The organism is Bifidobacterium mizhiense (genome assembly GCF_020884755.1).
Classification (GTDB): Bacteria; Actinomycetota; Actinomycetes; order Actinomycetales; family Bifidobacteriaceae; genus Bombiscardovia; species Bombiscardovia mizhiensis.
In genome coordinates this window covers 1-57,671 of record NZ_BPWE01000007.1, presented here as the reverse complement: position 1 = coordinate 57,671, position 57,671 = coordinate 1, and the positions used below count along the sequence as shown (strand labels likewise).

Below are 57,671 nucleotides of genomic sequence, written 5' to 3'. Positions count from 1 at the left end.
CGAAGCGTGCGCTTGAAGTCTTCGCGCACATCCGCATTCTTCCAGTTTAAGTCGGGTTGTTCGGAAGCAAATATATGCAGATACCATTGGCCGTCTTCAACTTGTTTCCATGCAGAGCCACCGAATTCTGATATCCAGTCAGTGGGAGGAATGGAACCATCAGGACCTCTGCCGTCACGGAATATATACCGGTTACGGGCCTCAGACCCTTTTGGTGAGGCAAGAGCCTCCTGAAACCAAGGGTGATGATCCGATGTATGGTTGGGCACAATGTCAACAATGACTTTGATCCCATGTGAGTGAGCTGTTGCTGTCATGGTATCGAAATCCGCCATAGTTCCTAGACGTGGGTCGACATTGCGGTAGTCAATGACATCATAGCCACCGTCGACCAGTTCAGAAGGATAGAAGGGTGAAAGCCAGATGGCATCGACTCCTAGGTAATCCAGATAGCTTATTTTACTCGTAATTCCAGCGATGTCGCCAATCCCGTCTTTGTTCGAGTCTTTGAAGCTACGTGGATAAATTTGATAGACGACCGCTTGTTTCCACCAGTCGTCCCGTTTCTGCATCTGCTGCATAATGCTCCTCCTGTGACATTGTGCTGCGGCAACAGGTAAGTGGCCCCACCGATATGCCTGGTTGCTCATGCCGGCTGCACTGCCAACCTGTACGATTATTGGATGGATGTCTCTATCGGATCGATCGAAAAGACATACCGATCCGTATTGCTTTTATTTGCCGCCTATGGCCTCCTCTTTCAGCAAGTGGTATACAGATAACCTATACTATAGAGATGACAACGATTGCAATTGAGAGTTGCGATAACTTATTGCGCCATGCAATTATTATAAGGCATTTGATCAGCAATGAAGACTAATTACCGAAACTATAGAACAATAAGGGGTCTTGAATATAAAAATAACCTCGACTGACTGCCATTGAAGGCAATAAAATAGAGAAGTATTGGAACTTATGCATACGTTGTTTCTGTTTTTGATAGAAGCAAACAGCTGCAATATCAGCTAAATAAGAAGTCCTTTTGATTTTAAAGTGCTGATTATTTTGCTCATATTTGACAACGGTTGCAATAAATGCCATACTACAAGTGTTCATGAGAATTCGCAAAGGAGCGTGAGCAATATGCACAGCGGTATCGTGAAAAGTATGACTGTCATGACCACGGTAGCCATGCTGGCGGTTGGTTTGGCGGGCTGTGGTGGTGGTTCGTCCGCTTCCGGTTCCGACAAGGGAAGAGTCTATTTTCTAAATCACAAATCTGAAGTTGCCGATCAGTACCATCAACTGGCAAAGGATTTCACAAAGAAGACCGGCATCAAGGTTGACATTGTCACGGCCGCGACCAATACACTAGACCAGACCACACAGTCGGAGTTGGCCAAGAAGGATGCGCCGACCATTCTGAGTATTGGCATGGATAACTTCCCGAAATTCAAGAAGTATCTGCTGCCTATCCAAGACACTGATGTCTACAAGCTGCTGGATAAGAATGGCAAGGAGTATTCCATGAAGGATGGAAACGATTCCTTCACCTTCCCCTTTGCAGCTGAATATTATGGCATCATTTACAATAAAAAAATCATCAATGAATATGGGACTAAGCCCTACGCAGTAGTTAAAAGTGTCGACGAAATTAAGGATTACGCGACATTAAAGAAAGTAATTACTTCAATCCAGGAGCACAAAGACGATTTGGGTCTGCAAGGTGCAGTGACTACGCCGTCGGTAGACGCTTCCGATGAGCACAGGTTCGTATCCCATATGTCACGCATACCGCTTTACTACGAATATCGGGACTCCAATACAACCTTCAAACCTGAATTGAAAGGCACTTATTTGAAGAATTACAAGGATCTTTTTGATCTCGAAGTTGCTAGCAGTCCGTCGAATCCAAAGACAGCCAGCAATAAGACTTATGACGACTGCGTCGCTGAATTTTCCCAGGGACAGGTTGCTTTCTTCCCTGAAGGGGTCTGGGCCTACCCATTGATTCGCAATAACAAGGTAGCGGATGAGGATATGGGCATGCTTCCCTATTGGATGGGCATTCCTGGCGAAGAAAAAATGGGGCCTGCGTCTGTATATGATGCTTCATGGGCAATTAACAAAAAAACCAGCAAGGCCAATCAGGAAGCATCCCTGAAGTTCATCAAGTGGATGGTTACTTCCGAAGAAGGCAAGGAAACTCTTTCGCATAAGATGAGTTTCTCTGTGCCTTTCTCAGCATTCAACGACAAATACCAGCCCAACAATGTTCTTACTTTGTCCGCGCGAGCCTATGAGAAGCAGGGTAAGCCGCTGGTTCGCAGTTTCAACCTCCCCAGCACTCAGTGGGGCGATAACCTGGCCAACGCGCTCTTGGAATATACCCAAGGCACCAAGGACTGGAACAATGTTGAGCACAGCTACATTGATGGTTGGCAGAAGGACTGGAAGCTGGTCAAACAGACAACCGGTGCCTTGCCGACTGCCACTAAACTTCACTAATTGATCGCAGACGAAAGTGGTCGTCTGAATAACAGCATCGCCGACGGGGACAGACCCTTAATGCGTGCAAAACGCATGAATCTGCCCCCGGCTTTGTCATGAACCAAGGCTCATAGCTATTCCGAACAAAGTGGGCGACCACAATACGTCAGAAAGTCAGCAACATAATGATATCGATGATAGGCAAATCCATACGCAAATGGTGGATGTTGTTCTCCTTACCGACCTTGGCAGCTTTTATGGTGGGGTTTGTAGTGCCTTTCATTCTCGGCATCTACTTAAGCTTCACAAACTTCACTACTATTACTGATGCTGAATGGATTGGTATCGGCAATTACTCAGGTGTCTTTAGTGATCCGGAATTCATACATTCCTTGGTCCTTACTGTTCTATTTACAGTGATAACTACCGTCATCATTAATGTTGTCGGGTTCATGATCGCCTATATGCTGACTAAGAAAATCAGTGGGTCGACATTGTTCCGCAGCATCTTCTTTATGCCTAATTTGATTGGCGGTATCATTCTGGGATACATCTGGCAGTTGCTGCTCAATGGCGTGCTGTCGTTCTGGAACCGGTCTATCACCTTCTCGGCGACGTATGGATTCTGGGGCCTGGTGATACTTACCTGCTGGCAACAAATCGGCTACATGATGATTATTTATATCGCCGGGTTGCAGGCTTTGCCGGGGGATGTCATCGAAGCTGCGCAGGTGGATGGTGCCAGTCAAGGTCAGACATTGCGGCGCGTGATTCTGCCCCTTATGATGCCCAGCATCACGGTGTGCACATTCTTGACCATAACCAACGGATTCAAGACATTCGATCAGAACCTCGCATTGACCAATGGTGCTCCATCCAATAATTCCGAGCTGATCACGCTCAATATCTATCGAACCTTCTACGGAACCGCTGGTATGGAGGGGGTCGGGCAGGCCAAAGCTGTCATATTCTTCGTCATTGTCGCGATAGTGGCGATTGCTCAGAATCGCCTCTCTGCAAGGAAAGAGGTGGCATTGTGAGCAAAAGCACCCTGCGTCACGGTCGTTTGTGGACAGTGTTCTTTTCGCTGGTCTCATTGCTGTGGATTTATCCGTTGATACTGGTGATTATCAACTCCTTTAAGAAAAAGGCATATATTTCCACAGAAACTTTCAGCTTACCCAATGCAGAAAGTTATACAGGACTGGAAAACTATCGACGCGGCATCGAGCGCACAAATCTTTTGGTCAGTTTCTGGTGGACCATTATTCTGACCGTAGGAAGTGTGTTGTTGGTCCTGTTATGCACATCTATGTGCGCCTGGTGGATAGTCCGCGTTAACAACAAATTCGCAAAGCTCATCTATGTGTTGTTCCTTTTCAATATGATCGTACCTTTTCAGATGATCATGTTCCCACTATCCAAAATCACCGACATGCTCGGATTAAACACGCCCTGGGGTCTATGGGTAATCTATCTGGGCTTCGGCGCCGGTCTCGCAGTCTTCATCTTTACAGGAGCTGTGAAATCGCTGCCAATAGAAGTCGAAGAATCGGCCATGATCGATGGTGCATCGGTTCCACAGACTTTCTTCAGAATTATCCTGCCCATGATGAAGCCGACGGTCATGAGCGTGGCCATTCTTGAAACCATGTGGATCTGGAATGACTTCTTGCTGCCATATCTGACCTTGGATATTAGAAAATACAAAACAATATCGATAGCCGTGCAATATCTAAAAGGTGGCTATGGCGCTGTCGATCTGGGTGCGATGATGGGCTGCCTGGTCTTGGCCATCATACCGGTCGTCGTATTTTATGTGCTCTGCCAGCGATACATCGTTGAGGGTATCACTACTGGAGCTGTAAAGGGGTGAGCTGTGGGTGAAGTAACCAGCAGGAAATCGAGTGGAATAAGAGGCTCCCAGCCAATAATGGGCCAGTCGGTCTCTATGGGCTATGATGCCAGAGGCGGTGCCCGTAATCGGTCTTCATTGTATGCTGCAGCAGGATTGGAATGGCCAAACGGCTACATGCCTGAGGAGGAGATACCTCGATATAACGATTATCCATTTTGTGTAGATGTCTCCAATAATCGACTCTTGGCTTCGCTGGATCGTTCGGCATTCGTTCGTCGTGCAGTAGTCGGTGTGGGGTCTCAGGATGCGAGGGGTTCTGATGCCCCAGGCGTATACACTAAAAAACAATTGGCTTACTTCGATGGTCATTGTGGATTGTGCATGTCGATTGACGGCAGACCTTTGCAACAGCCTTCCCTGAGCTTCGAGAAGGGGGTGGTTCCTGTTTTCGGCTTCTGCCGGCGCGACGTCGAAGTGATGCTGCGGGTATTCGTGCCAGCTGTCTATGAGACAAAGGCGAGTGCTGTTTTCCTGCTGGCTGAGGTGAGAAATCAGAGTGATTCGTCCCATGCGCTGGGTATTGAGTTGGATTACGAAGAATCAGGTCAATCAAAGTGGCCGAATTTGGCAACGGACGTAACGCTGATTGTTGAAGGTAATACCGATAACCATGGCAGCTGTCAGATGAGTATTGATGCCGGACAGATAATACAGATCGGCTGCATTTGCAGATTCGGTGTCGGCGTGCTTCCACCACCTCCAGTGGTAACTCTTGAGGAGATGGATTGCGCACTTGCGGCAGTTTTGGAGTCCGTGGGCTCACAAGGAGTGCTAGAAGTACCAGAAGAGCCGTGGGCTGGTGAGGAGCTGACACGAGCGGCTGAACTTGCTAGGCAGAGTGTCCTTCAACTTGCTAACGGTGAGGTCATAGGCTCTTTCTGGGGGTCTAATGTAAATCCGAAGCCTGACGTGTGGATGAGGGATTTTTCCTACACGGCTATTGGTTTAGTAGATACGAATCCAAAGTTGGCATATAGGTGCGCTAAATATCTTTGCGCCGCCAGTGCTCCTGGCGAGCTGTGGGGTACGACTGAAGAAGGCCAAGGAGATGAATCATCGTATCGGCACTCTTTGGGTAACGCCTGCATGGGCGCAGTTGTCCTCTCGATGATTTTTCGACGTTATGGCTACGATTCGGTGGATCAGCCTGATTCGGTGATTGTCGATTATCTTCATCAGCTTGCAAGGTGCATGATCGCCGACCGGCCTGATCGAGGATCATTGTATGCCACGCGTTTCATTTCCGATGGCTTGTCTCGCGGGGACTTTCATACTGGTTCCAATATGCTTGCATGGAGAGCTGCGGATGCCTTAATTGAAGATTTCCATGCTCTGTTTGATAACAGCACGATCGAGACGCTGTCGTCGATTCGTTCGCAACTCGCGGAGACCATTGAAACGCTGTGCGTGGGGTCCTTCGGTCAGGGTGAGCAGTTCGTGGAAGGTGCATATGCCGATGGCACTCTAGTGCCAATTCATGATGCTGAGGAAAGTGATTTAGCGCTTGCAAGCGTTTATGGTTTTACCAAACGTGATGATCGCCGCATCATCAACCATATGTATTGGGCTCATAGCACAGGTAATCCATATTATGCCCGGATCTCCGGTGGCATTGATTTCTGGGATTTCGACGGAAGCAATGGCGTTTCATATCCAGGGCACTTGTGTTTACTGAAGCGGACAAGGAATCGTGAGGATCTTCGGCAGGCTTTTGCAGCAATACGTAGGACAACCGATTTAGATGGGTCGTTTTGGTGGTGGCCGTTTAAACATGACGAAACGGATGCGAATCGAGTAAAACGAGGTCTGGGAAAGTGCGGCTGGTGCGGTGGTGAATTCGTGAGTCTCATGCTTCATGACATTCTCGGAATACAAACCGATGCGAAAACCAGCTCTGTAAGCTTTGCACCGTATCTGCCTTGGCGCAAGGCTAGTCTCACCGGTTTCGCTTTCCTGGATGGCACGGTGGATTTTGTGGTGGACGACAAAAAGCTTAGCTTAGTAAACAACACAGGCCGCGATATCCATGCTCGTCTACAACTTTGCATGCCCGCAAATTCCATGCTTGAAGATGTCAAAATCAATGGTTCGAGCAGGAGGATGGAAGCTCAGCTGGTCAGGCTGTTCGACAGTTCTTCAGTAGTTTTGAAAGAGATAGTGGGCCCACGGAAGCGGATTGATATGACTATCGCGATTTCCTAAGCGATCAATAGCCGACATACAAGTTTGGATGAATCAGAAAGCGAATGGTGCGATTGATGGTGCAAGCATACGAGAATGAGCTGCTTTATCGCCTGCTGAGGCCCAGGCATGGTGTGACTAGGTGCATAAATGGGGAAAATCCTCAGGGAGGCAAAGGGGAAGCTGGAAATTCAAGCAGTCCTTTAGGGTTTACCAGAAAAGGGCATCCCAGTCTGCCAGTTCTGCGCCGCGGCGAAACAGTCACTATTGCAGATATTCAGGAGCCGGGGATCATCAAGCATATGTGGTTCACTGTCACGGATGCCACTTCGCCACAGGGTTTGTATGTTCTTCGGAATCTGTTAATTAAAATCTATTGGGATGGTGAAGAGAGACCGTCGGTCGTCTCTCCTTTGGGTGATTTCTTCTGCTGCGGACATGGACGGGGTGCTCTGGTGGACTCCTTACCTATCTGCGTTAACCCAACGAGAGGATTTAATTGCTACTTCCCCATGCCGTTCAGCTCGGCTAGAATCGTGCTGGTTAACGACCACGACGAGGATGTGCAATCAGTCTTTTATCAGATCGATTATGAACTTAATGATGCACTGCCTGACGAGCTGATGAGGTTCCACGCTCAGTGGCGGCGGGAACCTGTCACTACTAGACAACAGGATTACACCGTGCTTGACGGTGTAGCGGGTGACGGAATATATGTGGGTACCTATTTGGCCCTTACTGCTTTGCAATCACGATGGTGGGGCGAAGGTGAGTTTAAATTCTTCATCGATGGAGATAACCAATTTCCCACCTGGTGCAGTACCGGTGCTGAGGATTATTTCGGTGGTGCTTGGAGTTTTCGATCGGAAACGAATAAAGATGCCATGCATGAACAGACCTATAACAGGGCCTTCATGGGGTACCCATTCTATTCGCGGACATCTGGGGGTGAAGCCAGTGATTATTGGGATGACTCAGGTCCTGTAGTTCGGGGAATGTATCGATGGCACCTAATGGACCCAATTATCTTCCATCAGGATTTGCGGGTCACATGGCAGCAGATAGGAGGCCGCGAGAGCGGAATGTTCGAGCGGGAGGATGATGTGGCCACTGTGGCTTATTGGTATCAAACAGAACCGCATCTGCCTTTCCCGACTGTTGTCGAAAAGCCTGATCCAAATCTGCTGATGCCTAGGTGACGTCGAAAAGAACATCATGCATTTTCTGTCGCCAGAGTCTGCCTTCATGCGTGGACTATCTACGGTTATTGATGCAGTATGGATAACCATCTTGATGATTGTGGCATCGTTGCCCGCAATTACTGCAGGCTCTGCTCTGGTCGCTGCGAATTATGCGGCCAGGAGATCTTTGGCGGGCATCGGACATGTGACACGAGATTTTTTTGCTGCCTTTAAAAGCAATTTTATGCAAGCAACCATCCTGTGGCTGATTCTTGGTATTCCTGGTGCTGCTTTGATAGTCCTCTGGATTGTTGTGCGTTCATGGGCGTTACTGGCTCCACAGCTTATTGCTACCTGTTTTTGGACAATCAGTTTTGAGTGGGTTTGGTGGTTACAGGCGCGATTTGCCAACTCTCTTGTGGGAACATTGAAGAATTCATTGATTTTCGGGCTGACTAAATGGCCATATACCGTAGTGATAGTAATGCTTGACTGCCTCATTTTCGGACTTCTATTCGCCTCGATGGCTGTTATGCCACGCGGTCTTTTTTTGCTTGCTCTAGCGGCGCCTGGAGGCTTGGTCATGGTTAAGAGCGCAATTTTAAATTATGCAATGCGTTCCTACGTCGCATAAGAAAGTGACCATCTGAAACTGATGCAGGAATCGTTTACTTAGGTGGGAATAATATTTGCCAGAAGAAGTTGAGTGATGTAGGCTCAAGTTTCGGAGTGGTCATGATGGCTGCTTGCCCGGGCCGACGGGAGCCGGCCATCGGGACCACGAACGAAGCGCGAGCGGAGAACGTGAACGATGAGGTGCAGGGTCAGGCCCTACGCCCCGATTTCATCAGGAGGTAATGAGTATGGCACGTGCAGTTGGCATTGATCTGGGAACCACCAATTCCTGCATTGCAACCCTGGAGGGCGGCGAGCCCACCGTAATCGTCAACGCTGAGGGCGCGCGGACCACTCCGTCGGTGGTGGCGTTCAGCAAGTCCGGCGAGATTCTGGTCGGCGAGGTGGCCAAGCGTCAGGCAGTCACCAACGTTGACCGGACCATCAGCTCGGTCAAGCGCCACATGGGCACCGACTGGTCCGTCGAGATCGACGGCAAGAAGTGGACCCCTCAGGAGATTTCGGCCCAGATCCTCATGAAGCTCAAGAGGGATGCCGAGTCCTACCTGGGCGAACCCGTCACTGACGCGGTCATCACCTGCCCCGCATACTTCAACGACGCTCAGCGCCAGGCCACCAAGGATGCCGGCAAGATCGCCGGTCTGAACGTCCTGCGCATCATCAATGAGCCCACTGCCGCGGCTCTGGCCTACGGTCTGGAGAAGGGCAAGGAGGATGAGCGCATCCTGGTCTTCGATCTGGGCGGTGGCACCTTCGATGTCTCCCTGCTGGAGATCGGCAAGGACGACGACGGCTTCTCCACCATTCAGGTTCAGGCCACCAACGGCGACAACAAGCTGGGCGGCGATGACTGGGATCAGAAGATCATCGACTGGCTGGTCAGCGAGGTCAAGAACAAGTACAACGTGGATCTGTCCAAGGACAAGATCGCCCTGCAGCGGCTCAAGGAGGCTGCTGAGCAGGCCAAGAAGGAGCTGAGCTCCTCCTCGTCCACCAGCATTTCCATGCAGTACCTGGCCATGACCCCCGACGGAACCCCAGTCCACCTGGACGAGACCCTGACCCGGGCGCACTTCGAAGAGATGACCTCCGACCTGCTGGGCCGCTGCCGCACGCCTTTCAACAACGTGCTGCACGATGCCGGCATTTCGGTTCAGGACATTGATCACGTGGTGCTGGTCGGCGGCTCCACCCGTATGCCCGCCGTCAAGGACCTGGTCAAGGAACTGACCGGCGGCAAGGAAGCCAACCAAACCGTCAACCCCGATGAGGTCGTGGCTGTCGGCGCTGCCGTGCAGTCCGGCGTCATCAAGGGCGACCGCAAGGATGTGCTGCTGATCGACGTGACCCCGCTCTCCCTGGGCATTGAGACCAAGGGCGGCATCATGACCAAGCTGATCGACCGCAACACTGCTATCCCCACCAAGCGGTCCGAGGTCTTCTCGACTGCTGAGGACAACCAGCCCTCCGTGCTGATCCAGGTCTACCAGGGCGAGCGTGAGTTCGCCCGTGACAACAAGCCTCTGGGAACCTTTGAGCTGACCGGCATCGCTCCGGCTCCGCGCGGCGTTCCTCAGATCGAGGTCACCTTCGACATCGATGCCAACGGCATTGTGCACGTCTCCGCCAAGGACAAGGGGACCGGCAAGGAGCAGTCCATGACCATCACCGGCGGTTCCGCCCTGCCCAAGGACGAGATCGACCGCATGGTCAAGGAGGCCGAGGCCCACGAGGCCGAGGACAAGCAGCGTCGTGAGGATGCCGACACCCGTAACGCCGCCGAGTCCGCCGCCTATCAGACCGAGAAGCTGGTCAACGACAACAAGGACAAGATCTCCGACGAGGTGGCCAAGGAGGTCACCGACAAGGTCAACGCTCTGAAAGAGGCTCTGAAGGGCGAGGACATGGACAAGATCAAGAACGCCCAGAGCGAGCTGATGACCTCTGCCCAGAAGATCGGCCAGGCCCTCTACGCCCAGCAGGGCTCCGCTGACGGTGCAGGCGCTCAGGGCGCTGCAGGTGCCGCCGGTGCTGCCTCGAGTGCAGGCTCCTCTTCGTCCGCCGATGACGACGTGGTGGATGCCGAGGTTGTGGATGACGACGACAAGAAGAAGGACGGCGAGTGACATGTCGGCCTTCGACAAGGATGATGCCGGGCCGCTGAAGGGCGACCCGGCCGCCGCCGGCGAACCGGACGGGAACGAGGCCAAGGCCTCTGACACCGCCTCGACGCCTGACCAGGAAGCGGCTCGCGGACGTCACGCCGACAAGAGCGCAGCAGACGAGAGCCAGGCGGCTGGCCAGACCTCGTCGGATTCCTCCGCCAAGGACGCTTCGTCCGCCGATGCTCAGGCTGACGACAAGACTGATTCTGATTCGGCCAAGGAAGACGGCACCGACAAGGAATCAGAGGGTCTGACCCCTCTGGGCCAGGCCAAGAAGGAGGCCGCCGATTATCTGGAGGCTCTCCAGCGTGAGAGGGCCGAGTTCGTCAACTTCCGCAACCGTGCCAAGAAGGAGCAGGACATCTTCCGCCAGCACGGCATCGTGGATGTACTGACCGCCCTTCTTCCGGCCCTTGATGACATTGACCGGATCAAGGAGCACGGGCAGATGGACGACTCCTTCCAGGCTGTGGCCAAGAAGATCGACAAGACCTTCGAGAAGTTCGGCGTCGAGAAGTTCGGTGAAAAAGGCGAGGACTTCGACCCCACCAAGCATGAGGCCATCCTGCACAAGCCAGACCCCGATGCCAAGAAAGAGACCGTTGACACGGTGGTCGAAGCAGGCTATCGGATTGGCGACCGGGTGATCCGGGCTGCCAGGGTAGTGGTGACCTCGCCCGGGCAGTAGCAGGGACGGTGATTGCGGACCTTCCGCAGGCTGAATCGACGCCTTCGCATGCGGCGGCTGGGTGGGTTATGGTCCCGCCCGCCGCCGCACGCGAAAGAGCGGATTCCAATTCCATATATTCGTAGCTTATGAGGAAAGGAGACATGGATGGCTGAGAATGAATGGCTGAGCAAGGACTATTACAAGGTCCTTGGTGTCTCCAAGGACGCCAGCGAAGCGGAGATCACCAAGGCCTACCGCAAGCTTGCCCGCAAATACCATCCCGATCTCAATAAGACCAAGGAGGCCGAGGAGAAGTTCAAGGATATCTCCGAGGCCTACGACGTGCTCAGCAACAAGGAGCAGCGTCAGAAGTACGATGCCATTCGCCAATTCGGCATGGGGGGAGCCCGGTTCGCCGGCGGCTCCGGCCAGGGTGGTTTCAACACCGATGCATTCTCGGACATCTTCGGCTCCATGTTCGGCGGGGCCGGGGCGCCGGGAGGCACCCGCATCCGGTTCGGTAACGGTTCGGGACAGCCCGATTTCGCTGACATCTTCTCCTCCTTCGGCGGAGGGGCCGGTGGTGGCGGCCGAACCACCTACCAGGAGAGCAGGCCCAGGCCCGTCAAGGGCGAGGATCGCAACTCGAAAATTGGCCTGTCCTTCCGTCAGGCGGTCAAGGGGGCCACGGTATCCCTGAGCGTGGGTGGCAAGCGCTTCAAGACGCATATCCCCGCTGGGGTTCACAACGGCCAGCGGATCAGGCTGGCCGGCAAGGGTCGGCCTGGCAGGGACGGGGGCGCCAATGGCGACCTCTACCTGCAGATCAGCGTTCAACCCAGCCAGCGGTTCACCATGGAGGACAGGGACCTGGTCATGACCCTACCGGTGACGGTATCCGAGGCAGCCCTGGGAGCCAAGGTTCAGGCACGGGACATCGACGACCAGGTCGTCACCTTCAAGATTCCGGCTGGCTCCTCCAGTGGCGATGAGATTCGTATCGCCGGCAAGGGGGTTCAGGACCGGCGCGGCAAGGGCGACCTGGTGGGGCGGCTTGAGATCCGTATGCCCGGTCGGTTGGGCATGGCCCAGAAGAAGGCCATGCGTGATTTTGCCAAGTCCAGTGGCGACTTCGACGAGCAGATCGCCGGAGAACGCATGAAGATATGACGATCCGGATGCCGGATCAAGTCGGAACGAACAGCGGAGAGGAGTGATGATCATGGTCAGGGTGGATCCCGAGACCAGGCGGATCTATCTGGCCTGCGCTCGCGGTCTGGTGGCCGGGCGCATCAGCCTGGATGCTGCCGACGATGCCGGCTTGGACATTGAGTTGCCGGTCTTCAGCGTCGGCCAGGTCGGGCAGTTGGCCAACATCCATCCGCAGACCCTGCGCCAATATGACCGGTTGGGTCTGATTGTGCCGGAACGGACCGAGGGGGGTGCGCGCCGGTACTCCCTGCGGGATCTGGACCGGTTGGGCCAGGCCCAGCATCTGAGCCAGGACGAGTCCATCAACCTGGCCGGGGTGACCAGGATTCTGGCCCTGGCCGAGGAGAATCGACAACTGAGGCGCCAGCTGCGCCGCTCCCACCAGTCACAGGGGTCCAGCATGTTCGCCGCCGCTGCCGACGGCCGGGTTGTCGAGGTCAGGCGGTCCAGCAGAGCTCGGCTCTGGCGGCAGGACACGACGCATGACGAGGCCGATCCGACTGAGTCCAAATCGCTGATCGTCTGGAGCGTACGCTCCTGAGACAGGTGAGTGGCCTGTGCTATGGTGTACAGGTTGGCCGCTCGCCCAAGAGCGGCGGCTGATCGTCGCCTGAATGCTTTGAGTACGGGGAAACCGCTTGCGCGAAATTCGTCATTCTCTGCTTTGCACGCGGCCCGCGAACTGTCGACCGACAGTACCGTTTTCTTCCCTGTTGTGAAAGGTCATTGTGACTGCTTCATCCATGCCCGATTCCAATTCGTCCAATGCCGACCATTCTGCTGTAGAACCTATGACTTTTGACCAGCTGGGGGTGCCCGAACCCTTGGTTCGTGTCCTGCGCAAGGACGGCAAGACCAGTGCCTTCCCCATCCAACGCGACACCCTGCCCGATGCTCTGGCCGGCCGTGACATCCTGGGGCGGGGGCGGACCGGTTCCGGTAAGACCCTGGCCTTCAGCATCCCCCTGGTGGCTCGGCTGGCTGCCGACCAGGGATGGCGGGCTCGCCATGGCCGCGGGAATGCCGCCGGATCAGGCAGTCTGCCCCGTCCGCGTGGTCTTGTTCTGGCTCCCACCCGCGAGCTGGCCAATCAGATCGACGAGGTTCTCAACCCCCTTGCCCAGGCCTACGGCATGCGGACCTGCACCGTCTACGGCGGCGTTGGCCAGGGTCGTCAGGTCGATGCCCTTCGCCGCGGGGCCATGATCGTGGTGGCCTGCCCTGGTCGCTTGGAGGATCTGCTCCGCCAGCACAAGCTCAGCCTGGAGGATGTGGAGATTGCCGTGTTGGACGAGGCCGACGAGATGGCCGACATGGGCTTCCTGCCTGCCGTGGAGCGGATTCTGGCCCAGGTTCGCCCGGGCGGTCAGCGCATGCTCTTCTCAGCCACCCTGGATCACGGTGTGGATGCCGTGGTCAAGCGTTTCCTCAAGGATCCCAAGATTCACGAGGTGGATTCCGCCACCCAGCATGTGGATCTGATGACCCACCACATCTTCCGCACCACCCAGGCTGCCAAGCATGATCTCGTGCGCAAGTTGGCCTCGGGCACAGGACGCCGGATTCTCTTCACCCGGACCAAGTTCCAGGCCAAAAAGCTGGCCAAAAACCTGATCGACAATGGCATCCCGGCAGCACAGCTGCACGGCAACCTTTCTCAGAACCAGCGTGATCGCAACCTGGGGGCTTTCTCCCGGGGCGAGGTGAAGGTCCTGGTAGCTACCGACGTGGCCGCCCGCGGCGTGGACATCAGCGATGTGGACCTTGTGGTTCAGGTGGATCCACCAGCCGATCCCAAGTCCTTCCTGCATCGGTCAGGGCGTACGGCCCGGGCCGGCCGTTCCGGCGACGTGGTCACCGTGGTTCTGCCTGACCAGTGGCGCGACACCAGGCGGATGCTACGCATGGCCCATATCGATGCCAAACCGGTTCAGGTGACCGCCGATTCGCCCGAGGTTACCGAACTCGTAGGGCCTGTGGCCAAGCCGGTGCACGGCTGGTCCTTGCAAGCCGAGCAGCCGCAGACCTCGGGGGACCGTTCTGCCCGTGGAGGCCGTGGCGGCCGAAGCGGACATCGGAATCGTTCCCGGTCGGACAGGCATTTCGATCGCGGCGGCCAGGCTAGGGCTGCGGGCCGAGATCGGGACCGTCGGCCTTACCGCTCCCGGCGGTCAGGTGACCGACCGGTATTCGATCGTGAGGATGGCCCCTTGGACGGCCGGACCAGAGGCCATCGTCATTCCGGCAGCAGCGAGCGGACCCATGGTCACGACCATGGCCGTGGCAACGGCCGTGCTGGCTCTCGTTTTGACGCAGACCGTCGCGGATTCCGCCGTGGTCATCGTCATCATCGTCGCGATGACAACCCCTTCCGCTCTGCCTCCAAGCGTTGATCCACTGATGGGCGTGTTTCCAGCAATACGTCCATCGTGGTTGTCGGCTTCGATGAAGCCTCTCTGAGGTATGACGAGGAATTGCAGTTCAATCTGACCCTGGCCGTGCGCCAGGGTTCTTGCTTTTAAAATTGCCTGATTGATCCTGGCAGAAGAGCGATTGCGATGTAGCGAAACAGCATAGAAAAGAAGAAAAAAGTATCTCGACACTGTGGAGCTGAGGGTAGTCGAAACCCCGACCTCTTCGATGCGAACGAAGCGCTCTACCAACTGAGCTACAGCCCCATTCGTTGCCCGACCGTAGCCGAACAACAGAAGCTTACTTTAGCGCGTGCCCTGGCCAAACGCAAAATATCTCAGGCCAGGTATCAGTCTGCCTTGGCGCTGGTTTCTTCGGCGGAAGCCTTCTTGCGGCCGAACTTTGCCTTGAGCAGGCCAATGACCGTGGGCAGGACCGAGATGACCAGGATCAGGATGATGACCAGCTCAAAATGCTGCTGGACTGCGGGGATGCCGCCGAAGAAGTAGCCCAGGAGGGTGAAGAGACTTGACCATACCAAGCCGCCTAGCACACTGAAGGGAGTGAAGCGCCGCCACCGCATTCCGGAGATGCCTGAAATGAAAGGCATGAAGGTCCTGATGAAGGGGAGGAAGCGTCCCAGGACCACGGCCAGAGGGCCCCACTTGTCGATCAGGCCCTCGGTCTTGGCGATTCGTTCGGGGGTCAGTGACTTCACGCGCCCTGAACGGACGATGGCACGGCCGAAGAAGTGCCCGATGAAGTAGTTGCTTTGATCGCCCAGGATGGGGGCCAGCCAGACGACGGGCAGGAGCACGTCCAGGGCCATGCCGCTGGATGGGTCATGGGCGAAGACGCCGGCGGCGAAGAGCAGGGAGTCGCCCGGCAGGAAGGGCATGAAAACCACGCCTGTTTCGATGAAGATGATCAGGAAGATGAACCCGTAGGTCGGCACCAGCCCCATGGCGATCCAGCTCGCGATGGCGCTGCGCGGATCCTTGAGCAGGTGTATCAACCAGTTGACGAACCCCATGAATCGTGTTCCATTCCGTCGATGTGTGCTTTTCCGAAACCGAGACATACTTTAACAAGCTGGCCTTGGCACCCGGCACTCCCCGGTCTGATTCCTTGCGAGGACAACACAACCTATCGGCAGTCGGCCACGGTCCTGTCGTCGGCCCACCTGTGCGAAGATAGGCGGGAAGGGTCACACAATTGAGGAGTGGACATATGGTCAACGACGAACGACTCGCCTTCCCCGAGGACTTCACCTGGGGCACGGCAACGGCATCCTTCCAGGTAGAGGGTGCGGCGCACGAGGATGGCAGGGAAGACTCCATCTGGGACGTTTACTGTAGGCAGCCAGGAAAAATAGCGGATGGATCCAATGGCGATGTCGCCTGTGACCAGTATCACCGCTACCCAGAGGACATTGCTCTGATGAAGCGGATGGGGGTGGGAGCCTACCGGCTGTCTGTGGCCTGGCCTCGTATTGTGCCCCAGGCAGGCAGCGCCATCAACCAGGCTGGCCTGGACCACTACCGGCGGGTGCTGGATATGCTACTGGAAAACGGCATCAAGCCTGTCGTCACCCTCTACCACTGGGATCTGCCCCAGTACCTGCAGGAGGCTGGAGGCTGGGCCAACCGCGACACCGCCCAACGATATGCCGACTATGCAGCTGTCCTGGCCAAGGCTCTGGGCGATCGGGTCCAGACCTGGACAACCCTGAACGAACCTTGGTGCTCGGCCTATCTGGGCTACGGCAATGGCGGCCATGCTCCAGGTATCTGCGACTACGGGCAGGCCCTGGCAGCGGTTCATCATCTGAATCTCGCTCACGGGCTGGGAGCCCAGGCCATCCGTGCCGAGCTGGGTGACAGGGCGCGCATATCGGTGACCCTGAACCTGCAGGTCAACCGGGCCGATAGCGACGATCCCGCGGATCTGGCGGCCAAGACCCGTGCTGACCTGTTCGCCAACGAGGTCTGGCTGGGCCCCATGCTTGCCGGCACCTATGACCAACGCATCCATGATGCCGCCGAGGGCCTCACTGACTGGAGCTTCGTCCGTGACGGTGATCTGGAACAGATCCATCAGCCCTTGGACGTGCTGGGCATCAACTACTATTCAACCAACCACGTGAGGGGTCGAAACGGCGCTGGTTCCGAGCGCAACCCCATGCCCGCCCAGGATATGGTCGAGACTCTGCCTCCTCAGGGACCGTTGACCGCCATGGGCTGGAACCAGGAGCCTCAGGGGCTGACCGACCTGCTTATGGAAGTCTCCGAGCGTTTTCCCAAGCTGGATCTTATGATCACTGAGAACGGATCCGCCTGGGAGGACCAGGTCAGCTCGGATCCATCTTTCCCTGGAGGTAAAGGGGTGCACGATCCCCAGCGGGTGGCCTATCTGGAGGAGCACCTGCGTGCTGTGGCCCGGGCCATCCATGAAGGGGCCCGGGTGACCGGTTACTTCGCCTGGTCCCTGCTGGACAACTTTGAGTGGGCCCTGGGCTACACCAAGCGTTTTGGGCTGATCAGGGTCGACTATGGCACCCAGGAGAGGATCTGGAAGGATTCCGGTCTGCGGTACGCACAGATCATCCATGATCGCGTAGTCTGAGCAAGACGGCATACAAAGGTTACTGCAAGGCGGTCGGGCATCCCTGTCCGGCTGCTTTCTTTGTCTTAGATCCAGCTGGACAGCCACATGTGCATGCGCCAGAAGTCATAGGGGATGGGCATGGCGGTCCACAGCGGGTAGAAGAAGACGGAGGTCAGGCCTAGCAGGGTCAGGCCCATGATCATGGTCTGCCGGTAGAGGATGCTGTCCGAATTCTGCCGTAGCCAGTTGACCACATAGCAGATTGCCAGGATCATCCAGGGCAGGATGACGATGGAATAGAAAGTGAAGGTGGTCCGGTTCATGTATTGGATCCAGGGCAACCAGCCGGCCAACATGCCTGCCAAGACCCCCCAGATCCGCCAATCTCCGTGCTTGACCACGACAGCGATGAAGATAGCCAGGATCATGCAGATGCTGCCCAACCACCAGGTCAGGGGATTGCCCAAGGATGTGACGGCAGCCACACAGGGGGAATCCTTGGCCAGTCCGCACAAGCCTGGGAAGCCTGTGATCTTCTGCCAGTAGAAGCTGGTGGGCCTGATCTGCAGGGGCCAGGTCAGGGGGTTGGCCATGTATGGGTGGCGGGTATGCAGGGTGGTGTGGAAGTGCCACATCTGCCGGTGGTATTCAGCTAGGGACCGCAGCCCCTCCGGCAGCCAGGTCAGGCCCTGGCCCGGGTGCTGGGCCGCCCAATTGTGCATGAAGGAATCGCTATGCAGGAACCATCCCGTCCAGGAGGCCAGATAGGTGCCTGCCCAGACAGGGATCATAAGCAGGGCCGCCGGCAGTCCGTCCCTGAACACGGCGCTCTGCAACCAGGATCCGTATCCTGCCTGATGGCGCTCCCAGCCATCCCAGAGCACCGAAATCAGGGCGAAGACAGCGAAGAAGTAGGCGCCTGACCACTTGGTGCCGGTGGCCAGGCCCAGGAGCAGGGCGGCTCCTGTCCGCCACCAGGACCAGGCGATGAAGGGGCCGGTAGTGGCCACAGGCAGTTCAACGCGGCTGTTCTGTCCTTGCTGTCCCTGTGGCTGAATGATCTTCACCCGGTAGTGCAGGCGGAAATCAGCTTGATCCTTGGCCCAGGATTGTCGCAGCCTGGCTCGAGCCCAGTCCCGATGGCCCATCAGACACAGCCAGGCTCCCAGGACGAAGATCATGACGAAGTTGTCGAGCAGGCCGGTACGGCTCATAACGATGCCCAGGCCATCGATAGCCATGAGGAAGCCGGCTGTTAGGGCGATGGGCAGGTTGTGGAAGAGGCGCAGGGCTACTCGGCAGAGCAGCAGGATGGCTATGGTGCCCGCCAGGGCAGTTGCCACCCGCCAGGCGAAGGGGTTCCCGGCTCCGCCGAACAGTTTGAGACCCAAGGCGATGCACCACTTGCCCACCGGCGGGTGAACCACGTATTCGGCCTGGGGCAGCCAGTCGCTTGTATGCCCCTGGGCAAAGATCTGGTCGATGGGAAGGTCAAGGGGGCCGGCTTTTTTCGGCCAGTTGCGCGGTTCGCCGGTCATCAGCATAGTCCAGGCGTCTTTGACGTAATAAGTTTCGTCGAAGACGATGGCCCGAGGGCTGCCCAGCCGTACAAACCGCAGAAGCCCTCCCAGAAGAGCCATGAGTATGCAGGCCAGCCAGCTGCTCTGCCGTCGGGAGAACCGGGGTATCGAGATTCCTCGTTTAGTATGGTGACCCTTGGGCCTGCTGAAGATGGACAGCATGACAGGGCGACCGGACCGGTGGGCGGCGTGCCTGCCGTGTCTGGAGGAGCGATGCTGCGAAGAAAGCCCTGCCAAAGATGTCATCACCCCTAGATTAGGCCATACTGAAGGCATGAGCAGCATGAATGGCCGGAGCGATGGACATATACAGGGTGGAGAAAGCCATGCAGGGTCGATTTCACCCGGTGTTTCACGTGGAACAGTGGTGCTGGCGGCCACGCCTATCGGCAATGTCGCCGATGCCTCGACACGCTTGGTGGAGCTCCTGCAGTCGGCGGATCTGGTGGCAGCAGAGGACACGCGGCGGCTCTATGATCTGGCCAATCGTTTGGGGGTGCGCGTAGGCGGCAGGGTTATGGCCTATCACGATCATAACGAGCGGCGAATGGCTGATCCCATCCTGGATCAGGTGCGTGACGGAGCCTGCGCGCTGGTGGTCTCAGATGCGGGCATGCCCACCATTAACGATCCGGGCATGGCCATTGTCAGGCGGGCCATTGAGCGAGGCATACCGGTCACCTGTGCCCCTGGCCCCAGCGCCGTGCTGGATGCCCTGGCCCTCTCCGGACTGCCGACCGACCGCTTCTGCTATGAGGGGTTTCTTCCCCGTCGACACCAGGAGCGGTTGCGGCATCTGCGCACCCTACGCAGCGAGGAGCGGACCATGGTCTTCTACGAGACGCCCCACCGCATTGATCAGGCTATGCAGGACCTTCAGGAGGTCTTCGGCCCCGACAGGCTCATGGCCCTCTGCCGGGAGCTGACCAAGGAACATGAACAGATTCGGCGGGGCACAGTCGGCGAAATTGTGCGTTCCCTGCAGGAGGACCCTCCCCGGGGAGAGATGGTCCTGGTCGTGGCTGGTGCATCCGCCTTGGAGGCCAGGCGCAACGATCCTGAGGCCATGGATGATCGGCGGCTGGCGGTTCTGGCGCGTGATCTGGCCCGCACCGAGGGCTTGCGGCTCAAGGAGGCCATCGCCCGGGTAACTGCCGAACACCCCCTGGCTGATGGCAGCCTGCCCAATCGCAAGCGGATCTATGCCTTGGCTGTTCAAGAGGATAAGGGGGACTGATTTCCATTGCCTTCATCCAGCAGTACCTCCAGTGCCCTGCGCACACCGGGCCCGCCCAACTGGGAGATGGTCTCCAGCAGTGCTGGTGAGGCGGCGGGATTGGCCACCAGCCACCGGCGCAGCTGAGGCTCCTCCCGGGCGATGGCCCAGAGGATGCTCGGGTCGGTCGCGGGGTCTGTGGCCATCAGTGCGGTGGGCACCAGGGGAGGCTCTGGTGGCGGGGCGCGCATCTCGGCCGTCGGTTGGATGCTATGGGGATCGTCTTGGCTCGAACCGTCTTCTGCCAAGGATCGCGACCGGCTGCTGATGGCAGTCATGAGCCGGGCTATGCGTTCAGTGGCGGAGGATCCACGATGGCCGTGCGTACCTCGGCCACCCTTCATTGGCAGACTCATAGGATCGCCTTGAGTCTTCTTATGGTCTCCAGCCCTTGAGCGTGGCCTGGCCAGCGGGGGTTGGAGGACAGAAGCGCCTCGCAGGATCCGCAGCTGACCTGATATCGCTCCATGAGCTCATGCAGGACCGCCATGGTCTCCTCTCCGTTGCACCGGCCCGAGGGGTCGCAGGCCAGATCACAGGCCGTCCAGAGCGGCGAAGTCACCCAAAGTTTCCCCAGCTTCATCAGATAGCGGGCATCCAGCTGTCGCTGGTGGGGATGCAGAGGCCTGCCGTGAACCGGCGTGCGGAAGTGGGAGTTGGAGATGATGTCCAGTGCATCGGGGAAACGGCCGTTGATCCATATCCAGAGCGCCAGTCCGCCGCATGCTGCTGCGCCATAAGGCACCATGGGCATGACGATGGAGGCGCGGCCGTAGAGGCCATCCGCCTGTTCGTTCAGGTAGCAGCAGGATCGGTCCAGACAGGTTACGATCCCCTCATTCACCAACAGACTGAGGCTGAGCGGGCCAGGCAGGTCTCCGGTTTGGATCAGACTGGGCAGCGGTTTGGGTTCGGGGGTCAGGGCCCCAAGTTCGGTCGTAGGAGGACGGCCGCGGGTGCGCATCGGCGCTGCTCCGGCTGGTGGTCCGGGCCACTGTTGAGCGGTGTCGGCGAGTGGTGCTCGGCCTGGCGGCTTTGTTGTAGCTCTGAGGGTGCGGCTGGCGCCATGGGCAGTGGTAGGCGTCCACGTCACTCCCCCGAGGACGTGTTCTCGATTCATGGTTCGACTGTAAATGGCTGGTTCCGGGTTTATCTGGGGGAAGGCCAAATTTGTGCACTTGTGGATAATCTGCTTGCTGGATGGCAGTCCTGTGGACGGGCAGGGGGATTGTAGGCCTGAGCCGATAATCTTGCTGGTATGAGTCATATCCTTGTTTCCGTCGCCTGGCCCTACGCTAATGGGCCCCGTCACATCGGCCACGTCGCTGGGTTCGGCGTCCCCTCGGACGTCTATGCACGCTACGAACGCATGAAGGGCAATGATGTCCTCATGGTTTCGGGGACTGATGAGCACGGCACCCCCATCCTGGTGGAGGCTGACGCCGAGGGTGTGGGCCCCCAGGAGATCGCCGACCGCTACAACCGTGTCATTGTCAAGGATCTGTGCGATCTGGGGCTCAGCTATGACCTCTTTACCAGGACCACGACCGGCAATCACGAGAAGGTGGTACAGGAGCTCTTCCGCCAGTGCCGGGCCAACGGCTACATCTATGAGGGCCAGCAAAAGGTGGCCATATCACCTTCCACCGGCCGGACCCTGCCCGATCGCTACATCGAGGGGACCTGTCCCATCTGTGGCGCCGATGGCGCTCGCGGCGACCAATGCGACAACTGCGGCAACGAGCTGGATCCGGACGAGCTGATCAACCCCGTATCCAAGATCAACGGGGAGACGCCCCGGTTCGAGGAGTCCAAGCACTTCTTCCTGGATCTGCCCGCCCTGGCCGAGGCCAATCTGGCCTGGCTGAAGACCCGCAAGGGCTGGCGCAGCAACGTGCTCAACTTCTCCCTGGGACTCTTCAAGGAGGTCAAGCCACGGGCCATCACCCGTGACATCGATTGGGGTATTCCCGTACCTGTGGACGGCTGGGTGGATGACCCCAACAAGAAGCTCTATGTTTGGTTCGACGCCGTCATCGGCTACCTGTCGGCATCCATCGAGTGGGCCCGCCGTCAGGGCGATCCCGAGGCCTGGCGCAAATGGTGGAATGACCCCAAGGCTCTGGGCTACTACTTCATGGGCAAGGACAACATCACCTTCCACTCGCAGATCTGGCCCTCGGAGATTCTGGCATACAACGGCAAGGGGTCCAAGGGCGGGCAGCCGGGCTCCTACGGCGAGCTCAACCTGCCTGAGCAGGTGGTGGCCAGTGAGTTCATGACCATGGAGGGCAAGAAGTTCAGCTCCTCGCGGGGCATCGTCATCTATGTCAAGGATATCCTGGCACGCTATCCGGTCGATGCAGTCCGCTATTACATTTCCATCGCTGGGCCGGAGACCTCGGACTCGGACTTCACCTGGGCTGAGTTCGTCCGGCACAACAACGAGGAGCTGGCCGCCTCCTGGGGCAACCTGGTCAACCGCGTGGCCAACCTGCTCAACAAGGACTTCGGTAGTATCCCCCGAATCGAGGAGGACTGGCTGACCGAGGAGGATCGTGCCCTGCTGGACCGCAGCCTGCAGGCCTTCGATACCGTGGGCTCCCTGATCGAACACCATCGTCAGAAGGCCGCCCTGGTCGAGGCCATGGCTCTGGTGGGTGACATCAACAAGTACATCTCCGCCCAGGAGCCTTGGAAGATCAAGGACGACCGTAACCGTCTGGCCGCCGTCCTGCACACTGCAGCCCAGGCGGTGCTGGACGCCAACATCATGCTGGCCCCCTTCCTGCCCCATGCCTCACAGCGGGTCTGGGAGACCATGGGCGGCAAGGGCACCTTCTCACCCCTGCCCCGTATCGAGGAGGTTGACGACCTGGATCGGTCCGACTTCCACTATCCCATCATCACCGGCGACTACCGGCTGGGGGAGACCGTTCATCTCTGGGCACGCGAGCCCCTCAAGGACGGCACGCCAATCGATCGGCCCACACCCATCTTCCCGCGCATTCCCAAGGAGGCTGTGCAGGAGGAACTAGACCGCTTCCAGGAGCAACTGGATCGCCGCAAGGCCAAGGAGCGCGCCCGTTTCGAGGCCGAGCAAGCCAAGTTGGGCGACCAGAGCAAGTAACAGTCGACGCGCCCGGGATGGTATTCGTGATTCACAGAGAACTTTGAGGTTTTCGGGCACTTCCTCCAAGGTAGCGCTGGTTATATTTGTTCTGTCGGTTGAAGTACTGGCCGATGGGGGTCATGCGGCCCCGATAACTGAACCCCTTCTTCTCTCTCTTCTCGCCCGGCGGTTCTTCGAACCGCCGGGTTCTTTCGTCATGGAAGACCCATAGGATGAGTAACCATGAAGGTTGCCCAATTCGCCTGTGTGCTCTTCGATCTGGACGGGGTACTGGTGCCCACGACCGTCCTGCACAAGGCCGCCTGGAAGGCGTTGTTTGATCAGGTCCTGCCCTCGAACGTCCCGGCTTATACGGAGCAGGACTACTACGCCTATGTGGATGGCCGGCCCCGCTATGACGGTGTCGACGCCCTGCTGCGCAGCAGGGGCATTGAACTGGACTGGGGCAGCCCCAATGACGATCCGCAGCTGGACACCGTCTGCGGATACGGCAATCGCAAGAATATGACCTTTGAGCGGATGCTGAAGCAGAAGGGCATCGATCCTTACCCGGATACGGTGGATCTGCTCAGGCACCTGCGCACCGACAAGAAGCGTCTGGCTGTGGTATCCAGTTCGCGCAACACGGCCGAAGTCCTCCAAGCTGCTGGAATCGCTGGATACTTCGACACCGTGGTGGACGGCAACCTCAAGGACGAGATGGGTCTTCAGGGCAAGCCGGCCCCGGACACCTACGCCTATGCGGCCAAGGTGCTGGGCCTGCGCAATGAGGATGCTGTTGTGGTCGAGGATGCCCTCTCTGGTGTAGCCGCCGGCCATGCAGGCAGGTTCGGCCTGGTTGTGGGTGTGAACAGGGGTGCCGGCCGCGAGCAGCTGCTCAAGGCGGGCGCGGACCTGGTGGTGGATCAGCTGATCGAGCTGATCGACGACGATGCCAGCGAGCGTGCACAGGCGGAGGATCCGGACCTGGATGAGAATCGTTTTCCTGTCGAGGACTGGGGTCTGAGCGAGGTCGGTCGGCCCGATGCTGTCAGTGCCACGGTTTTCTCGGTCACCAACGGCTCCGTCGGTGTCAGGGGCGAAGGCGGAGGGGAGCGCTGCCTGGGCAACGGCACCTTCCTGAGCGGCTTCCATGACACCTTCCGTATAGCCCATCCCGAAAGCGCCTACGGATACGCCCAAGTGGGTCAGCTCATCCAAGGGGTGCCCGATGCTTCGGATTTCACCCTCAAGGTGGAGGGGCTGCCCTTGGGTCGGCCGGAGAAGACCACGCAGCGTTTGGACTTCCGAACCGGAATCGCAACCACCACCAATCTGTACGATCTGGGCCACGGCATCCACCTGAAGACCGTGCTCACCCGCATGGTCTGTCTGTATGACCGCAGCCTGAGCGTCTGCACGCTGACCGTCGAGTCGCCTGACCGGGACATGGCTGTGGTGGTCGAGGGCCCGGTCAACGCCGACAACCCCCGCCATGTCAACTCCAGCGACCCCCGCAAGTCGACCTTTGTGGACGGCTGTGGAATCCATGAGGTGCTGGACAATGCGGTCTATGGTGAGCTGAGTGCGGATTGCAGGGTCTTTCGTTGCAATAATTCACGGCTCAGCCTGGCTTTGGGTGTCAGGCAGTTCAGGGATGGTCGGCCTGTCGAGGGCTCCGGTTGGCGCATGGACGTGCCCAAGGGCGGTTCCACCCGTCTGGTCCGTTACGCCGTCTACCGCAGCCACCCCATTCTTCCGGCTGGCACCAGCGGCAACGGTCTGGTCGTGCAGACCCGCGGCGAGGGGACCAGGAATCTGGTCGAGGACTGCCGAGATCGGCTGGAGGAGGTCAGCACCCTCTCTGTGGAGGAGCTGGAGCGGCGTCAGCGGGAATGGCTGGACCGATTCTGGGAGCGTCAGGATATCCGCATCCAGGCCGACGATGGCGGTCGTACCCAGCAGATGGTGCGTTGGGAACTCTTCCAGCTGGCCCAGTCCACGGCCCAGATCGAGAACGGTGTGGGTGCCAAGGGTCTGAGCGGGTCTGGCTACAGTGGCCACTACTTCTGGGACACCGAGATCTACATTCTTCCCTTCCTGATTTATTCAGCGCCTGCCCGGGCAAGAGCCGTCCTCCACTACCGCTATCTGATGCTGCCTGCCGCCAGGCGCAGGGCCTGCGCACTCAACCTGAACGGCGCCCTTTTCCCCTGGAGGACCATCGATGGTGAAGAGGCCTCCGCCTACTTCCCCACGGGCACGGCCCAGTACCACATCGATGCCGATATCGCCTACGCGGTGGCCCAGTATGTGCAGGTCACCGGCGATGAAGACTTCCTGCAGGCTGAGGGCATCGACATCCTGGTGGAGACGGCCCGTCTCTGGATGAGCCTGGGACGTTACAAGGAGGACGGCCGCTTCCACATCCACTGCGTGACCGGCCCAGACGAATACACGGTCCTGGTTGACGACAACCTTTACACCAACCAGATGGCCCGATTCAACCTTCTGGCCGCTTACAAGGGCTACCAGCACCTACGGGAGAAGCATCCGGATCTAATCGGCGGCATACGCGAAAGGCTGCACTTCGACGACGAGGAGGCCGACAAATGGTCCAGCGCGGCTCAAGCCATGTTCGTCCCCTTCGACGATCAGGAGGGCGTCCATGCCCAGGATGCCCAGTTCATGCAACGCCCGCGCTGGCATTTTGATCGGTTCACGGCCAGGCCCCTGCTGCTGCACTACCATCCGCTGGTCATTTACCGGCACAAGGTGCTCAAGCAGACTGACGTGGTTATGGCTCTCTATCTGCTCAGCTCCTGGTTCACTCCGGAGCAGAAGCGGGCTGACTTCGACTACTACGATCCGCTGACCACCGGGGATTCGACCCTGTCAGCAGCTTCCCAGTCCATTCTCGCCGCAGAGGTAGGGCATGGCCAGCTGGCCATGCAGTACTTCCGTCGGTCCTTGTTTACGGACGTGGACGATCTCCATGCCAACACTACGGACGGCATCCACTTGGCTGCCTGCGGAGGCGTCTGGTCCAGCCTGGTCTGCGGCTTCGGCGGTCTGCGGGACACGGGCGGAACCGGTCTGAGCATTGACCCCCACCTGCCTTCATCCTGGCGCTCTATGACCTACGAGCTGGAAGTGCGGGGCACCAGGTTCCAGGTTGCTGTAACGACGGACGGTGTCGATCTGAAGCGTCTGTCAGGACCCGAGCTGGATCTTCTGGTCCAGGGACATCCACGCCACATATGACCTACGGATTCTGGGCCTAGACACACTCGGGATCAATGGATTAAGTAAGTGCCGGGCTGATCGAAGACGACTGGAACCTAATGCTACAGACCCGAGCGGGTCTGTAGCTTCAGGAACATTTTTCAAAAAAACTAGAAGTGAAGATACCATGATCTGATTCACTCATAGCCCAGGTCTAAGTTTTACTGGTCGTGTCCCCTGTTGCGGTACCAGTGAACACATTTATTGGAGCACCAACGCACGATTATAGGATTGTATTCGTGAGAAGCTTCGCCATGGCTGTCTGCATGCTGCCGCCGCTCAGCGGGTCAGGGTGCGCTTCAGAATTCGGTACTCGCTCTCGGTGATGGGCATGATGGAACCGTGGCGCTTGGTCAGCCGGCCGAAGTTCATGTCTGTAACCAGATCCCAGTCCTGCCGCTCTCTGGAAGACAGATCGGCACAGCGGAAGGGCAGATAGCCCCGGCCCTCGGCGAACTGGTCGCAGATCAGGCCGAAAGGCATGGCCCGGCCGTCGGGTCCTGCGGCGTCGGCATCGTTGTAGAGGAAGAGCTCGGGGCCCTCCAGATACCGTGAGGAGTAGCGTCCCTGGCCAAAGATGTCGGTCAGGTTGGACAGGTATGACCAGGCCTGGTCGTCGTCGGTACGCACCAGCTCATGGGTGACAGCATAGGGGTTGCGGGTGCGTTCCAGGGTGATCTGGTCATCCTTGGAGGCCCGGTACCACCAGCCGTCGGGTGCCTTGAGCATGGTCGTGTCGATGATCCCGTTGCTGCGGTCGATCCATTTGACCGGGCGGGAGAAGGAAACCAGATCGGTGCTGGTGGCATAGTACATGTTGATACCGTCGCCCAGCTCGTTGGCCAGGTCGGCTGCGGCCGGGTCCTCGGCGCTGTCGGCGGCCGCCGTGGCCCAGAAGACTATCCATTGCTCCCTGTCGGCGTCCCAGCAGGCCTCCGGTGCCCAGGCCATGCCCGCCTTGGGTATGGCTGAAGCCACGTCCACCAGACGGGGTCTGTCCCAGTGGGCCAGGTCCGGCGAATCCCAGATGACCAGGCCGGTGGATCCATCCACCGTGGACCGGCCCTCCTGCCAGCCGCCCCTGTGGTAGACGGACAGGTCGGTGGCGATGATATGGAAGAGGCCGTCTGGTCCACGGACGATATAGGGGTCGCGCACACCACCCTCGCCCTCGCTCCAGGTCAGCACCGGGTCTCCCTGGGCCCGCAGGTCATGCCAGTGCAGACCATCGCGGCTGAGGGCGAAGTAGAGCTGCTCATCCGTCTCGGCCTGTTCATGGCCGGTGAAGTGGACGAAGAGGTAGGCGCTGGTCGCCTCGAACGTGGGTTGCCAATCCGTAGACATGTTCCACCTTTCCTGCTTACGGCAACGGTACCGCGGCGGCGGGGGACTGGCGGACAGGCGGCGGGTGCTTGTTCGTTCTTCCGTTCCGGCCGTCCCAGGGCCGTCAGAGGTGATTCTAGCTGCCGACCTTCCTTTTGGCAGAGCCGGTCGTCCGGGCGGGTCGCAGTTTGGGCCGCATGAACTCCTAGACTGTGGACCATGAGCAAGCATCATCGCGACCGCAGCTGGGCTCCCGACCCCGAGCCGCTGCCCGAAGGCGTCGGAGTCATCGACGATCACACCCACATGGCCTCTGTGGTCCCCTTCGCCCAGGAGATGGACCGGCAGGCCAGGGAGCGCGGGCAGAATCCCGTCCCCGTCCGCACAGTCGACCAGCAGCTGGAAAGGGCCAGGGCTGTGGGGGTGGTCGGGGCCATCGACGTGGGCTGCGAGCTGCCCAACCTGCAGACGGCTGTGGACCTGGCCCTGGCCCATCCCGTGGTGGTTCACGCGGCCCTGGCCATCCATCCCAATGAGGCCGTCCTGCACGGCCATCGAGGGGTGCCGGGCCCAGATGGACTGCCGCTGCAATATCAGCCCTGGCATGATGTTTCTTTCGAGCAGGCGCTTGAAGAGGTAGCCCGCCTGGCCCGCGCATATCCCGACCAGGTGGTGGCCATCGGGGAGACGGGCATGGATCTCTTCCGGACCGGTCAGGGGGCCGAAGAGATCCAGCGGCAGGCCTTCCGCGACCACATTGCCCTGGCCAAGGAGCTGGATCTGCCCATGCAGATTCACGACCGCGACGCCCATCGGCAGGTTATCGAGACCCTGCTGGAGGACGGTGCTCCCGAGCGCACGATCTTCCACTCCTATTCAGGTGATGCGCAGATGGCCCAGGTGGCCGCCGAGCACGGCTGGTATCTGAGTTTTTCGGGGACGGTCTCCTACAAGGGCAACGAGGGAATCCGCCAGGCCCTGTCCGTGGTCGGCATGGATCACATCATGGTGGAGACCGATGCGCCCTACCTGAGTCCCATGCCCTACCGGGGACGCACCAACTCCCCTTACATGATTCCCTACACCCTGCGTGCCATGGCCGATGCGCTGGACTGCCCCCTGGATCAGGTGGCCCGAGCGACGGCAACCACCACGCGCCGGGTTTATGGCCTGTGAGGGAGGTCCGACGGACGGTGCCAGACCGGGATTAAGCTTATGGAGTGTCGCGGTCTGAATCGCCCCCGCCAGGTGTGGGGGGAGAGTGCTACGGTTGTCGTCGCACGTGTGCGCGAACAGCAACATACGGCACCCGGAAGTAGATGAGTGAAGGCATTGGCCGATGGAGGGCTCTATGGCGGATGAGCGGCATGAGTTGGCGGCTCAGGATGATGGCAGGGGCGCTGACGAACCACCCCGGTTATCCGGTGAAAAAGCGGCGAAGCCGACGACGGCCCGTCGTAAAGGTCGGCCGACGAAAGAATCGATACTTCCTCAGGAGAGCTTCACCAAGGCTCCCAAGATCTCGGCCAAGTCCCGCACCCGGGAAGAGGAGAACGAGCTCAAGCGGGTTCGGCGCGAGGCCCAACGGGCGGCCCAGCGTCGCCGCACCCCGCCGAAGGGTCCTCTGGGCCGCTGGTGGCGGCGGGTGCAGTCCTCGCCAGACAGAATCAGCTTGGGCATGTGCATCGTGGCCTTGGGCGTGGTCTACGGCGACATCGGCACCTCGCCCCTGTACACTATGCAGGCCTTCGTGGCCGGTCAGGGCGGCATGGCCCGTGTGGACAGGCCGGCCGTGCTGGGCATGCTCTCCCTGGTCTTCTGGTCCATCACGCTGATCACCACGGTCAAATACGTCCTGGTGGCCATGCGTATCGACAACAAGGGCGAGGGCGGCATCTTCGCCCTGTACACCCTGGTTCGGCACTACGGCAAATGGCTGGCCATTCCGGCCATGGTCGGTGGTGCAGCCTTCCTGGCTGATTCGGTGCTGACTCCTGCGGTCTCCATCTCCTCGGCAGTCGAAGGCCTTAAGACCATCCCCATCCTGACTCCGATCTTCCGTGAAAACGGGAACCTGACCATGGTCATCACCTTCGTGATCATCCTGATCCTGTTTGCCGTCCAATCGCGCGGAACCGAGCGGATCGGCAAGGTCTTCGGCAGCGTGGTCATGGTCTGGTTCGCCTTCTTGGCCCTGATTGGCATATACTGCATCGGCAACGACTGGTCCATCTTCGAGGCCCTGAACCCGGTCTACGGGATTCGCTTCCTCTTCAGCCCGCAGAACCCGGTGGGCCTGACCATCATGGGCACAGTCTTCCTGTCGACTACGGGAGCTGAGGCCCTCTACTCCGACATGGGCCACGTGGGCCGTGGCAACATCTACGCCACCTGGCCCTTCATCAACATCGCCTTGGTCTTCAATTACTTCGGCCAGGGGGCGTGGATTCTGCGCAACACCGACAATCAGGCCCTGCAGGGCGTGGACGGGCTCAACCCCTTCTTCCAGATGATGCCCACCACCGTGCGCTACGTGGCGGTTCTTCTATCGGTGACGGCCGGTGTCATCGCTTCGCAGGCCCTGATCACGGGCGCCTTCACCATGGTCTCGGAGGCCACCGGCCTCAACTGGATGCCCCACCTGCAGGTACGCTACCCGGCGCGTACTCGCGGCCAGCTCTACATCCCCACCATCAACTGGGTGCTGTGCGCGGCCACGCTGACGGTGCTGGCCATCTTCAAGGATTCCGAGCACATCTCGGCCGCCTATGGACTGGCCCTGACGGTGACCATGATCACCACCACCGTCCTGCTGGCCGACTACATCTGGCACGACGGCAAGCGCGTGTTCTCTCTGCTCTTCGCCTTGGTCTTCCTGGCCATCCAGATCCTCTTCTTCATGGCCTCCATGGCCAAGTTCATGCACGGCGGCTGGTTCACCATGCTGCTGACTGCGGCCATCCTCTACATCATGTACACCTGGGACGTGGGCACCAAGGTGGAGCGCTCGCAGCGGCGGCATATGACGGCCAAGGAGTGCCTGCCCGCCCTGGAGATGCTCCACAACGACTTCCGCGTTCCCTACTACGCAGACAACCTGGTCTATCTGACCTCGGATGCGGAGATGCGGCGGCTGGACACCGACATCTTCTTCTCCATCTTCGCCAACCGGCCCAAGCGGGCCCGGGCCTGGTGGGCCGTCTCGGTCCAGACTACTGACGCCCCCTACACCCGCAAGTATTCGGTGGAGAACTTCGGCACCAACTACCTCTTCCGTGTGCGTATGAGGCTGGGCTTCAAGGTGGATCAAAATGTGGCCACCTACCTGCACCAGATCATGCACGAGCTGATTGACAGCGGCGAGCTACCCAAGCAGCCCTCCATCTATCCCAAGGTGGACGAGGATCCGCAGATCGGCACGGTCACCTATGTGCTGGTTCATAAGGCCCTGATGCCCGAGTCCAAGATCGACTCCCGCGGTGCCTTCTCGCTGAAGGTCAAGTACGCCATCCGCAAGGTGGCGGGCTCGCCGATCAAGTGGTTCGGCCTGGCTCCCTACAACCCCATCGTGGAGGTGCAGCCCCTGTTCGTCTCCACCAGGGCGGTTCCCAAGCTGACGCGCGTGGTCCTGCCCTCCCGCAAGATCAAGGGCGGCAAGCACCACAAGGGCTGAATGAGTGGAATCTCACCCCGGGGAGCCTGGCTCAAATCGAGTCCGGGCCATAGAATTGACGGCATGGAACCTGGTGCCCGGCCTTTCCGGGCTACCGTCGAAAGGTGATGTGATGACACAAGCTCAAGCCAATATCGGAGTCGTGGGTCTGGCCGCCATGGGTGCCAGCCTGTCCAGGAACCTGGCACGGCACGGCAATACCGTAGCGGTCTACAACCGCCACTATTCGCGCACCGAGACCCTGATCAACGATCATGGCCAGGAGGGCCGGTTCGTTCCGGCCAAGACCCTGCAGGAGTTCGTGGCCTCGCTGACCAAGCCCCGCACGGCCATCATCATGGTCAAGGCCGGGGATCCCACCGACCAGATGATCAACGACCTGGCCGACCTGATGGAGCCCGGTGACATCATCGTCGATGCCGGCAATGCCTACTTCAAGGACACCATCCGCCGGGAGAAGGCCATCAGGGCCCGCGGGCTGCACTTCGTGGGCTGCGGCGTCTCGGGAGGCGAGCAGGGCGCCCTCCTGGGGCCCTCCATGATGCCCGGCGGGACCGATGAGTCCTGGAAGACCCTGGGGCCCATCCTGGAATCCATCGCCGCCAAGGTCGATGGGGAACCCTGCGTCACCCACATCGGCACCGACGGTGCGGGCCACTTCGTCAAGATGGTCCACAACGGCATCGAGTACGCCGACATGCAGGTGATCGCCGAGTCCTATGACCTGATGCGCCGGGGTCTGGGCATGGAGCCCGAGGCCATCGCCAAGGTCTTCGAAGAGTGGAACCAGGGGGATCTGAACTCCTACCTGGTGCAGATCACTGCTGAAGTGCTCCATCACACCGATGCTGCCACCGGCAAGCCCTTCATCGACATCGTCACCGACCAGGCTGGCATGAAGGGCACCGGCACCTGGACCGTGCAGACCGCGTTGGATCTTGCCGTGCCCGTGACCGGCATTGGCGAGGCCGTCTTCGCCCGGGGACTGTCCTCTTCGCCCGAGCTGCGCAGCCAAGCGGCCCAGGAGGGCCTGAAGGGGCCGCAGCCCAAGGCCGTCATGGCCGACCTGGCCGCCGATCCCGAGGCTCGCAAGTCCTTCATTGAGGACATCCGTCAGGCCCTCTACGCCTCCAAGATCGTGGCCTACGCCCAGGGGTTCAACGAGATGCAGGAGGGTGCCCAGGTCTACGGCTGGAAGCTGGACATGGGTGCCATCGCCCGCATCTGGCGTGGCGGCTGCATCATTCGGGCCAAGTTCCTGAACCGGATCTCCGATGCATACGCCTCTGGCCGTGAGCCGGGCTCCCTGCTCTTCGACCCCTTCTTCAAGCAGGCGGTCGAGCAGGCTCAGGATTCCTGGCGGCGTGTCGTGGCCCGTGCCACCCAGGCCGGCATCCCCATCCCTGTCTTCGCCAGCTCCCTGTCCTACTACGACGGGCTGCGTTCCGATAGGCTCCCTGCCGCCCTGATTCAGGGCCAGCGTGACCTCTTCGGCGCCCACACCTATGGGCGTGTGGATCAGCCAGGTGCCTTCCACACCCTCTGGGCCGAGGACAAGTCCGAGATCAAGCAGGACTGAGCTTCTCGCCAGAATCGCAAGGGGTCCGAGCAGCCGCTGAGACGGCAGCGCGGACCCCTTTTTATCATCTTGTCAGCGGATCTTGGCTGTGGATTCCCGGACCACCAGCCGGCAGGCGGCGGTCGTCCGGGTGGGGGGATGATTCTCATCGCTTCCCTGCAGACGGGTCAGCAGGGCATCCACCGCCTTGCGGGCCAGGTCGTCCTTGTCGGTGCTGATAGTGGTCAGCGAGGGTATGTAGGACTCTCCCTCCTGGATGCCGTCGAATCCCACGACGGCCAGGTCCCTGGGGACCTCCACGCCGCATTCGTGCAATCCTCGGATCAGACCTAAGGCCAGAGAGTCGGTCATACAGAAAATGCCGTCAAAGGGCTCGCCGGATGTTTCCGCCAGATGATGGCCCAGGTCGCGTGCCATTTCCCCGTCCCAGCGGTCCAGGGGCAGGAAGTCTTTGGGGCGGGCCTTGATTCCGGCGTCCTTCAGAGCCTTCAGGCAGCCGGCCACCCTGCGACCGCGAACCGAGTGCCGTTGGACCGGATCGCTGCTGGCCGTCATGTCGGCACCCACCACGCCTATTCGTCGGCATCCGCAGTCCAGCAGGTGCTGCACGGCCATAGCGGCTCCCTCGAATCCGGCGGTCATGACCGAATCGAAGACCGGCTGGGCCGAGGGATCGTCCAGCAGGACCAGAGGCTTGCCGTCGGCCAGCTCCTGCATCTCTTCATTGGTGATGCTGCCAGGACTGAAGATGGTGCCGTCGCACAGCTGACTGGTCACATGCCTCAGGATGGAGACCTCGTCCTGCTTGGAGTTGGAGGTCTGCTGGATGATGGCCTGCATGCCGTGGGCGTTGATCTGCCGGGAGATGGCCGCACTCATCTGTGCAGGGTAGGGCTTGTCCAGCTCGAAGATAGCCACCCCGATGATGCCACTCTTGCCTGAGCGCAGGCTTCTGGCTGACAGGTTGGCCGAGTAGCGGAGCTTGCGGGCGGCGAGCAGAACCCTGCGCCTGGTGTCATCCGCTATACGTGTATCGCCTCGAAGGGCATAGGAGGCAGTGGCTCGAGAGACCTGCGCCTCCTTGGCCACATCGCTCATCGTCACCATCTCGCACCTTTCCCGGGGTTCAGCCATTATCTTAGGCACGCGGGTGGCCTTATCAGAATGTAATTGACACGATTCAACCAACGTGCTATACCATATTGTGACAGCAGTTGAATCGTGTCAATTCGCGGGCTTCGACGTTGAACAGCCCGGACGGATGTTCAGAGGATTGATTGCAAGGAGGAGTCATGAAGCTGAAGCGAGCATGGAAGGGCATAGCTGCGGCGCTTGGGGTCGGCATGGTGGTGTCGGCCATGGGTGCCTGCGGGGCTGGTGGCGCTGACGGATCCAAGACCACGCTGACCTTCCTGTCATGGAACAACGAACAGGTGATGAGGCCATACATCGACCAATTCGAGCAGGAGAACCCCGGGATCAAGGTGGACTTCAGCTATTCGCCGCCGACCCCTGAGTACATCCAGACCCTGCAGACCCGGCTGGTCGGCAACCAGGCCCCGGATGTGTTCGTCATCACCTCCGAGAACAAGGCTGACCTGATCAAGAACGGCTACGTGCGAGACCTGACCGATGAGCCCTTCATGCGCAACATCTCCAAGGCCAACAAGGACTTCGTCAGCCATCAGGGCAAGGTCTACGGCATGTCCGTGTCCTCCTGGGCCTCAGGAATCGTCTACAACAAGGACCTGCTGGCCAAGGCGGGTGCCAAGGAGGTCCCGCAGACCTGGGATGGCTTCCTGCAGCTGTGCAAGAAGCTCAAGGCCGCCGGGGTCACGCCCTTCCTGGAGACCATCGCCGATGGCCCCAGCAGGATCCCCGATGCCTTCATGGGCTCGCAGTTCGACAGGGACAAGGTCGATGTGACCAGCCTGATCGACCGCCGCCCGCAAAAGCCAGGCAGCGACCAGCGCGAGGCGGCTGCGGCCTGGATGAAGCTCTACGACCAGGGCCTGGTCACCCGGGACACGGTCGGCATCAGCGGCGACGACATGAAGACCCAGTTCATCAACGGCCAGGTGGCGATGATCTGCACCGGCCCCTGGGACCTGCCATCCATCGGCCAGTCCGGGCTCAAGTATGGCATGGCCCCCATGCCGCTCATGGAGAAGGGCATGGTCAACTATGCCCAGGGATCGCCATCGCCTGCCTACGCCATCTACTCCCACCTCAAGGGCGCCAAGCTCAAGGCAGCCCAGAAGTTCCTGACCTTCATGGACAGCCGCTGGGCCCTGCAGCGTTCGGCCGACAACGGGGATGCCATCACCGTCCAGGGGTTCAAGGCCAAGGTCAAGCCCGAGTATGAGCAGGTCTACCGGGCCAACGTGCAGCCGGGCCACTACTTCCTGCTTATGAACTTCTACGCCAAGCCGGATGTGCTGACCACCGTCCGCCAGTCCGAGACCCAGCAGCTGGTCCAAGGATCCATCAACCTGGATCAGTGGGCCAAGGCCATCGACGACAAGATGGCCTCGGTCAAGTAGGAAGGGCTGGATCATGGCTTCCCAATCTGCCTCGGAGCGTGCCAACGCCCATCGGCGGCGCATGCTCGGCCTGCGGCAGGATCTGACCTCTTTCTGGTTCCTCCTGCCTATCCTGGCCGTCTTCGTCATCCTCTTCGCGGTGCCACTGGTGCAGACCATCATCTACTCGGTGACCGACTTCAACGGCTACAGCCTGAACATGCACTATGTGGGCTGGAAGAACTACCACAGCGTGTTCACCGATTCCTCGACCATGCAGGGCCTGGTGTTCACCATCCTGTACGCCGTGGCCCAGACGGTCCTGGTGACCATCTTCGCCATCCCCCTGGCTGTCACCCTGAACCGGAAGTTCTGGGGCCGCAACTTCGCCCGTTCCCTGTTCTTCTTCTTCAGCGTGCCATCGCTGGCCATCATGGGCATGGTTTGGAAGTACATCTTCTCGCCCATGAAGTCAGGCGTCTTCAACACCATCCTGGGCGTCTTCGGCCTGGGTCCGGTGCCCTGGCTGTCCAATTCGACCCTGGCCCGCTGCTGCGTCATCTTCATCGCAGTTTGGGCGCAGATCGGTTGGCACGCCACCCTCTACCTGGCCTTCCTGCAGTCCATTCCCGGCGACCTCTATGAGCAGGCCACGGTGGATGGGGCCACCAGCCGTCAGCAGTTCGTCCACATCACCCTGCCCCAGCTGATTCCAGGCATCGTCACCTCCAGCTTCCTGCTCATGTCAGGAGGCCTCAAGGTCTACGACCTGCCCTACACCATGACCAAGGGCGGCCCCGGGTACTCCACTTATACGGTGACCCAGTCCATCATTCAGCAGGGCATCGGCCAGTCCCAGTATGGGCTGGGCTCGGCCCTGGCGGTCCTGTTCACTCTGGCTACGGCCCTGGTGGTCTTCGCCCAGATGGGTGCCGCCAGCCTGATTTCCAGGAGGTTCCAATGAGCAGCAACAAGAGCTCGACCCTGACTCTGAGCCAGCGGGAACGGCGGCGTTCGACAGTCAGAAGCGTGGTGGTGCTGATCATCGCCCTGATCTGCGCTGTGCCCCTCTGGTACATCCTGATCAACACCTTCAAGACCATCCCCGACATGGCCACCAATCCCCTGGGCCTGCCCAAGCAGTGGACGCTGCGCAACTACACGCGGGCCTTCGCTACGGTGCCCATCGTCCGCAGCCTGGTCAACACCCTGATCGTCACTTTCTTCGGGGTCCTCTTCCAGGTGTTGATCGGAGCCCTGGCTGCCTACGGGATGATCCTGCGCAAGTCGATCTTCACCTCGGTCATCGGGGTGATCCTCATGATCGCCTTCGTCATCCCCACCCAGTCCACCCTGATTCCCCTCTATCGGATGGAGTCTAGCGTGGGGCTGGTCAACACGCTCCTTGGCCTGATCATCATGTACCTGGGTGGCGCGGTCTTCTGCTACTTCCTGATTGTGGGCTACATGCAGTCCCTGCCCTTTGAGGTCATCGAGGCCGCCAGGATCGACGGGGCCGGCCCCCTAAGGATCTTCTGGAGCATCGTGCTGCCTCTGATCAGGCCCATCCTGACCACGGTGGTGGTCTTCCAGACCATGTCGACCTGGAACGACTTCATGACAGCCAACGTCTTCATCAGCAGCTCCAACCTGCGCACCATCGTTCTGCAGGTCTACAACGCGGTCGGCCAGTTCACCACTGATTGGCCCAGCTTCATGACCATTACGGTCCTGGCCCTGATCCCGGTCTTCGTCTTCTTCATCTTCTGCCAGAAGTGGATCGTCTCCGGGCTGGTTGCCGGGGCAGTCAAGGGGTAAGCGACCAGTCGGAAGGTCGTAGTCAATGGCGGCGGTCGGAGGTTCCGGCCGCCGCACTCATAAGGAATCGGAGTCACAGTCCATGGAGGAATTCGCAAGCGCACAACAAGGGTCGAAGGGGATGGGATTGGCGAGCAATCCCTTGCATCGCTACTGTGCGGACCCGGATCTGGTCATGATCGGGGACCGCTGGTACCTGTACTGCACCGAGGACGGTCTGCCTGATTGGTCCTCGCACGCCTTCTACGTCTATGAATCCAGGGATCTATGCCACTGGACCCGCAGAAAAATCCTGGACCTGGACCAGGTTCCCTGGTGGCATGGGGGACAGGGTGCCTGGGCTCCCTGCCTGCTGGTGCGCCAGGGACGCTGCATCCTGTATTTTGTGGCCGACGGGCAGATTGGCCAGGCTGTCGCTCCTGGGCCAACTGGACCCTTCCGGGCGGCCCAGGAGCCATTCATCGCTCGGGGGGACTATGACTGCCTGCCCATCGATCCCTCGGTCTTCGTGGATGACGACGATGTGCCCTATCTGCTCTGGGGCAATAGCCGTGCCTACATGGGGCGGCTGAGTCCGGACGGCCTGCGTCTGGAAGAGGGTTCGGTGCGCTCCGCTGTGCCCGACAACTTCCGCGAGGCCGTCACTGTTTGCCGACGGGGAGACACCTACTATGCCTCCTGGTCGGAGAACGACACCAGGGATCCGAGCTACCAGATCCGCTGGTCCAAGGCGCCATCGCTGGACGGGCCTTGGACCGCGCCCCAGGTTCTGATCAAGGCCGATCACGCCAAGGGAATCCTGGCCACGGGACACCACTGCATCACCCGTGTGCCAGGCCAGGACGACTGGATCGTGGCCTACCACAGGTTCGCCAAGGACGGCCGAGGCGACGGCTGTCATCGCGAAATCGTCTTCGCTCCCTTGGATTTCGCCGATGACGGCGCCATGGTCCAGGTCCGTCCGCAGGTAGGATCCTACTGGTACCCGGCCCGGAACCCGGTTACTTCCTGACGATGGGGTGGCCACCGAAGGCGCTGCGCAGGGCGGAGACCACCTTCATGGTCATGGGGTCCTCGATCTTGGAGGATTGGCGGGCATAGAGGGCTGAGGTGATGGCCGGTGTGGGCACCCCCAGCTCCAGGGCATCCGCGATCATCCACTTGGTCTCGCCGGTCTCGTCGGCCTTGCCAGCGATTCCGCTCAGGTGCGGGTCCTCTTTCAGTGCCTGGGCCAGCAGGTCCAGCAGCCAGGACTGGATGACCGAGCCCTTGCGCCAGGACTCCACCACTTCGCCTGGCTCCTTGATCAGGTCGGAGGCCTCCAGGACCGCATATCCCTCGGCCAGGGCCTGCATCATCCCGTACTCAATCCCGTTGTGGACCATCTTGGCATAGTGGCCCGCGCCGGTGCCTCCCGCGTGGACCAGACCGTAGTCGCCTTCGGGCTTAAGGGTGTCCAGGATGGGCTGGATCCGGGCCACGTCCTGGTCCGATCCGCCGACCATCAGGGCGTAGCCCTTCTCCTTGCCCCAGATGCCATTGGAGGTGCCTACATCCACCAGGCCTATGCCCTTGGCGGCCAGGGCTTGGGCGTGTTCCTGGTCCTGGGTGAATCGGGTGTTACCCCCATCCACGACCAGGTCGCCGCGCTCCATCAGATTGCCCAGTTGATCGAGCGTGGACTCGATGGGCTTGCCGGCCGGGACCATGACCCAGATCACCCGGGGGGCCTCGAGGGCCTGGACCAAGGCTTGCAAGCTGTCCACATCCCTGCCCGAGTCCGGCGCGATGTCGTAGCCGACCACCTGGTGGCCGCCGGTGCGCAGGCGGTCTGCCATGTTCTTGCCCATGCGTCCCAGGCCGATCATGCCAATCTTCATAGTGTCAGTTCCTCTCCATTGACTGCAACAGTGTGAAGTTGACCGCGATGGTTGGTGGTCGGCCGCGGTCGGGCCGAATTGTCGGTGCTACTGGCGGGCTGCCTGCTTGACGTCGCACTGCAGGCCCAGGGTGTCGATGACCTCCTCGGCTTCGATCTCTGGAGACATGCGTAGACCCACGTCGATGGTCAGGTGAACCTCATCCGGTCCCAAGGGTTCCAGGTCATCGAACTGGGAGCGGAGCATCTGCGGCTTCATGAAGTGGCCCTTCCGCTTGGAGAGCCGTTCCATGATGGAGTCGTAGTCCCCGCTCAGGTGAATGAAGACCACCCCAGGCATCCGCAAGCGATCACGATAGATCCGCTTCAGGGCCGAGCAGGTGACGGTTCCGGGCACCCCTCGCCGCATGTGGTCCTCGATCCAATCATGGATGCTGTCCAGCCAGGGCCATCGGTCCTCATCGTTCAGGGGGATGCCGCGGGCCATCTTGTCGATGTTGGCCTGGGGGTGAAAGTCGTCGGCCTCGGCCATGTCCCAGCCTAGCTTGTTGCCGAGGTGCTCGTTCATGGTGGTCTTGCCGCAGCCGGAAACCCCCATGATGACCAGAATAGGAGTGCGGCCTTGGAAGTAGTCCGGGGGAACCGTGTTGTCCACTGCCGAGGGGACTTTCGGCTCCGGGTGATCCTCTGCGCTCAAGGCATCAGAATTCTTCAACGTTGTGTCGACCATGTGCAACCTTTCTGAAAAGTAATCTGACAATGACGCTCAGGCGGTGATGGGCACAAAGATGCTGGCGATCATGACTAGGACCAGAACCACTACCGACAGCAGGCATTCCAGAACCGACCAGGTCTTCAGGGTCTCGCCAACGCTCAGGCCGAAGTACTCCTTGATCAGCCAGAAGCCCGCGTCGTTGAGGTGGGAGAGGAAGATGGAGCCGGCGCCGATGGCGATGACCAGAAGCGTAGTGGCTGTGGAGCCCGCATGCATCATGGTCATGGCGTTGCTGAGGATGCCGGCCGTGGTCAGGATGGAGACCGTGGCCGAGCCTGTGGCGATGCGCACGAAGACGGCGATGACCCAACCCAGCAGGAAGATGGAGATGTTGGAGTGTTCCACAAAGGTGCCGATGATCTTGCCGATGCCGGTGGAGACCAGTACGCCCTTGAAGCCACCGCCTGCGCCCACGATCAGCAGGATGCCTGCCACAGCGGGCAGCGAGGCTCCCAAGGAGTCATTGACGGTCTTCCAGGAGATGCCCGAGGCCGCCTTGAGAACCAGCATGGAGACAATCAGGGCTATGGCCAGGGCCATGACCGGGTTGCCGATGAAATTGATGGTCTGTGCCAGGCCGTCCGTGCGATCCTTGAAGCCGGGAACAGCGATCTCGAAGATGGAGGTCAGCAGCATGAGGACTGCCGGCAGCAGAATGCAGCAGACCGAGATGGCGAAGGAGGGCAGTCGGGTCTCCTCCTTGCCGGCCTGCTCGCTCTTGGCTACGAAGTCGGCTGGTGCCTCGACGGGCACCCAGCGGGAGGCCAGCCGGGAGAAGCCCGGGCCCACGACAACCAGGGTGATCAGGGCGAAGGGGATGCCGAACATCATGGTCAGGCCCACATTGCCGGTCTGCTTGAACTGACTCAAAGCGGCCAAGGGACCGGGGTGAGGAGGTACGCAGGCGTGCATGATGGACAGGCCCGCCAGGGTGGGAATGGCCACCCGCATCAACGGAAGCTTGGTACGGCGGGCCACCAGAATGATGACCGGAACCAGAATGACCAGGCCAACCTCGAAGAACATGGGCAGGCCGATCAGGGCGCCGATCAGGGCCATGATCCAGGGGATGGTGGCGGGCTTGGACTTGGCCACCAGAGTGTTGACCACCTGGTCAGTGGCCCCGGTGTCCATGAGGACCTTGCCGATCATGGCTCCCAGGCCGATCAGAATGCCCACGGAGCCCATGGTGGAGCCGAACTCGCCGGTGAAGCTGGTCAGGGTGGCCACGGGACCATAGCCGGAACCGATGCCGACCACCAGGGCGGCACCCAGCAGGGAGACAAAGGGATGAAGCTTAACGACGGTGACCAGGAAAATGAGCACTGCCAGGCTGAGCACCAGACTGATGCCCAATTGGGTGGTGTTCAGGGAAACGGCCTGACTCGCCGCCAGGGTCAGGTACCCGTCGGCTGTCGGCTGCGACGCTAAAAGCATTGCTGCCTCTTCTCTGAGGATGCGAACCGTTCGGCCTGAGCAGCTTTCCGGCTCTTATTTTTGCATTACATAATATCGACAGTGTGATATTACGTATGCCTTAACAGACCATATCTTACACGAACCTGGGACGGTTCGGAAGATCTAAGAGCGAGATTAAATTTCGGTTGGTTTGCTCATCTGTCTGGTCCGCTTGGGGAAGGGCCTGGTTGCTAGAGTGACATTTGTGGAAAGTTCAAGGACACCTGATGACAGAACGGCTGCTGAAGGCACTCTGCATGATCGGTTGCTGGACCAGTGGGGGGCGGCCATCGTCAATGGCACCATCGATCCGGGAGACCGGCTGCCTGCCCCTAACCTGGATAGCCAGAGGCCTTCGCGCACGGTGACTCGGGAGGTCACCAGGGTCCTTGAGGCCATGGGTCTGATCACCGTCAAACGCAAGGTCGGCGCCACCGTCAACTCATGTCAGCTCTGGAATATCTATGATCCGCAGGTGATCGAGTGGAGGCTGCGCGGACCTGACCGGGGGCGGACCCTGCACGAACTGTCCGAGCTTAGGGCATGCGTGGAGCCCATGGCTGCCCAGCTGGCGGCCAGTCACGCTGACCAGGATCAATGGGCGAAGCTGACGCAAGCTGCCATCGATATGGTGGCCAATGCTGACCGGGCCGACGGGCCGGACTATCTTCGGGCTGACGAAACCTTCCATCGAACCCTGCTCGAGGCATCGGGTAACGCTATGTTCGCAGCGCTGGGTGATGTGGTTGCATCAGTGCTGTCTGGGCGAACCCGGCATGAGCTTATGCCCAGGAAGGCTGATGAGAAGGCACTGCGGCTGCACGGCGATGTGGCTGCGCTGATACGTCGGGGCGATGCAGAGGGGGCCCGCCACGCCATGGATTGGATCGTCGAGGAATCCGATCGGGCTGTCGAGGGAATGACTCGAAAAGACTCCGAAGACTCCTTCCATGCTGCGGATAAGGAATCTTCGGAGTCCTGAGATTTGTAGAGGCTCTTGGTGCGGAAGGCTCAGTGCAGTTTCGAGGCGGCATCGGCGTCCAGGAGCCAGAAGGTCTCCAGGGTGCCCCTAGCATAAGAGGAGGGGACATGGGGATCATCTGTGGTTCCCAGTGCGGCGGCCACGGCCGAAGCCTTTTCGGCGGTTGAGGTGAAGAGCCAGACCTTGGGAGTCCGGCGGATGAATGGTGTGGTCATAGTGACCCTGAGCGGCGGAAGCTTGGGAGAGTTGCTGACGCCCGTCACCAGCAAGTTATCGTCCTGCAGCCTGACCTCGGGGCGGTCAGGGAAGAGGGAGGCATAGTGCCCGTCGGGGCCTACGCCAAAGACTGCCAGATCCATGTGGCCATCGGGGCCCAGCTGGTCGATGATCTCCTGCTGGTAGGTGGCTGCCGCCTGGGCCAGGGCCTGTTCGTTCTCCTCCTGGTCAGCGGCCTCAACCTGGGCTGGGCTGCGGGTGTCTACGGGCATGGAATGCACGTTGGCCTTGGGCAGCAGCCCTTGGTCGATCAGCGAGCCATACCAGGCCCGCCGTGCCTGTTCATCGTTGCGATCAGGGTCTTCCAGGCCCACGAACCGCTCATCGCTCCACCAGAGGTGGACCCGGCTCCAGTCAACGCTCTGGCTCAAGGGATCAGCGCCCATCAGGGCATAGACATCCGCTGCGTCCCTGCCACCGGTCAGCGCCAGGTCGGCCCGATCCTGACGGGCCAGGAGGTCGCCCAGCTCCAGCAGGATCCGGGCTGCGGTGGCTTGATTGAGCAACTCGGTTGTGGCATAAGTCACGACACGACGATCGGTCATCTGATCCTCCTTGCATGCAGGTGAAGCTGGCCTCAGCCTACACCCAGACGTTTGCATATGAATTGAGTCACTGCAGAGGTCTACTGGTGGTCAACCATTCCCCAGCCGGTGTGGATAACCTCCTGATAGACCTCGTCAGGATCCAGTCGACCCAGTTCCTCACTCATGCAGTCCACGGCAGAGCGCAGGGGCATGGAGATGGTCTGTGAGGCCTGACCGGGCTGGTTGATTCGGGCCTGGTCGTCGTGGTGGCGCTCCATGCTCATGACCCCGTCCGGGCGTTCGAAGTAGACACCGGTGACCGCCTGAGCCTTCGGATCGCGCTCGACAGTGACCGGCACCTTTAGCTTCAGAGCCAGCCAGGAGGCCAACAGCTCCAATGGCAGGTAGTGGGCTTGGCCGGTTACCCTGACCGAACGGATGGGCAGGTGGGGCGGTTGTTGCACCATGGAGGTCAACAGCGCTCGCCAGATAGTGATCCTGGTCCAGGACAGATCAACGTCCTGATCGCGCGAATGGGCCAGCAGCCCGGCGAAGGTGGCCTGGCGATCGTCGGCCTCCATGGCATCGGTGATTCTGCTGGCGGCCATGGTCCCGATGGGATCCTGCGAGGGATCCAGGGGCGGATTGGTGGGCCACCAGACTACTAGAGGTGCATCCGGCACCAGGAGGGGAATAACCAGGGCATCGGAATGGTCCAGCAGGGCTGCCACTGGTCGCAGGACCACCACTTCGCCGGCACCGGCATCCGAGCCGAAACGGATCTCGGCATCCAGCGTGTGATCCCCGTTATGGTCGGTGTTCTTGTAGGAAACGCAGTCTTCTGAGGACTGTGCCGCAGCGGTTCTCTGATCCGCCTCCTGTTGGGCCTGATGGTCTTCGGCATTGGTCACTATGGCGATGACCCGGCAGGGATGTTCCCGGCTTGCGGCGTTTATGGTTTCCAGGGCCGCCTCCAGATGGGCCTGTTCGGTGACGATGACCAGGGTCAGCACCCGTCCCTGGGCGGCCTCACCGCGTTCGACGTGGAGTTCGTCGATCTCCCTGGCGATGGCGGAGGTAGTGGTGTTGTTCAGTCTGACGATCATGGCATCCTCCAGTGGTATCCGTCGCGGGCCAGCATCAGATCAGCCTCTCGCGGCCCCCAGGTGCCGGCGCGATAGGGCTGGGGCTGGCCCTGTCCTGCCCAGAACTCCTCGATGGGGTCCAGGATCTTCCAGGACAGATTGACCTCCTCGGTGGTGGGGAAGAGGGGTGGGTCTCCCAGGAGTACGTCCAGGATCAGCCGCTCGTAGGCCTCGGGGGAGGCCTCGGTGAAGGAACGCCCGTAGGAGAAGTCCATGTTGACGTCGCGCACCTCCATGGCCGAGCCAGGAGTCTTGGCCCCGAAACGCATGGTCACGCCCTCATCAGGCTGTACGCGGATGACCACGGCGTTCGCGCCCAGTTCCCGGGTGGCTGTGGCCTCGAAGGGCAGGTGGGGAGCACGCTTGAAGACGATGGCGATTTCGCTGACCCGCTTGCCCAGGCGCTTGCCCGTGCGCAGGTAGAAGGGGACGCCGGCCCAGCGGCGGGTGTCCACATCCAGCCTGATGGCCGCATAGGTTTCGGTGGTGGAGGAGGGGTCGATTCCGTCCTCGTCCAGGTAGCCGACCACGTGCTGGGATCCCTGCCATCCGGCCGTGTACTGGCCCCGGGCGGTGTGGGCCGCCAGATCCTTGGGGATGCGGACTGCCGAAAGGATCTTGGTCTTCTCAGCCGTCAGATCCGATGCCGAGAAGGAGACCGGCTCTTCCATGGCTGTCAGGGCCATCAGCTGCAGGAGGTGGTTCTGGATGACGTCCCGGGCTGCTCCGATTCCGTCGTAGTAGCCGGCTCTGCCTCCGATGCCCATGTCCTCAGCCATGGTGATCTGCACGTGGGAGACATAGTTGGAGTTCCAGACCGGCTCGAACATCATGTTGGCAAAGCGCAGGGCCAGGATGTTCTGCACGGTCTCCTTGCCCAGGTAGTGGTCGATGCGGAAGACCGAATCCGGCTCAAAGACCTCGGAGACCACTCGGTCAAGCTCCTTGGCCGAGGCCAGGTCACGGCCGAAGGGCTTCTCGATGATAACGCGGCGCCAGGCCCCCTCGGTGGAGTGGGAGAGCCCAGATTCGGCCAGCTGACGGGCCACCTGGGGGAAGGCCTTGGGCGGCACCGACATGTAGAAGGCATGGTTGCCGCGGGTGCCCCGGACCCGGTCCAGCTCCGAGACAGTAGCCGACAGGCGGCGGAAGGCCTCGGCATCGTCGAAGCTGCCCTTGACGAAGCGCATGCCCTGGCTCAGATGTCGCCAGGTGGACTCGTTGAAGGGGGTGCGGCAGTGGGCGCGGACGTTCTCCTCCGCAAAGGCGACGAACTGCTGGTCGCTCCAGTCGCGCCGTCCGAAGCCGATCAGCCCGAAGCTGGCTGGCAGCAGCCCCCGGTTGGCCAGGTCATAAACAGCCGGCAAAAGCTTTTTCTTGGCCAAATCGCCGGTGACGCCGAAAATGACCAATGAGCTGGGGCCCGCGATGCGCGGCATGCGCAGATCGCGCGGATCCAGCAGGGGGTTGTGCCAGGGCGCCTGTCGGCCGCCGTCCTCGTCGGGAGGAGCGGGCTGGTCGGCGGAGCGCGCAAGTGGTGAAGTGTCCATAGTGCTCCTCGTGAAATACTGTGGCTCCCAGTGTACTGTCGGCAGTAGAAGGGCAGGGCTGATTATCCGCTGAAGTGTGCATAAGCGTCGCGAAGGTCACATTTGCGGCAAGAATCCCTAGAATGGTCGGTATGATTCCCAATGTTCCCATGGCCGAGGCCCTGCACCGTCAGTATGCGCCATCACAAGCCGCCTATGAACTGATACACACCCATTGCCAGATCATTGCCGCCCTCGCGGTGCGTATGGCTGACCAGGTCAACGAATGCCTGCTGCGTGACGATGACCCTGACGGTGTCCTGCCCGAGCGTCCCCTGGACCGTGACCTGGTCCGCATAGGTGCCCTGCTGCATGACATCGGCACCTACAGGATTTTGAAGGATGACGGCTCCCAGGGTCGGCCCCTGACCTTCCAAGGCGAGCGGTACATCGAGCACGGGCTGGAGGGCTACCACCTGCTGCTGGATGCCGGGGTGGACGAGTCGGTGGCCCAGTTCGCCCGCAACCACACAGGAGTGGGACTGACCCGCCGCCAGGTGGAGGAGGAGCATCTGAACCTGCCACCGGACGACTACCTGCCGATCAACCCTGAGCAGGAGGTGGTCATGTATGCGGACAAGTTCCACAGCAAGCACCAGCCGCCCATTTTCGTCTCCGAGCCCACTGCCGCTAAGCGCACGGCCAAGTATGGTCCCGACAACCTGGCCCGCTGGAAGCAACTGGTGGCCCGGTATGGAGTACCGGATCTGCAGCCCCTGGCTAAGTACTACGGCATGACCATCGTCTGATCCTGCCGGACCGGTCCCCAGGAACTGCGGAAGCGGCCGCCGAATTCACGTAGCATCCATGGGTCTGGTTGATAGGGGTCGACTGGATCGGTCCGGCAGGCCGCAACGGCTTTCAAGAAAGAGACCATGCCCTGAGGCCCGTAAGCATAAGGAGCTGCACACCAGACTGGGTTTCCCTCCAGGACGAGAGGTCGAGCCGACCCACGGAGGAAGGCCAGATCCACGCTGATCGGAGCAGGCGATCGACCCTTGGCTGCACGGAGGGCACAGTTCTCTGCGATCGCTCGATGCCTGGGATCGAAGATGGCACCGTCAAAGATCGTGGTAATGGCTCGAGAGCCCTCGCCTTCATGCAGGCAGTATCCGCTGGAGGCTACGATTCGATCCCCGTCAATGATGACCCGCCACTCTTCATGGATATCGGGCAAGTGGGTCTGGAGGCGAATCAGCGATTGCGCAGGGGCTGTACGCAGACCACTCTGCAAGTCTTCAAGGGTTCGTCGGGCTGCCGGCAGGCCCGATACCCGGCCGGCAGCCAGTTGCGACCAGGGGCGCTGTCCCAAGCCAGATGGCAGCCTACGCCAGTTCAGAATGATCTCGGCCGTCACAGTCAGAATCCTGCGTTCGGTCAGGGACTGGTCCAGCTCATCCAGCCACAAAGTAGGTGGTGCTGACAGGGTCCAGGAGGGATGTCCGTGGGAGGCCAGCCAGGCGTTCTGGGCGATCAGCAGCCCTGGGGTAATCCATATGGCTTCCTTGACGCCGACCTCCCGAACTGGTCCGAATCCATGGTGATGGTGCAGGATAACCCTCCGTTGCCGGCGTGGATCCTTGTTGCTTAAATCGATTTGTTCGGTCATGACCCGGGGTATCCACTCCTCATGGGTAATGACCGAACAAATCAGTGCAGTGCTGTCCATCCCCAACCCGGAAGGCTGCGGCTTAATCGACGATGAATCGGTCGTCGTAGGTGCCCTCGTCCACGGTGTCAGAACCCCCGGAGGTCAGGATGATCACGGTGCAGTCATGACGGCGGGAGACCCTCTTTAGTGTGGCCAGCAGGGTGTCCCAGTCGCTTGGCTCAAGACCTTCGGTGGGCTCGTCGGCGATGAGTACGTCGCATTCGCAGCACAGGGCACGGGCCACGGAAGCCAGGCGGAAGTCCAAGTGGCCCAGATCAGCGGTCAGCTTGTCCTGCAGGCGCTCCGGAAAGCCCACCTCGTCCAGCAGCTGACGGGCCAGATTGTCCTTGGGGCCCAGGAAGGTGCGCCCGCTGGCATCCATGGTGTAGACAAGATTCTGTACGGCGGTCAGATCGCGCCTCAAGGCATCGGTACCAAAGATGGCTCCGATCTGGTGGCCGCGATAGTCGGAAGCCAGCAATTGGCGCAGGTCCGTGCCACGGAAGAGCACGCTGCCTTGGGTGGGGGCGCGCAGACCGGTCATCAGGGCCATCAGAGCAGCTCGTCTGGAAGGCGAGGTGGTCTCCACCGAGTAGATGCGGCGACGCTGGAATTCCAGATCGACATCATCCAGGATCTGTTCGGGACGACCCTGGACCTTGCGCGTGTAATCCACATGCTTCAGGGAGAGCACCGGGTAGCCGCCAGGAACCAACACTCGCTGGCCATCGGTCTCCAGCAGTGGATCCTCCTCCTGATCGTCGTCGGGATCCTCGGCATTTTCCTGCTCGATGACCACCTTGAAAGCGGCCATCGACACGTCTTCTTCCGAAGAACCATCCTCCTCGGACTGTTCGCCCGTCTGAGAGGCTGCTTCTTCCTCGGATTCGGGCAGCGGTGCGGCGCCGGTGTTCTCGTCGGCTTTTTGCTCAGCATCGGCCGGTGCTTGAGCGGCTTGCTTCTGGTCGGCGGCCTTGGCTGCAGACTTTTCCTGGGATTCTTCGTCTGGCTGCTGGTCCGATGTCTTTTCGCTCATGCCTCGTCCTCCAGGTCGTTGGTGTATAGCTGGGCGGTTCTAAAGGCCGCTACCCTGGCGGCTGCTGCCAGGGCGAGAACCAGGCAGACGGCCAGGCCAATCAGGATCAGCTTCCAGATCAGACCAGCATGAGGCATGCTGGCCAGGTTCCCCAGCCGGAAGAGCGACCGGCCCAACGGGCGACTGATCGCGGCGCCCAGCACTAGGCCCAGCACCAGCCCGGGCAGGGTGAGCAAGAGGGTTTCCAGGGCGAACTGCCAACCCAGTCGAGCCTTGTGGATCCCGATGGTGATGGCCATGCCGATTTCGTTGGCACGGTTGTGCAGCATGAGGAACAGACAACCCAGCAGAATCAGTCCGCCCAGCAGGCAGACCAGGATAATGGTGGTTCGCGCCTGGTCGGCGGCCCGGTGAACAGGCTCCATCCGCCGTTGGTAGTCCTTCAGGCTGGGGGAGTTGATGTCGTACTGCGAGGCCTTGAGTCCGTCCTTGCGCAGCTCCTTGATGAACTTCTGGTAGGTGCTTGGTGAATCCAGGACGAAGGCGACGAGCAGCTCATGGCCGGGGTCTCCAGGCTTGCTGGCTGCATCCAGCCCCAGCATGGCAAAGGTGGGATAGGCCGTGTAGATGGCCCGGTTGGCGGCCTGATCCACGGCCTTGCGATAGTGGTAGGTGCCGGAGATGGTCAGCTTGACCTGCTGATCCTGCTGGCGAGGATCCTTGATGGTCAGGGTGTCGCCCACCTTGAGCTTGTTGGCCTGTGCCATTTGCTTGGAGATCAGCACGGTCTGGGTGCCGGAGGCATTCTGGGAGGCGTAGTCCAGCCCCTTGCCCTGATCCACCGCGAAGGGGCCGTGAGGCAGGGTGGGTTCGGCCTCCTTGTCGGAGACCCCCACCAGGGAGTAGGTGCCTGATTGGGGCAGTCCCTCCGGGCTGATGTCGGCGGTCTCATGGAAGTAGGCCTTGTACTGCATGCCATCCATCTGCAGGCGCTGGGCGTACTTGGAATACTCGTTCCAGCCCAGTGGAGAGGCCTTGGTTCCCTTGCGCGGGCTGATGACGGCATCCACCTGTTGGGATTCGTAGTCTGTGGTACGTGCCTTGGTGTCAGCCTGGAGCACGGTGGCCGCCGTCGTGGCCAGAGCCGTCACGACCAGGCAGGCCAGAACCATGACCAGGCTCCGCGCCGCATGCCGCCTGATGGTGAACCAGGCGTTCTTGAGAACGAACATGACACCCTTCCTGATAGCGTTCCAGGGATGACCGGGCGGCCCACAATGGCGGGCCTAAAGTCCGGTCGCCGTCCTCCAGTCTAGCCAGGGACGTTCCCAAGCTAGCGGTGCGAACTTGGAGCTTGCTGAATGTCTCGCTCGGCCTCCTGTTGGTCGGCGTGGGAGAAGTTGCGCACCTTCAAAGAGACGACCAGAGCAGCCAGGATCAGCACCAAGGTGAAGACCAGTCCGTAGTGGGTGCCCCTGGTGAAGGCTTGGGCTTTATCAACACCGGTTGCCTGCCCCTCGCCCATGGCCAGCAGGGAGGTGGTGATGGCCGTAGCCACGGCTCCTACGATCTGCTGCATGGTGTTGATGATGGTGCTTCCGTCGCCGGACTGCGGGCCGCTCAGAGAGTTGAGCGCGTAGGTCTGGGCCGGCGACATGGCCAGGGGGCAGCCGATCATCAAAATAATGTGGGCAGCCACCACCAAGGCCACAGGGGTGTGCGGGCCGGTGAACAGGAGGATGACCGTGCCAAGCAGGGCGACAAGGAATCCGCAGCGGACGGGCATTCGGGCTCCGAAGCCGTCATAGAGCCGGCCGGCGAAGGCTGAGACCAGGGCGTTGATGGCGCCGCCGGGCAGCATGAGGATGCCGGTCATGGCTACGGGCAGGAGCAGTCCCCGCTGCAGGAACTGGGGCAGCAGATACATGGAAGAGAGGATGACTGCAAAGTCCAGCATGACCAGGGTGGCACCGTAGCGGAAGGCTGGGATGGAGAAGATTCGCAGGTTGAGAACCGGGTGCTCCAGGCCCAGCTGGCGACGAATATAGAGGACCAGTGCAGCCAGGGCCACAACCAGAATGATCAGGGTGACCGGGGAGAGCCATCCATAACGGCTGGCCAGGCTGACTCCTGCCACCAGCCCGCCGAAGCCGACAATGGACTCCAAAATAGAGGCCAGGTCGGGACGCTGGTGGGTGATGGTTCCTACGTTCTTCAGGAAGCAGACGGCGAAGATCAGAGCCACCACCAGGAAGGGGGTGAAGAACCAGAAGATCCAGTGCCAGGTCAGCTTGCCGAGGATGATCCCGGTCAGGGTCGGGCCGATTGCCGGGGCGAACATGATGACCAGGGCGCACATGCCCATGACCGTGCCCAGACGGGCAGGCGGGAAGATCAGCATGGCCACGGTGAACATGAGCGGCAGGATCAGGCCAGTGCCGATGCCCTGGATCAGCCGTCCCGTCAGCAGGATGGGGAAGGTGGGGGCCATGGCCGAGACCACCGAGCCCGCCAGGAAGGCGACCAGGCCGAAGATCACGGTCTGCCTGGTGGTGAACCACTTGGAGATCAGGCTGGAGAAGGGCAGGACGATGCCGATGACCAGCATGTACCCCGTGACCAGCCACTGCACGGTTGAGGCGGGGATCTGGAAGCTCTCCATCAGGTTGGGCAGGGCGATATTGAGCGAGGTCTCGCTCAGCATGCCCACGAAGGCCCCGATCATCAGCGCGGCGATGGCCGGCCAGGGATGGGGGACGGCCGGCCGTGACCGGTGAACAGAGGCAGGGGTGGACGTGTTGTGCACGATAATGATCTCCTTCTTCAGACAAACAGCACGCCATCTTAGGGAGGCGGCCATTTTTTCGTAAGTCGGCATGTCTACTCGCTTCGCCGAAGGCGTGCCGCATCGGGGTGGAAAAGGTTATGCTCGGGAATGGTCGTCAGAGACCATAAGGAGGGTGCGTGTGGATTGGCATGCAACGGTCTACGGGTCAAGAGCCGTTGGTTCAGGAGGCCATGGTTTCTATGATCCAGGCGACGAGGAGGGGCGGACCTTTGGCGACCCGGATACCATCTCTGACGCCGCTCTGCGTCGGTTGGGCGGTAAGGCCTACTTCCGCGCCCATCAACTGCTGGATGACCACCGCTTTACGGACCTGCGCCTACGGCACCTGGGAGCTTTGACCGTTCTCAAGGGACGTGTGCCCGCCACCTATCAGCCGGACGGTGACTGCATGGTCCAGGCTCGGCTGGATGAGCAGGCCCATCGAGTCATCGACTCCTCCTGCACCTGCCGGGCCTTTGGGCGCCAGGGTCCTGCCTGCAAGCATGTGGTCGCCCTGATCATGGCCTACAACGAGTCCAGCCAGTCCTTTGCAGGATCGGATGACTGGGCCGGCGACCAGGGTGGATCCCGGTCCGCCCGGTCAACTTCGGGACCCTTGGCAGCCTACATGCACCGGCAGGAGGGTCGGCGGCGGCAGGCTTTTCGTGACCGCCAGCTGAGCCTGCTCAAGCAGGAGAACGGTCCAGTTGGTGGCCGTCACCTGCCCATCGGCTCGGTCGGGCTGATTCCCGATCTGACCAGCGAGCGCGGAGGCTGGCTGGTCCGTCTGCACATCACTCTGTCATCCCACGGGGTCGCCTACCTGGTCAAGGACCTGCCGGCCCTGCTGCGCGCTGTGGACCAGGGTGAATTCATGTCTTACGGACGGCGATTGGCCTTCATCCATTCCCGCGACACTTTTGATGACCGGGCCCAGGCTCTGCTGACCATTCTGGAAAGGGCCGGTGCCATCCGCCGTAGCCTGGCCGAGCAGGAGGGGGGCATGCGCCGCCGTCTTACCCGTGCAGGATTGTCGGGGATCCGGCTCAGCGACGACGAGGTGGCGCAGATCCTCGACCTGTTCGTGGACTCTGGACTCACCCTGGACTACACGCCTCCCGAGGATTCCTTCCTGCAGACCATGCCTGCCCCGGTAGTTAGCGGAGATCCGGACCCTGGCATCGCGGTCAGCAAGGAGGCGGATGGCTACCGGATCACCCATGCCCTGGCCGTGGAACGCTTCGTCGTTGGCCAAGCACATTCTTTCGTTATCGTGCGCCCCTCACAGCCCGGCATAGGGCTGGATCCGGAACCGGTCATCCACCGCTGCAGCGCGCATTTCATGCGTCATCGGGACCTGCTGGAGACCCTCTGCCGCCCTGGTGAGGATCGGGATCTGCATCTGGATGCCGACGACCTGGATCTGTTCGCCCGGACCGTCCTGCCTGACCTGAATCAGGGTTCCCAGGAAGGATCTGGGCTCTCCGCCAGTCTGCCCGAGGAGCTGGATGCCCGGCGGAGGCCGCCCTGCAGGATCGAGCTTTACCTGGACAGGGATCGGCAGGGGATCAGTTGCGATCTCAAGGCCCGCTATGGGGACCGTCTACTGCCAGTCGGTGCTGATCCCGCCTCGGAGGATGAACCCGGCAGGGATCGGGAGAGCGAGTCTTTGGCCCGGCAGACGGTCCGCCGTTATTTCCCTCTGATGGAGGAGGGGCTGGCCCGTATCCCCGAGGAGAACGAGGAGGCTATCCACACCCTGCTGACCCGGGGCCTGCCCGTGCTCAAGGGTCTGGGACGGGTCTTCTCCACCCCTGCCTTCGACGGGCTCAGCGTCGTATCTCATCCGCAGATCCGCGTGGGTGTACGGGTGCGCTCCGGTCTGGTCGAGATCTCTCCTATCGCCGATGAGGTACGGCCTGAGGAGGCTGCTGCCATTCTGGCTGACCATCGTCGCCGTCGCCGTTTCCATCGCCTGCGCAACGGGGCCTTCGTCGAGTTGGCTGATCTGAATACGGATGTTGTGGACACCCTGGCTGAAGACCTGGGCATCGACCCGGCTGATCTGGCCAAGGGGCCGGTCCGGGTGCCTGACTTCCAGCTCGGCTACCTGGATGCTTTGGTGCCCGAGCAGGATCGCGATTCCAGTTTCCGTGACTATCTGAAGGAGCGCAAGCCCGACCCTCAGGGGTTCAAGGTCCCCGACGGGTTGGGCGGACAGCTCAGACCCTATCAGGTAGAAGGGCTGCGTTGGCTATGCACCCTGAGCGACCGCGGATTCGGCGGCATTCTGGCCGACGAGATGGGCCTGGGCAAGACCATACAGATGCTGGCCTACCTGCTCTCCCGTCGGGATCAGGCCAGGGATCGGGGACCTTCGCTGATCGTCTGTCCGGCCTCCTTGGTCTACAACTGGGAGGCCGAGTGCCGCCGCTTTACGCCGGATCTGCGGGTAGCGGTCCTGGCAGGAGGGCGCAGCCAGCGTCAGGCTCTGCTGGATCAGGCCGGGTCCTACGATCTGCTGATTACCTCATACGATCTGCTCAGGCGGGACCTGGACCGGTATCGGAGTCTGCCCTGGTATGCCCTGGTTTTGGATGAGGCCCAGTACATCAAGAACCACGCCACCAAGGCCGCCCGTGCCGTACGTGCTCTGGACAGCCTGCACCGGTTCGCTCTGACGGGCACACCCATCGAGAACCGGCTGTCCGAGCTTTGGAGCATCTTTGACTTCCTGATGCCGGGGATGCTGGGTCCATACTCTCGGTTCCGGGACCGCTTCGAAATGCCCATACTCAGCGGAGACCAGGATGCCCAGTCCCGGCTCCAGGCCCTGGTGGGACCCTTCATTCTGCGCCGGCTCAAGTCCCAGGTGCTGACGGATCTGCCCGAGAAGATCGAAAACGTGATCAGCGTGCCCCTGCAGGGTCGGCAGCGCAAGCTCTATGCAGCCCTGGAGCAGGAGCTGAGGGCCACGCTCAACAAGGAAAGAGATCAGGAGTACGAGGTCGGCAAAATCCAGGTCCTGGCCCAGCTGACCAGGCTGCGGGAGGTCTGCTGCGATCCGCGTCTGGTCTACCAGGATCAAGGCCGGGACCGGCGCGGCGATTCGGCCAAGCTGGATGCCATCGAGGATCTGGTGGTCTCCTGTCAAGATGCCGGACGGAAGATGCTGATCTTCTCCCAGTTCACCTCTTACCTGGACCTGATAGCCCAACGGCTCCGTCGGCTGGACGTGCCCTACGATCTGATCACCGGCGCCACCTCCAAGAAGCGGCGGCTGGAGCTGGTGGAACAGTTCAATAGGGATGCCACGCCGGTCTTTCTGATCTCCCTGAAGGCCGGCAACACCGGGCTCAACCTGACCGGAGCTTGTGTAGTGGTCCATGCGGACCCCTGGTGGAATGCCGCAGCCCAGGAGCAGGCCAACGACCGCGCCCACCGGATCGGTCAGACCCAGGATGTCAACGTCTACCAGATCGTAGCCAAGGACACCATCGAGGAACGCATCCTCAATCTGCAGCACAGTAAGAGCGACCTGGCATCGCGCTTTGTCGATTCCGCCGCCTCTACCGGTGCAGCCAGCGTGGCCAGGCTGAGCAGAAAAGACCTCCTGGCCCTTCTGAGCTGATTTTGATCGCATCTTGATGTGAATCTACTTGAACCTGATAGTCAGCGGTCTTGAATGCGGTGTCATCATCGATGGCGAGGCCCTTGGGTTACGGTTCCGGTTATTCTTGATGCAGTAGTCAAATCGAAAGACTATGTGTATGAGCAGATTGACGGTTGCTTCATCTCGGACTTGTCGGTTTGGCAGCAACTGACTATTCGGTTCTGGGAGTCTGGTCACCTTCAGCTCCTTTGATGGCAGGAAGCTTGGAGGGAAAGCATGATCAGCGGTGTGCAGATGTTCTGCTCAGAGTTTATGGGTACAGCCATTATGATGGCCATCGCGGTCATGGTCGCAGCCAGCAGGTCACTTCCCAAGACGGGGGCCTATCGGGCCGACTGGATCAACGCTTCATTGGGTTGGGGTCTTGCTGTTTATGTAGGCGTATATGCGGGGTGGAAAACGGGCGGCCATCTCAATCCGGCCGTGACCCTGGCTAGGGTGGTCGGTCACTGGATTGATCCACAAGCGACTTTGAACGGTCTGGCTGTGGGCAAGGGTGGCATTCCGGTCACCTTAGCCAACGTAGCCATTTTTATTTCCGCCCAGTTCCTGGGGGCTTTCTTTGGTTCCTGCCTAGGCTACCTAGGCACTCGCAAGCATTTCGAACTTCCGACCGATACAGATACCAAACTTATGGTTTTCTGTACCAAGCCTGCTATACGTTCGAATTTCTGGAATCTGACATCGGAGGCTATCGGCACGGCCATTCTGGTTACCTGGGTTTTCCTCAATGGGGGGACTCCTACCCAGGTTGGGCCCTTGGGCGTGGCCCTGGTCATCACGGTTCTGGTCATGGCCCTCGGCGGGGTTTCTGGTGCGGCTATGAATCCGGCACGTGACTTTTCCGCCCGATTGGCCTACTGCCTTTTGCCCATGTCTGGAAAGAAGGACGCGGACTGGAGCTACGCCTGGATACCCTTTGTCGGGCCGATCGTCGGAGCCTGCATTGGTGTGCTAGCTCCTGCCTGGATGGGGCTTCTGCCTTGATTGTCGGCATGGAAAAGCCCCTGGACCTGTCAGGGGGTTATTACGACAGGACCGGGGGTCGAGTTAGTTAAGGTAGCTCAAGCTCAGTAGCTGGCTGAGGTGGGCTCCTGGAAGCGGACTGTCAGCCCGCGGCCGTGGTGAAGGAACATCTCTGCACCGTGGCGGTCGACGTCGCGATGGGTGAAGAGCATGCGGATGGCGAAAGCCGTCTGAACGTCATCGGGCAGATCCAGGAAGGCCTTGTGGGCATCCCATCCATCGGCTGCGACAGCCTTGTTGGGTACGTAGGCATATCCATAGCCGTCCTCGTCCACGTAGCCCAGGAATGGCAAATCCCATGCCTGGTGGTAGCTCAACTGATCCTTGTAATCCTCGACCTTCTTAAGGGCCTCGTCGCTGATGCCGTATTTGCGTGCGACCTCGTTAGCCTTGGCGGTTTTCGCGTCGGCATCTTTTTCGAACATGGAAGTATCAACAACAATGACTGTATCGTCTGCCATGACTGACCTTTCTGTGTGACGGCCTGCACGTGTGACAATCGACATCATGACCGTGCAGGGCCATGACCGTTCAGGTGACCGTCCATCGTCGACGGTGACCTCTGGATGCAAGATTCCTTCCACTTGCAAGAATAGCAAATTTCGTCTGCAGATAGGGGCAGGGAACCGTGAGGTTCGCCATAGGTGGCTGTCACCAGTGAGAAACGTGTCCAGCTGTGTTCTCATGCGGGGAACGATTAGCCCAGGTCAGCATCCTGATCCCTGCGATGCCGCAACAAGCACATCAGTGCCAGGCCGAGGACGGCAGTGCCGATAGCCAGCGCTACAGGCATGACCATGTCTGAGCCTGAGGCGGCTAGGGCTTGGGAATCTGCAGATGGCTTTGCTTGGTCATCAGAAGATTGGTTTCTTGGCGCCAGTTTTCGACTATCGCTGGTTTGGCCCGGTTTGCTGGGTGCATTATTAGATTCGCCCGGCTTGTTCGGTTCTACCGGCGGGATCGGCTTGGCATGTTCTCCGGAGTTGCCAGGGTCGTCGGGCTTGGCCGGCTTGGCCTGGTAGGTGTTGGTGAAGGTGGGGTTGTTGCCGTCGATGGTGGCTTGGAGCTGGCCTTGCTGGTCGTCGGTGACGTGGACGGTGATCCGGTGCGTCTTCTGGTCGTAGGTGATGCCGGGCAGGCTGCCCTGGGCCTCGCTCACGGAGTACGTGTAGTCGCCGGCCTCGGTC

At 60.1% G+C, this 57,671-nt stretch carries 44 protein-coding genes, 1 tRNA gene and 2 pseudogenes (1 of these 47 running past the window's edge); 26 read left to right on the top strand and 21 right to left on the bottom strand.

Annotated features, from left to right (window positions below; all coding sequences use genetic code 11):
- Positions 1 to 581, bottom strand: the 5' end (the start) of a protein-coding gene (locus tag LPC22_RS08235) for a glycoside hydrolase family 13 protein (RefSeq protein WP_229133465.1). 1,168 nt of this gene lie to the left of the window's left edge; only the first 581 of its 1,749 coding nucleotides appear in the window; its start codon is at positions 579 to 581; its stop codon lies off the left edge, out of view.
- A 295-nt stretch (positions 582 to 876) separates the two neighbouring features.
- Entirely contained in the window at positions 877 to 1,101 is a 225-nt protein-coding gene (locus LPC22_RS08230; RefSeq protein WP_229133464.1) for a hypothetical protein, read from the bottom strand.
- A 42-nt stretch (positions 1,102 to 1,143) separates the two neighbouring features.
- Between LPC22_RS08230 and LPC22_RS08225 the strand changes: the two genes are divergently transcribed.
- The 11 genes and pseudogenes from LPC22_RS08225 to LPC22_RS08175 all read left to right on the top strand — a co-directional run.
- Complete coding sequence (locus LPC22_RS08225) at positions 1,144 to 2,508, top strand: ABC transporter substrate-binding protein (RefSeq protein ID WP_229133463.1); 1,365 nt, start codon at positions 1,144 to 1,146, stop codon at positions 2,506 to 2,508.
- Positions 2,509 to 2,675: 167 nt separating this feature from the next.
- Positions 2,676 to 3,530 carry a carbohydrate ABC transporter permease gene (locus LPC22_RS08220; RefSeq protein ID WP_229133462.1) on the top strand — a complete coding sequence of 285 codons (855 nt, stop codon included), beginning with the start codon at positions 2,676 to 2,678 and terminating at the stop codon, positions 3,528 to 3,530.
- Positions 3,527 to 4,366, top strand: coding sequence for a carbohydrate ABC transporter permease (locus tag LPC22_RS08215; protein WP_373312929.1), 840 nt, complete (start codon positions 3,527 to 3,529; stop codon positions 4,364 to 4,366). Before LPC22_RS08220 ends, LPC22_RS08215 begins: the two co-directional genes overlap by 4 nt.
- A gap of 75 nt (positions 4,367 to 4,441) precedes the next feature.
- On the top strand, positions 4,442 to 6,610 hold the full coding sequence (locus LPC22_RS08210) for a hypothetical protein (protein ID WP_229133461.1): 2,169 nt from the start codon (positions 4,442 to 4,444) through the stop codon (positions 6,608 to 6,610).
- Between the two features lie 56 nt (positions 6,611 to 6,666).
- Positions 6,667 to 7,788 (top strand): glycoside hydrolase family 172 protein, encoded by a 1,122-nt coding sequence (locus tag LPC22_RS08205; protein ID WP_229133460.1) that lies wholly within the window; start codon positions 6,667 to 6,669, stop codon positions 7,786 to 7,788.
- Between the two features lie 16 nt (positions 7,789 to 7,804).
- Positions 7,805 to 8,404, top strand: coding sequence for a DUF624 domain-containing protein (locus LPC22_RS08200; protein WP_229133459.1), 600 nt, complete (start codon positions 7,805 to 7,807; stop codon positions 8,402 to 8,404).
- 229 nt (positions 8,405 to 8,633) lie between these two features.
- Positions 8,634 to 10,532, top strand: a complete 1,899-nt coding sequence (dnaK, locus tag LPC22_RS08195; protein ID WP_121913956.1) for a molecular chaperone DnaK — start codon at positions 8,634 to 8,636, stop codon at positions 10,530 to 10,532.
- A 1-nt stretch (position 10,533) separates the two neighbouring features.
- Complete coding sequence (gene grpE / locus LPC22_RS08190) at positions 10,534 to 11,259, top strand: nucleotide exchange factor GrpE (RefSeq protein WP_229133458.1); 726 nt, start codon at positions 10,534 to 10,536, stop codon at positions 11,257 to 11,259.
- 147 nt (positions 11,260 to 11,406) lie between these two features.
- Positions 11,407 to 12,411 (top strand): DnaJ C-terminal domain-containing protein, encoded by a 1,005-nt coding sequence (locus LPC22_RS08185; protein WP_121913954.1) that lies wholly within the window; start codon positions 11,407 to 11,409, stop codon positions 12,409 to 12,411.
- A gap of 52 nt (positions 12,412 to 12,463) precedes the next feature.
- Positions 12,464 to 12,994 (top strand): heat shock protein transcriptional repressor HspR, encoded by a 531-nt coding sequence (locus LPC22_RS08180; RefSeq protein WP_024627809.1) that lies wholly within the window; start codon positions 12,464 to 12,466, stop codon positions 12,992 to 12,994.
- A gap of 202 nt (positions 12,995 to 13,196) precedes the next feature.
- Positions 13,197 to 14,813, top strand: a pseudogene (locus tag LPC22_RS08175) (DEAD/DEAH box helicase); the annotation flags it as partial.
- Between the two features lie 245 nt (positions 14,814 to 15,058).
- On the opposite strand, the gene LPC22_RS08170 reads toward LPC22_RS08175, so the two are convergent.
- Both LPC22_RS08170 and LPC22_RS08165 read right to left on the bottom strand, forming a co-directional pair.
- Positions 15,059 to 15,131 (bottom strand) — tRNA-Ala (locus LPC22_RS08170).
- Positions 15,132 to 15,214: 83 nt separating this feature from the next.
- Entirely contained in the window at positions 15,215 to 15,898 is a 684-nt protein-coding gene (locus tag LPC22_RS08165; RefSeq protein WP_229133457.1) for a VTT domain-containing protein, read from the bottom strand.
- 197 nt (positions 15,899 to 16,095) lie between these two features.
- Between LPC22_RS08165 and LPC22_RS08160 the strand changes: the two genes are divergently transcribed.
- On the top strand, positions 16,096 to 17,490 hold the full coding sequence (locus LPC22_RS08160; protein ID WP_229133456.1) for a GH1 family beta-glucosidase: 1,395 nt from the start codon (positions 16,096 to 16,098) through the stop codon (positions 17,488 to 17,490).
- A gap of 65 nt (positions 17,491 to 17,555) precedes the next feature.
- On the opposite strand, the gene LPC22_RS08155 is transcribed toward LPC22_RS08160, so the two are convergent.
- Positions 17,556 to 19,112, bottom strand: a complete 1,557-nt coding sequence (locus LPC22_RS08155) for a dolichyl-phosphate-mannose--protein mannosyltransferase (RefSeq protein ID WP_229133473.1) — start codon at positions 19,110 to 19,112, stop codon at positions 17,556 to 17,558.
- Between the two features lie 223 nt (positions 19,113 to 19,335).
- Here LPC22_RS08155 and rsmI point away from each other — a divergent pair, with 223 nt between their 5' ends.
- Positions 19,336 to 20,289 (top strand): 16S rRNA (cytidine(1402)-2'-O)-methyltransferase, encoded by a 954-nt coding sequence (rsmI, locus tag LPC22_RS08150; protein ID WP_229133472.1) that lies wholly within the window; start codon positions 19,336 to 19,338, stop codon positions 20,287 to 20,289.
- On the opposite strand, the gene LPC22_RS08145 is transcribed toward rsmI, so the two are convergent.
- Together LPC22_RS08145 and LPC22_RS08140 are read right to left on the bottom strand one after the other, a co-directional pair.
- Positions 20,268 to 20,684 (bottom strand): variant leucine-rich repeat-containing protein, encoded by a 417-nt coding sequence (locus LPC22_RS08145; protein ID WP_229133455.1) that lies wholly within the window; start codon positions 20,682 to 20,684, stop codon positions 20,268 to 20,270. The genes rsmI and LPC22_RS08145 overlap by 22 nt on opposite strands.
- Entirely contained in the window at positions 20,681 to 21,292 is a 612-nt protein-coding gene (locus LPC22_RS08140; protein ID WP_229133454.1) for a hypothetical protein, read from the bottom strand. The genes LPC22_RS08145 and LPC22_RS08140 overlap by 4 nt, the downstream gene beginning before the upstream one ends.
- 294 nt (positions 21,293 to 21,586) lie before the next feature.
- Here LPC22_RS08140 and metG point away from each other — a divergent pair, with 294 nt between their 5' ends.
- Together metG and LPC22_RS08130 are read left to right on the top strand one after the other, a co-directional pair.
- Positions 21,587 to 23,458 (top strand): methionine--tRNA ligase, encoded by a 1,872-nt coding sequence (metG, locus tag LPC22_RS08135; protein ID WP_229133453.1) that lies wholly within the window; start codon positions 21,587 to 21,589, stop codon positions 23,456 to 23,458.
- Between the two features lie 225 nt (positions 23,459 to 23,683).
- Positions 23,684 to 26,704, top strand: coding sequence for an HAD-IA family hydrolase (locus tag LPC22_RS08130; protein WP_229133452.1), 3,021 nt, complete (start codon positions 23,684 to 23,686; stop codon positions 26,702 to 26,704).
- 300 nt (positions 26,705 to 27,004) lie between these two features.
- Here the strand turns inward: LPC22_RS08130 and LPC22_RS08125 are convergent, their stop codons facing one another.
- Positions 27,005 to 28,069 carry an alpha-arabinofuranosidase gene (locus LPC22_RS08125; protein ID WP_229133451.1) on the bottom strand — a complete coding sequence of 355 codons (1,065 nt, stop codon included), beginning with the start codon at positions 28,067 to 28,069 and terminating at the stop codon, positions 27,005 to 27,007.
- Between the two features lie 198 nt (positions 28,070 to 28,267).
- On the opposite strand from LPC22_RS08125, the gene LPC22_RS08120 reads away from it, so the two are divergent.
- The 3 genes from LPC22_RS08120 to gnd (LPC22_RS08110) all read left to right on the top strand — a co-directional run bounded on the left by LPC22_RS08120 (position 28,268) and on the right by gnd (LPC22_RS08110) (position 33,300).
- The gene (locus LPC22_RS08120) at positions 28,268 to 29,224 is read left to right on the top strand and encodes a TatD family hydrolase (RefSeq protein ID WP_229133450.1); all 957 of its coding nucleotides are present in this window, start codon (positions 28,268 to 28,270) and stop codon (positions 29,222 to 29,224) included.
- Positions 29,225 to 29,399: 175 nt separating this feature from the next.
- On the top strand, positions 29,400 to 31,721 hold the full coding sequence (locus LPC22_RS08115; RefSeq protein WP_121913944.1) for a KUP/HAK/KT family potassium transporter: 2,322 nt from the start codon (positions 29,400 to 29,402) through the stop codon (positions 31,719 to 31,721).
- 112 nt (positions 31,722 to 31,833) lie between these two features.
- Positions 31,834 to 33,300, top strand: coding sequence for an NADP-dependent phosphogluconate dehydrogenase (gnd, locus tag LPC22_RS08110; protein ID WP_229133449.1), 1,467 nt, complete (start codon positions 31,834 to 31,836; stop codon positions 33,298 to 33,300).
- Between the two features lie 72 nt (positions 33,301 to 33,372).
- Here the strand turns inward: gnd (LPC22_RS08110) and LPC22_RS08105 are convergent, their stop codons facing one another.
- A complete protein-coding gene (locus LPC22_RS08105) occupies positions 33,373 to 34,407 on the bottom strand; it encodes a LacI family DNA-binding transcriptional regulator (protein WP_229133448.1) in 1,035 nt (344 codons plus the stop codon).
- A gap of 185 nt (positions 34,408 to 34,592) precedes the next feature.
- Here LPC22_RS08105 and LPC22_RS08100 point away from each other — a divergent pair, with 185 nt between their 5' ends.
- From LPC22_RS08100 to LPC22_RS08085, 4 genes are read left to right on the top strand one after another with little or no spacing between them, the layout of a single operon-like run.
- Entirely contained in the window at positions 34,593 to 35,843 is a 1,251-nt protein-coding gene (locus LPC22_RS08100; protein WP_121913941.1) for an ABC transporter substrate-binding protein, read from the top strand.
- A 13-nt stretch (positions 35,844 to 35,856) separates the two neighbouring features.
- On the top strand, positions 35,857 to 36,786 hold the full coding sequence (locus tag LPC22_RS08095; protein ID WP_024627793.1) for a carbohydrate ABC transporter permease: 930 nt from the start codon (positions 35,857 to 35,859) through the stop codon (positions 36,784 to 36,786).
- Positions 36,783 to 37,640 (top strand): carbohydrate ABC transporter permease, encoded by an 858-nt coding sequence (locus LPC22_RS08090; protein ID WP_121913940.1) that lies wholly within the window; start codon positions 36,783 to 36,785, stop codon positions 37,638 to 37,640. Before LPC22_RS08095 ends, LPC22_RS08090 begins: the two co-directional genes overlap by 4 nt.
- A 25-nt stretch (positions 37,641 to 37,665) precedes the next feature.
- Complete coding sequence (locus LPC22_RS08085; protein ID WP_229133447.1) at positions 37,666 to 38,652, top strand: family 43 glycosylhydrolase; 987 nt, start codon at positions 37,666 to 37,668, stop codon at positions 38,650 to 38,652.
- Here LPC22_RS08085 and gnd (LPC22_RS08080) read toward each other — a convergent pair.
- From gnd (LPC22_RS08080) to LPC22_RS08070, 3 genes and pseudogenes are all read right to left on the bottom strand, one after another.
- Positions 38,642 to 39,553: pseudogene (gnd, locus tag LPC22_RS08080) on the bottom strand (phosphogluconate dehydrogenase (NAD(+)-dependent, decarboxylating)); the annotation flags it as partial. The gene LPC22_RS08085 and the pseudogene gnd (LPC22_RS08080) overlap by 11 nt on opposite strands.
- 54 nt (positions 39,554 to 39,607) lie before the next feature.
- The gene (locus tag LPC22_RS08075) at positions 39,608 to 40,249 is read right to left on the bottom strand and encodes a gluconokinase (protein ID WP_229133446.1); all 642 of its coding nucleotides are present in this window, start codon (positions 40,247 to 40,249) and stop codon (positions 39,608 to 39,610) included.
- 36 nt (positions 40,250 to 40,285) lie between these two features.
- Positions 40,286 to 41,731: a GntP family permease gene (locus LPC22_RS08070; RefSeq protein WP_229133445.1), complete on the bottom strand. Its 1,446-nt coding sequence runs from the start codon at positions 41,729 to 41,731 to the stop codon at positions 40,286 to 40,288.
- A gap of 226 nt (positions 41,732 to 41,957) precedes the next feature.
- Between LPC22_RS08070 and LPC22_RS08065 the strand changes: the two genes are divergently transcribed.
- Positions 41,958 to 42,734, top strand: a complete 777-nt coding sequence (locus LPC22_RS08065; RefSeq protein WP_229133444.1) for a FadR/GntR family transcriptional regulator — start codon at positions 41,958 to 41,960, stop codon at positions 42,732 to 42,734.
- A 29-nt stretch (positions 42,735 to 42,763) separates the two neighbouring features.
- Here LPC22_RS08065 and pgl read toward each other — a convergent pair whose 3' ends face one another.
- From pgl to zwf, 3 genes are all read right to left on the bottom strand, one after another.
- The gene (gene pgl / locus LPC22_RS08060; RefSeq protein ID WP_229133443.1) at positions 42,764 to 43,555 is read right to left on the bottom strand and encodes a 6-phosphogluconolactonase; all 792 of its coding nucleotides are present in this window, start codon (positions 43,553 to 43,555) and stop codon (positions 42,764 to 42,766) included.
- An 80-nt stretch (positions 43,556 to 43,635) separates the two neighbouring features.
- The gene (locus LPC22_RS08055) at positions 43,636 to 44,643 is read right to left on the bottom strand and encodes a glucose-6-phosphate dehydrogenase assembly protein OpcA (RefSeq protein ID WP_229133442.1); all 1,008 of its coding nucleotides are present in this window, start codon (positions 44,641 to 44,643) and stop codon (positions 43,636 to 43,638) included.
- Positions 44,640 to 46,121, bottom strand: a complete 1,482-nt coding sequence (gene zwf, locus LPC22_RS08050; protein ID WP_229133471.1) for a glucose-6-phosphate dehydrogenase — start codon at positions 46,119 to 46,121, stop codon at positions 44,640 to 44,642. The genes LPC22_RS08055 and zwf overlap by 4 nt, the downstream gene beginning before the upstream one ends.
- Before the next feature lie 233 nt (positions 46,122 to 46,354).
- Here zwf and LPC22_RS08045 point away from each other — a divergent pair, with 233 nt between their 5' ends.
- Complete coding sequence (locus tag LPC22_RS08045) at positions 46,355 to 47,020, top strand: HD domain-containing protein (RefSeq protein WP_229133441.1); 666 nt, start codon at positions 46,355 to 46,357, stop codon at positions 47,018 to 47,020.
- On the opposite strand, the gene LPC22_RS08040 is transcribed toward LPC22_RS08045, so the two are convergent.
- The 4 genes from LPC22_RS08040 to LPC22_RS08025 all read right to left on the bottom strand — a co-directional run bounded on the left by LPC22_RS08040 (position 46,999) and on the right by LPC22_RS08025 (position 51,764).
- A complete protein-coding gene (locus LPC22_RS08040) occupies positions 46,999 to 47,940 on the bottom strand; it encodes a hypothetical protein (RefSeq protein ID WP_229133440.1) in 942 nt (313 codons plus the stop codon). The two genes, LPC22_RS08045 and LPC22_RS08040, sit on opposite strands and share 22 nt — an antisense overlap.
- A 22-nt stretch (positions 47,941 to 47,962) precedes the next feature.
- Entirely contained in the window at positions 47,963 to 48,958 is a 996-nt protein-coding gene (locus LPC22_RS08035) for an ATP-binding cassette domain-containing protein (protein ID WP_229133439.1), read from the bottom strand.
- The gene (locus LPC22_RS08030; protein WP_229133438.1) at positions 48,955 to 50,190 is read right to left on the bottom strand and encodes an FtsX-like permease family protein; all 1,236 of its coding nucleotides are present in this window, start codon (positions 50,188 to 50,190) and stop codon (positions 48,955 to 48,957) included. Before LPC22_RS08030 ends, LPC22_RS08035 begins: the two co-directional genes overlap by 4 nt.
- 101 nt (positions 50,191 to 50,291) lie before the next feature.
- Positions 50,292 to 51,764: a DHA2 family efflux MFS transporter permease subunit gene (locus tag LPC22_RS08025; protein ID WP_229133437.1), complete on the bottom strand. Its 1,473-nt coding sequence runs from the start codon at positions 51,762 to 51,764 to the stop codon at positions 50,292 to 50,294.
- A gap of 160 nt (positions 51,765 to 51,924) precedes the next feature.
- On the opposite strand from LPC22_RS08025, the gene LPC22_RS08020 reads away from it, so the two are divergent.
- Together LPC22_RS08020 and LPC22_RS08015 are read left to right on the top strand one after the other, a co-directional pair.
- Positions 51,925 to 55,416 carry an SNF2-related protein gene (locus LPC22_RS08020; RefSeq protein WP_229133436.1) on the top strand — a complete coding sequence of 1,164 codons (3,492 nt, stop codon included), beginning with the start codon at positions 51,925 to 51,927 and terminating at the stop codon, positions 55,414 to 55,416.
- A gap of 258 nt (positions 55,417 to 55,674) precedes the next feature.
- Complete coding sequence (locus tag LPC22_RS08015; protein ID WP_229133435.1) at positions 55,675 to 56,445, top strand: MIP/aquaporin family protein; 771 nt, start codon at positions 55,675 to 55,677, stop codon at positions 56,443 to 56,445.
- Positions 56,446 to 56,528: 83 nt separating this feature from the next.
- On the opposite strand, the gene LPC22_RS08010 is transcribed toward LPC22_RS08015, so the two are convergent.
- Both LPC22_RS08010 and LPC22_RS08005 read right to left on the bottom strand, forming a co-directional pair.
- Complete coding sequence (locus LPC22_RS08010; protein WP_045924232.1) at positions 56,529 to 56,945, bottom strand: hypothetical protein; 417 nt, start codon at positions 56,943 to 56,945, stop codon at positions 56,529 to 56,531.
- 236 nt (positions 56,946 to 57,181) lie between these two features.
- On the bottom strand, positions 57,182 to 57,671 hold a 490-nt coding region (locus tag LPC22_RS08005), incomplete at its 5' end, for a streptococcal pilin isopeptide linkage domain-containing protein (RefSeq protein ID WP_229133434.1).

What these genes read in the sequence shown, in the direction of transcription:
- LPC22_RS08230 (WP_229133464.1), bottom strand. Translation starts at nt 1,101, where the DNA reads ATGGCATTTATTGCAACCGTTGTCAAATATGAGCAAAATAATCAGCAC.
- LPC22_RS08225 (WP_229133463.1), top strand. Translation starts at nt 1,144, where the DNA reads ATGCACAGCGGTATCGTGAAAAGTATGACTGTCATGACCACGGTAGCC.
- LPC22_RS08220 (WP_229133462.1), top strand. Translation starts at nt 2,676, where the DNA reads ATGATATCGATGATAGGCAAATCCATACGCAAATGGTGGATGTTGTTC.
- LPC22_RS08210 (WP_229133461.1), top strand. Translation starts at nt 4,442, where the DNA reads ATGGGCTATGATGCCAGAGGCGGTGCCCGTAATCGGTCTTCATTGTAT.
- LPC22_RS08205 (WP_229133460.1), top strand. Translation starts at nt 6,667, where the DNA reads ATGGTGCAAGCATACGAGAATGAGCTGCTTTATCGCCTGCTGAGGCCC.
- LPC22_RS08200 (WP_229133459.1), top strand. Translation starts at nt 7,805, where the DNA reads ATGCATTTTCTGTCGCCAGAGTCTGCCTTCATGCGTGGACTATCTACG.
- dnaK (WP_121913956.1), top strand. Translation starts at nt 8,634, where the DNA reads ATGGCACGTGCAGTTGGCATTGATCTGGGAACCACCAATTCCTGCATT.
- grpE (WP_229133458.1), top strand. Translation starts at nt 10,534, where the DNA reads ATGTCGGCCTTCGACAAGGATGATGCCGGGCCGCTGAAGGGCGACCCG.
- LPC22_RS08185 (WP_121913954.1), top strand. Translation starts at nt 11,407, where the DNA reads ATGGCTGAGAATGAATGGCTGAGCAAGGACTATTACAAGGTCCTTGGT.
- LPC22_RS08180 (WP_024627809.1), top strand. Translation starts at nt 12,464, where the DNA reads ATGGTCAGGGTGGATCCCGAGACCAGGCGGATCTATCTGGCCTGCGCT.
- LPC22_RS08165 (WP_229133457.1), bottom strand. Translation starts at nt 15,898, where the DNA reads ATGGGGTTCGTCAACTGGTTGATACACCTGCTCAAGGATCCGCGCAGC.
- LPC22_RS08160 (WP_229133456.1), top strand. Translation starts at nt 16,096, where the DNA reads ATGGTCAACGACGAACGACTCGCCTTCCCCGAGGACTTCACCTGGGGC.
- LPC22_RS08155 (WP_229133473.1), bottom strand. Translation starts at nt 19,112, where the DNA reads ATGGCTCTTCTGGGAGGGCTTCTGCGGTTTGTACGGCTGGGCAGCCCT.
- rsmI (WP_229133472.1), top strand. Translation starts at nt 19,336, where the DNA reads ATGAATGGCCGGAGCGATGGACATATACAGGGTGGAGAAAGCCATGCA.
- LPC22_RS08145 (WP_229133455.1), bottom strand. Translation starts at nt 20,684, where the DNA reads ATGAGTCTGCCAATGAAGGGTGGCCGAGGTACGCACGGCCATCGTGGA.
- LPC22_RS08140 (WP_229133454.1), bottom strand. Translation starts at nt 21,292, where the DNA reads ATGCGCACCCGCGGCCGTCCTCCTACGACCGAACTTGGGGCCCTGACC.
- metG (WP_229133453.1), top strand. Translation starts at nt 21,587, where the DNA reads ATGAGTCATATCCTTGTTTCCGTCGCCTGGCCCTACGCTAATGGGCCC.
- LPC22_RS08130 (WP_229133452.1), top strand. Translation starts at nt 23,684, where the DNA reads ATGAAGGTTGCCCAATTCGCCTGTGTGCTCTTCGATCTGGACGGGGTA.
- LPC22_RS08125 (WP_229133451.1), bottom strand. Translation starts at nt 28,069, where the DNA reads ATGTCTACGGATTGGCAACCCACGTTCGAGGCGACCAGCGCCTACCTC.
- LPC22_RS08120 (WP_229133450.1), top strand. Translation starts at nt 28,268, where the DNA reads ATGAGCAAGCATCATCGCGACCGCAGCTGGGCTCCCGACCCCGAGCCG.
- LPC22_RS08115 (WP_121913944.1), top strand. Translation starts at nt 29,400, where the DNA reads ATGGCGGATGAGCGGCATGAGTTGGCGGCTCAGGATGATGGCAGGGGC.
- gnd (WP_229133449.1), top strand. Translation starts at nt 31,834, where the DNA reads ATGACACAAGCTCAAGCCAATATCGGAGTCGTGGGTCTGGCCGCCATG.
- LPC22_RS08105 (WP_229133448.1), bottom strand. Translation starts at nt 34,407, where the DNA reads ATGGTGACGATGAGCGATGTGGCCAAGGAGGCGCAGGTCTCTCGAGCC.
- LPC22_RS08100 (WP_121913941.1), top strand. Translation starts at nt 34,593, where the DNA reads ATGAAGCTGAAGCGAGCATGGAAGGGCATAGCTGCGGCGCTTGGGGTC.
- LPC22_RS08095 (WP_024627793.1), top strand. Translation starts at nt 35,857, where the DNA reads ATGGCTTCCCAATCTGCCTCGGAGCGTGCCAACGCCCATCGGCGGCGC.
- LPC22_RS08090 (WP_121913940.1), top strand. Translation starts at nt 36,783, where the DNA reads ATGAGCAGCAACAAGAGCTCGACCCTGACTCTGAGCCAGCGGGAACGG.
- LPC22_RS08085 (WP_229133447.1), top strand. Translation starts at nt 37,666, where the DNA reads ATGGCGGCGGTCGGAGGTTCCGGCCGCCGCACTCATAAGGAATCGGAG.
- LPC22_RS08075 (WP_229133446.1), bottom strand. Translation starts at nt 40,249, where the DNA reads ATGGTCGACACAACGTTGAAGAATTCTGATGCCTTGAGCGCAGAGGAT.
- LPC22_RS08070 (WP_229133445.1), bottom strand. Translation starts at nt 41,731, where the DNA reads ATGCTTTTAGCGTCGCAGCCGACAGCCGACGGGTACCTGACCCTGGCG.
- pgl (WP_229133443.1), bottom strand. Translation starts at nt 43,555, where the DNA reads ATGACCGATCGTCGTGTCGTGACTTATGCCACAACCGAGTTGCTCAAT.
- LPC22_RS08055 (WP_229133442.1), bottom strand. Translation starts at nt 44,643, where the DNA reads ATGATCGTCAGACTGAACAACACCACTACCTCCGCCATCGCCAGGGAG.
- zwf (WP_229133471.1), bottom strand. Translation starts at nt 46,121, where the DNA reads ATGCCGCGCATCGCGGGCCCCAGCTCATTGGTCATTTTCGGCGTCACC.
- LPC22_RS08045 (WP_229133441.1), top strand. Translation starts at nt 46,355, where the DNA reads ATGGTCGGTATGATTCCCAATGTTCCCATGGCCGAGGCCCTGCACCGT.
- LPC22_RS08040 (WP_229133440.1), bottom strand. Translation starts at nt 47,940, where the DNA reads ATGGACAGCACTGCACTGATTTGTTCGGTCATTACCCATGAGGAGTGG.
- LPC22_RS08035 (WP_229133439.1), bottom strand. Translation starts at nt 48,958, where the DNA reads ATGAGCGAAAAGACATCGGACCAGCAGCCAGACGAAGAATCCCAGGAA.
- LPC22_RS08030 (WP_229133438.1), bottom strand. Translation starts at nt 50,190, where the DNA reads ATGTTCGTTCTCAAGAACGCCTGGTTCACCATCAGGCGGCATGCGGCG.
- LPC22_RS08015 (WP_229133435.1), top strand. Translation starts at nt 55,675, where the DNA reads ATGATCAGCGGTGTGCAGATGTTCTGCTCAGAGTTTATGGGTACAGCC.
- LPC22_RS08010 (WP_045924232.1), bottom strand. Translation starts at nt 56,945, where the DNA reads ATGGCAGACGATACAGTCATTGTTGTTGATACTTCCATGTTCGAAAAA.